The sequence below is a fragment of the Pandoraea sp. E26 genome (genome assembly GCF_000681415.1).
Lineage (GTDB): Bacteria > Pseudomonadota > Gammaproteobacteria > Burkholderiales > Burkholderiaceae > Pandoraea > Pandoraea pnomenusa.
This window is the reverse complement of record NZ_AYXJ01000034.1, coordinates 230,298-271,758: the sequence shown is the minus strand read 5'-3', so window position 1 is coordinate 271,758 and position 41,461 is coordinate 230,298. Positions and strand designations below refer to the sequence as shown.

30 protein-coding genes and 2 pseudogenes (1 of these 32 running past the window's edge) are annotated in these 41,461 nt (G+C 65.3%); 13 read left to right on the top strand and 19 right to left on the bottom strand.

Annotated features, from left to right (window positions below):
* The 13 genes and pseudogenes from W930_RS0122105 to W930_RS0122040 form a co-directional block, all read right to left on the bottom strand.
* Positions 1 to 675 (bottom strand): ABC transporter ATP-binding protein (locus W930_RS0122105; protein ID WP_024788927.1); only part of this gene is annotated, 675 nt, incomplete at its 3' end.
* Complete coding sequence (locus W930_RS28465) at positions 675 to 2,471, bottom strand: ATP-binding cassette domain-containing protein (RefSeq protein WP_023594867.1); 1,797 nt, start codon at positions 2,469 to 2,471, stop codon at positions 675 to 677. The genes W930_RS0122105 and W930_RS28465, both read right to left, overlap by 1 nt.
* A gap of 18 nt (positions 2,472 to 2,489) precedes the next feature.
* Positions 2,490 to 3,545, bottom strand: a complete 1,056-nt coding sequence (locus tag W930_RS0122095; RefSeq protein ID WP_023598322.1) for a branched-chain amino acid ABC transporter permease — start codon at positions 3,543 to 3,545, stop codon at positions 2,490 to 2,492.
* 276 nt (positions 3,546 to 3,821) lie between these two features.
* Entirely contained in the window at positions 3,822 to 4,322 is a 501-nt protein-coding gene (hpaR, locus tag W930_RS0122090) for a homoprotocatechuate degradation operon regulator HpaR (RefSeq protein WP_023598321.1), read from the bottom strand.
* 241 nt (positions 4,323 to 4,563) lie between these two features.
* Positions 4,564 to 5,709: an ABC transporter substrate-binding protein gene (locus tag W930_RS0122085; protein WP_023598320.1), complete on the bottom strand. Its 1,146-nt coding sequence runs from the start codon at positions 5,707 to 5,709 to the stop codon at positions 4,564 to 4,566.
* A gap of 240 nt (positions 5,710 to 5,949) precedes the next feature.
* Positions 5,950 to 6,731, bottom strand: a pseudogene (locus tag W930_RS28460) (sulfite exporter TauE/SafE family protein).
* Between the two features lie 563 nt (positions 6,732 to 7,294).
* The gene (locus tag W930_RS0122070; protein ID WP_023598318.1) at positions 7,295 to 8,293 is read right to left on the bottom strand and encodes a branched-chain amino acid ABC transporter permease; all 999 of its coding nucleotides are present in this window, start codon (positions 8,291 to 8,293) and stop codon (positions 7,295 to 7,297) included.
* 10 nt (positions 8,294 to 8,303) lie between these two features.
* Complete coding sequence (locus W930_RS0122065) at positions 8,304 to 9,188, bottom strand: branched-chain amino acid ABC transporter permease (RefSeq protein WP_023598317.1); 885 nt, start codon at positions 9,186 to 9,188, stop codon at positions 8,304 to 8,306.
* Positions 9,189 to 9,266: 78 nt separating this feature from the next.
* Positions 9,267 to 10,460 carry an ABC transporter substrate-binding protein gene (locus W930_RS0122060; protein WP_028731332.1) on the bottom strand — a complete coding sequence of 398 codons (1,194 nt, stop codon included), beginning with the start codon at positions 10,458 to 10,460 and terminating at the stop codon, positions 9,267 to 9,269.
* A 76-nt stretch (positions 10,461 to 10,536) separates the two neighbouring features.
* Positions 10,537 to 11,298 (bottom strand): ABC transporter ATP-binding protein, encoded by a 762-nt coding sequence (locus W930_RS0122055; RefSeq protein WP_023598315.1) that lies wholly within the window; start codon positions 11,296 to 11,298, stop codon positions 10,537 to 10,539.
* Between the two features lie 8 nt (positions 11,299 to 11,306).
* Positions 11,307 to 12,086, bottom strand: a complete 780-nt coding sequence (locus tag W930_RS0122050) for an ABC transporter ATP-binding protein (protein WP_023598314.1) — start codon at positions 12,084 to 12,086, stop codon at positions 11,307 to 11,309.
* A gap of 541 nt (positions 12,087 to 12,627) precedes the next feature.
* The gene (locus W930_RS0122045; protein WP_023598313.1) at positions 12,628 to 14,262 is read right to left on the bottom strand and encodes a GMC family oxidoreductase; all 1,635 of its coding nucleotides are present in this window, start codon (positions 14,260 to 14,262) and stop codon (positions 12,628 to 12,630) included.
* A gap of 162 nt (positions 14,263 to 14,424) precedes the next feature.
* The gene (locus tag W930_RS0122040; protein WP_023598312.1) at positions 14,425 to 15,933 is read right to left on the bottom strand and encodes a CoA-acylating methylmalonate-semialdehyde dehydrogenase; all 1,509 of its coding nucleotides are present in this window, start codon (positions 15,931 to 15,933) and stop codon (positions 14,425 to 14,427) included.
* 195 nt (positions 15,934 to 16,128) lie between these two features.
* Between W930_RS0122040 and W930_RS0122035 the strand changes: the two genes are divergently transcribed.
* The 7 genes from W930_RS0122035 to W930_RS0122005 all read left to right on the top strand — a co-directional run bounded on the left by W930_RS0122035 (position 16,129) and on the right by W930_RS0122005 (position 24,301).
* On the top strand, positions 16,129 to 17,004 hold the full coding sequence (locus tag W930_RS0122035) for a LysR family transcriptional regulator (protein WP_023872649.1): 876 nt from the start codon (positions 16,129 to 16,131) through the stop codon (positions 17,002 to 17,004).
* 308 nt (positions 17,005 to 17,312) lie between these two features.
* A complete protein-coding gene (gene fumC / locus W930_RS0122030) occupies positions 17,313 to 18,701 on the top strand; it encodes a class II fumarate hydratase (RefSeq protein WP_023872650.1) in 1,389 nt (462 codons plus the stop codon).
* A gap of 22 nt (positions 18,702 to 18,723) precedes the next feature.
* Positions 18,724 to 19,626 carry a LysR substrate-binding domain-containing protein gene (locus W930_RS0122025; protein WP_023598309.1) on the top strand — a complete coding sequence of 301 codons (903 nt, stop codon included), beginning with the start codon at positions 18,724 to 18,726 and terminating at the stop codon, positions 19,624 to 19,626.
* Positions 19,627 to 19,843: 217 nt separating this feature from the next.
* A complete protein-coding gene (locus W930_RS0122020; protein WP_023598308.1) occupies positions 19,844 to 21,133 on the top strand; it encodes an MFS transporter in 1,290 nt (429 codons plus the stop codon).
* A gap of 67 nt (positions 21,134 to 21,200) precedes the next feature.
* Positions 21,201 to 22,433 carry an amidohydrolase family protein gene (locus W930_RS0122015; protein WP_023872651.1) on the top strand — a complete coding sequence of 411 codons (1,233 nt, stop codon included), beginning with the start codon at positions 21,201 to 21,203 and terminating at the stop codon, positions 22,431 to 22,433.
* Between the two features lie 238 nt (positions 22,434 to 22,671).
* A complete protein-coding gene (locus W930_RS0122010; protein WP_023598306.1) occupies positions 22,672 to 23,799 on the top strand; it encodes a hypothetical protein in 1,128 nt (375 codons plus the stop codon).
* Between the two features lie 37 nt (positions 23,800 to 23,836).
* Positions 23,837 to 24,301 carry a hypothetical protein gene (locus tag W930_RS0122005; protein ID WP_023598305.1) on the top strand — a complete coding sequence of 155 codons (465 nt, stop codon included), beginning with the start codon at positions 23,837 to 23,839 and terminating at the stop codon, positions 24,299 to 24,301.
* A 130-nt stretch (positions 24,302 to 24,431) separates the two neighbouring features.
* Here W930_RS0122005 and trpS read toward each other — a convergent pair whose 3' ends face one another.
* Both trpS and W930_RS0121995 read right to left on the bottom strand, forming a co-directional pair.
* On the bottom strand, positions 24,432 to 25,460 hold the full coding sequence (gene trpS, locus W930_RS0122000; protein WP_023872653.1) for a tryptophan--tRNA ligase: 1,029 nt from the start codon (positions 25,458 to 25,460) through the stop codon (positions 24,432 to 24,434).
* A gap of 252 nt (positions 25,461 to 25,712) precedes the next feature.
* On the bottom strand, positions 25,713 to 29,330 hold the full coding sequence (locus tag W930_RS0121995; RefSeq protein WP_145929483.1) for an indolepyruvate ferredoxin oxidoreductase family protein: 3,618 nt from the start codon (positions 29,328 to 29,330) through the stop codon (positions 25,713 to 25,715).
* 228 nt (positions 29,331 to 29,558) lie between these two features.
* Here W930_RS0121995 and W930_RS0121990 point away from each other — a divergent pair, with 228 nt between their 5' ends.
* The 6 genes and pseudogenes from W930_RS0121990 to W930_RS0121965 form a co-directional block, all read left to right on the top strand.
* Positions 29,559 to 30,020 (top strand): Lrp/AsnC family transcriptional regulator, encoded by a 462-nt coding sequence (locus tag W930_RS0121990; protein WP_010806630.1) that lies wholly within the window; start codon positions 29,559 to 29,561, stop codon positions 30,018 to 30,020.
* A 316-nt stretch (positions 30,021 to 30,336) separates the two neighbouring features.
* Positions 30,337 to 32,664 carry a TonB-dependent hemoglobin/transferrin/lactoferrin family receptor gene (locus tag W930_RS0121985; protein WP_024788832.1) on the top strand — a complete coding sequence of 776 codons (2,328 nt, stop codon included), beginning with the start codon at positions 30,337 to 30,339 and terminating at the stop codon, positions 32,662 to 32,664.
* A 108-nt stretch (positions 32,665 to 32,772) separates the two neighbouring features.
* Complete coding sequence (locus W930_RS0121980) at positions 32,773 to 33,885, top strand: hemin-degrading factor (protein ID WP_024788831.1); 1,113 nt, start codon at positions 32,773 to 32,775, stop codon at positions 33,883 to 33,885.
* The gene (locus W930_RS0121975; RefSeq protein WP_023598300.1) at positions 33,882 to 34,805 is read left to right on the top strand and encodes a hemin ABC transporter substrate-binding protein; all 924 of its coding nucleotides are present in this window, start codon (positions 33,882 to 33,884) and stop codon (positions 34,803 to 34,805) included. Before W930_RS0121980 ends, W930_RS0121975 begins: the two co-directional genes overlap by 4 nt.
* A gap of 101 nt (positions 34,806 to 34,906) precedes the next feature.
* On the top strand, positions 34,907 to 36,073 hold the full coding sequence (locus W930_RS0121970; protein WP_369798702.1) for a FecCD family ABC transporter permease: 1,167 nt from the start codon (positions 34,907 to 34,909) through the stop codon (positions 36,071 to 36,073).
* A 118-nt stretch (positions 36,074 to 36,191) separates the two neighbouring features.
* Positions 36,192 to 36,977: pseudogene (locus W930_RS0121965) on the top strand (ATP-binding cassette domain-containing protein); the annotation flags it as partial.
* A 105-nt stretch (positions 36,978 to 37,082) separates the two neighbouring features.
* Here the strand turns inward: W930_RS0121965 and W930_RS28455 are convergent.
* The 4 genes from W930_RS28455 to W930_RS0121945 all read right to left on the bottom strand — a co-directional run.
* On the bottom strand, positions 37,083 to 38,054 hold the full coding sequence (locus W930_RS28455) for a delta(1)-pyrroline-2-carboxylate reductase family protein (RefSeq protein WP_023598297.1): 972 nt from the start codon (positions 38,052 to 38,054) through the stop codon (positions 37,083 to 37,085).
* 173 nt (positions 38,055 to 38,227) lie between these two features.
* Complete coding sequence (gene pbpC, locus W930_RS0121955) at positions 38,228 to 40,528, bottom strand: penicillin-binding protein 1C (protein ID WP_023872659.1); 2,301 nt, start codon at positions 40,526 to 40,528, stop codon at positions 38,228 to 38,230.
* 5 nt (positions 40,529 to 40,533) lie between these two features.
* A complete protein-coding gene (locus W930_RS28450; protein ID WP_023598295.1) occupies positions 40,534 to 41,274 on the bottom strand; it encodes a lysoplasmalogenase in 741 nt (246 codons plus the stop codon).
* A gap of 19 nt (positions 41,275 to 41,293) precedes the next feature.
* A protein-coding gene (locus W930_RS0121945) for an alpha-2-macroglobulin (RefSeq protein WP_023872661.1) crosses the window boundary here: on the bottom strand, positions 41,294 to 41,461 show its 3' end. Its footprint extends 5,859 nt past the window's final position; only the last 168 of its 6,027 coding nucleotides appear in the window; the start codon falls outside the window, past its right edge — the gene reads right to left on this strand; it ends in the stop codon at positions 41,294 to 41,296.

Genomic DNA, 41,461 nt, shown 5'->3' with positions numbered 1-41,461 from the left:
ACCTTCCAGGGCCAGCTCACCGGTCTCGATCACGTACCCGTAGTCCGCCACCTGCAATGCGGCACGGGCGTTCTGTTCGATGAGCAGGGTTGCCACGCCGGTCTTGCGCAGGTCGCTGATGATGTGGAAGATTTCTTTCACGATCAGCGGCGCGAGGCCCAGGCTCGGCTCGTCCAGCATGAGCAGCTGCGGCTTGGCCATCAGTGCGCGGCCCACCGCCAACATCTGGCGCTCCCCGCCAGACAGCGTCCCGGCCTGCTGCACACGACGCTCCTTCAGGCGCGGGAACAGCTCATAAACCACTTCCATCTGGTCGAGGAAGTGCTTCTCCCCTGCCTTCTTGCGTCGATATGCGCCCAGCAGCAGGTTGTCCTCGACGGTCATCGTCGAGAACAGTTCGCGCTTCTCCGGCACCAGACACATGCCGCGCGATACGCGCGCTTCGATCGTCAGCGCCGACATCTCATGCCCGAGATACATCACGCTTCCCTTGCTCGACCCGTTGTGCGGCAGCGCGCCCATGATGGCGTTGAGCATCGACGACTTGCCCGCGCCATTCGGACCGATCACGGTGACGATCTGCCCCGCCTGCACGCGCAGATGCGCCCCGTGCACCGCCTCGACTTTGCCGTATGCGACGGCGAGGTCCTTGACCTCAAGAATCGCGTCTGCCATCACTCCACTCCTCCAAGGTACGCCTCGAGCACCGCCGGGTTCTTCTGCACGTCTTCCGGCAGACCCTCGGCAATCTTGGTGCCGAATTCCATCACCACCAGGTGATCGGTCAGGTTCATCACGAAGTCCATGTCGTGCTCCACCAGCAGCACGCTCATCCCCTCGTCCTTGAGTTTCCTGAGCAGGTCGCCCAGCGCCTGCTTTTCTTTGTAGCGCAAGCCCGCGGCCGGCTCGTCGAGCAGCAGCAGCGTCGGATCGCACGCCAGCGCACGCGCGATCTCCAGAATGCGCTGCTGGCCCAGCGCCAGACTGCCCGCCTCGTCGTACATGTGCGCGCCCAGACCCACCCGCTCGATCTGTTGCTTCGCCTCATGCAGCAGCATGGCCTCTTCACGGCGATCGAGTCGCAGCACGCTCGACCACACCCCACCCTGCGGGCGGCGACGCAGGCCGTTCCCGTCGCGCAGGTACGCGCCGATGGCCACGTTCTCGAGCACGCTCATCTGCGGCATCAGCCGCACGTGCTGGAACGTACGGCCGATCCCCCGCTTGACGATCTCGCGCGAGGGCAGACGATCGATGCGCTCGCCAAGGAACGAGATCTCGCCTCGCGTGGCTTGCAGCACGCCAGTGACCAGGTTGAAGGTCGTGGACTTGCCCGCACCGTTCGGGCCGATCAGGCCCACGATCTCGCCCGCCTTGACCTCGAACGACACGTCGTTCACCGCGACGAGTCCACCGAATTCCTTGCGCGCCTTCTCGAGCTTGAGCACCACTTCGCCCACCGCCGGCTTGGCGCGGTGGCCCAGCGGCTCGGCTTGTTCCGGCGCCTTCGCCACGCGTCGCGCCGGGAAGATCTTGCCGAAGAACGGCCACACGCCATCGCGCGCGTATTGCAGCAGCAACACGAGCAGGATGCCGAAGACGATGGTCTCGAAGTTGCCGTTGGCCCCCAGCAGCACCGGCAGGATGTTCTGCAGGTAGTCCTTGAGCACCGTCAGGATCGCCGCGCCCAGCACCGCGCCCCACACGTGCGAGACGCCACCGACGACGGCCATGAACAGGTACTCGATGCCGTGGTTCAGGTTGAAGGGCGTGGGGTTCACGGCGCGCTGCAGGTGCGCGTACAACCAGCCGGAGATCGCCGCGAGCACGGCCGCGTAGACGAACACCACGACCTTCATCCACGCGGTGTTCACCCCCATGGCCTCGGCCATCACCCCGCCGCCCTTGAGCGCGCGAATGGCCCGCCCGGAGCGCGAATCGAGCAGGTTCTTGACCGACACGACCGCGAGCACGACCACCACCCAGATCAGATAGAACATCTGGCGACCGCTCGCCAGCTCGACGCCGAACAGGCTGATGGTCGGAATGTCGTTCAGGCCGTCGTATTTGCCCAGAAACTCGAGATTGCCGAACAGGTAGTACAGCGACAGGCCCCACGCGATCGTGCCCAGCGGCAGGAAGTGCCCGGACAGTCGCATGGTGATGGCGCCGATGACGAGCGCGGCAGCCGCGGTGATCACGATCCCCACGATCAGGCCAAGCCACGGCGACGCCCCGTACGCGGTCGTCAGGTAGGCCGTGGCGTACGCCCCGAGCCCCACGAACGCGGCCTGCCCGAACGAGGTCATGCCGGCCACGCCCGTGAGCAGCACCAGCCCGATCGCCACGATGCTGTACAGGCCAATGTAGTTGAGCAGCGTCACCCAGTATTCGGGCAAACGCACGGGAGCCGGCAGTACCGGCAACGCTGCCAGCACCACCAGGAAAATCAGGAAGTATTTGTTTTTCATTCTGTGGTCCGCCCCGGCTTATTCCTCGTCTTCTTCCACGTGCTTGCTCGTGAGCGACAGCCACAGCAGCACCGGAAGGATCAGCGTGAAGACGATGACCTCCTTGTACGCACTCGCCCAGAACGACGAGTACGACTCCAGCAGGCCCACCAGAATGGCGCCCAGCGCCGCGACCGGGTAACTCACCAGCCCCCCGATGATCGCCCCCACGAAGCCCTTCAGGCCGATCAGGAAGCCCGATTCGTAATAGATGGTCGTGATCGGCGCGATCAGAATGCCGCACAGCACGCCCAGCACCGCGGCCAGCGTGAACGCCAGACGCCCCGCCTGCACGGTGCCGATACCCACCAGCCGCGCGCCAAGACGATTGACCGCCGTCGCACGCAGGGCCTTGCCCGAGAGCGAACGGTCGAAGTAGAAGTACAGCGCCAGGATCATCACCACCGACACGCCCACCACCCACAGGCTCTGCCCCGACACCATCACCGAACCGATGTTGAAGCTCGCGTCGGAGAACGCCTGCGTGCGCGAGCCCTCCGCCCCGAACATCACCAGGCCCAGGCCCGTGAGCGCGAAGTGCACGCCGACCGAGACGATCAGCAGCAACAACGTGCTGGCTTCGGCCAGGGGCTGATACGCCAGGCGATAGAGCATCGGACCCATCGGCACGACCAGCAACAGCGTGATGGCGATCTGCACGAGCATCGGCAGTGTCATCGGTGCCAGCGCCTGGACGACGAAGAACACGGCGATCGGAAACACCAGATATTTGCCCGCGAACACCGGCACCAGCCGCCCGGCCAGCTTGCGGCGCTCGCTGTGACGCAACACGCTCGCCGTCTCCACGATGAACGTGCATACGCCCATCGCCACGAGCAACCAGCTCGTGAGCGGAAACTTCTGGGTTTGCAGTGCCGCCAGCGTGAGCGCGCCATACGACACGAACTCGCCCTGCGGAATGAAGATGACGCGGGTGACGGAGAACACCAACACGAGCGCCAATGCCAACAAGGCATAAATCGCACCCGTGGTGATGCCGTCCTGCGCCAGGATGGCTGCAATCGAAAGATCCATGCTCCTCTCACTTCGTTTGAGTACTTCTTGAACCGGCTGGCGAGACAGCCGGTGTGATGCACGGCGCGGCGCGCTGCCGCCCCGTTCCCCTTCACTTCGTCACCCGCGCAACGTCCCCGTGCGGCAAAGCAACGAATTATGAATTGTATAAACGGTTATGCATTGGTAAAACCCGGGTGACTACTGAGGCGGCGACATTTGTGTCCTGGCGACCCGCCCGGCCGCCGTTTGTCCCTCCTTCTGGCGTAGTCCCCCTTTTCAATGTCCCCGCGCCCCTCAGGCCGCCGGCTTCTTGCGGCGGCGCGCCTTGGCCGGCAGCGACGGCGCTTCGGCCAGGACTTCCGGCGGAAGCGCTTCACGCACCACGTCGAGCAACCGGTAGATGTCGGCAAGCGTGTCGCGCCCGACCTTGTCTTCCAGATAGCGATAGCGCTCTTCGACCAGCGGGCCGAGCTTCTTGCACAGCGCACGGCTCGACGGCGTGAGCGACACCATGACCCGGCGCTGATCCGCGGCAACGCGACGTCGCATGATGAGGCCCGATGCCTCCATGCGCTCGAGCATGCCCGAGAGGCTGGGACTGAGGATGCAGCATTCGCGCGCGACCTGCCCGATCTCCATTTCCCCGGATTCGCTATCGTTGACGGCCCGGATGACACGCCATTGTTGTTCCGTGATGTCGTAACAATTGAGCAGAGGCCGGAACAGCCCCATCACCGCTTCACGTGTCTGTAGCAATACCAGCGATAGGTTGCGGTGTTCGAATTCACCCGTCATGGATTTACGCTCGAAAGAATCGCCTGGTCAGCCCCCCGGCTGCGGCGATCAGGTTGGGACAATGCGGCCTCTCATGTGCCGCTCGTTTCGCATGTCCTGCCGTCTCTTTGCGATGCGCGAAACTACCACGCTCAAGAAAAACGGGCGCGAACGCCCGTTCTTCCGGCCCGGGCGATCAAACCGGGCCCTGCAGATACGACAACGGGGCATGCCTGCGTGCTATAGGCAGCCCCGACGCGCATCAGTTCGCCAATTTCCACTTGCCGTTGACGATTTGCACCATGACGCGCGAGCGCTGATCCAGACCATTGTGGTCGTTCTTGCTCATGTTGAAGATACCGGCGGTGCCCGGCATGTCCTTCACGTTCTCCAGCGCCTCGCGCAGCGCGGCGCGGAATTCCGGCGTCCCCGGCTTGCCCTTCTTGAGCGCGACCGGAATGGCCGATTGCAGCAACAGGCCGCCGTCCCAGGCGTGACCGCCGAAGGTCGAGATCGAACCGGCGCCATAGGCCTTTTCATACGCAGCCTTGTATGCGGCGGCCGACTTCTTCACCGGATTGTCGTTGGGCAGTTGGTCGACCACGAGCAACGGGCCGGCCGGCAGGAACGTGCCTTCGCAATCCTTGCCGCAAACGCGCAGGAAGTCGTTGTTGGCCACGCCGTGCGTCTGGTACATCTTGCCCTTGTAGCCGCGCTCCTTGAGCGTGCGCTGCGGCAATGCCGACGGCGTGCCCGAACCGGCCACGAGCACGGCGTCCGGGTTCGCGCTCATGATCTTGAGCACCTGACCGGTCACCGACGTATCGGCACGGTTGAAGCGCTCGTTGGCCACGATCTTGACCTTGTTCAGATCGGCGGCCTTCTGGAATTCCTTGTACCAGCCTTCACCGTAGGCATCGGAGAAGCCGATGAACGCGGCCGTCTTCACGCCGTTGTCGGCCATGTGCTTGGCAATGGCGGTGGCCATCAGAATGTCGTTCTGCGGGGTCTTGAACGCCCACGCACGCTTCGCGTCGACCGGCTCGACGATCGCCGCACCCGCCGCCATCGAGATCATCGGCGTTTGCGTCTCGGCCGCCACGTCGACCATCGCCAGCGAGTTCGGCGTCACGGTCGAGCCGAGCACGGCGTCGACGTGATCTTCGCTGATCAGCTTGCGCATGTTCTTCACGGCAGTCGTGGTGTCGGTCGCGTCATCGAGCACGATGTACTGCACGGACTGGCCGGCAATCGTCTTCGGCATGAGCGAGATGGTGTTCTTCTCGGGAATGCCCAGCGAAGCCGCCGGACCGGTCGCCGACAGCGACACGCCAATCTTCACCTGGGCGTTCGCAACGCCCACAGCCAGCATCATCGCGGATGCCATGCACAGCAACTTCAGTTTCATTTGGGTCTCCTCACAAAAATTTCGAATTCGTTTTTCTGCCGCTATTCTGCCGCTTCTCTCTGCTCTTTCGCCTTCACCGCGTCGGCCTTCATCACCGCATCCGCGCCATTAACCGACCGAGCAGTCGGCAAATCGTCGCCCATCTTACGGGCACCTGCGTCGTTTCGTAAAGTGCGGTTTCCCCACATGTCGCATCGGGCACAGCACCGCCCGCCGCGTCCGGGCATCCGCCGGACACCGTCAGGCGCGCAAAAAGGCGTCGTAGCCGGTCTTCACGATCAGCACGGCGAGCACGCACAGGAACATTCGCCGCACGAAGCCCACGCCGTGCTTGAGCGCGAGCCGACTGCCCACCAGGCTGCCCAGCACGTTCATGACCGCCATGCCGGCCCCCACCTGCCACCATACGTGCCCACCCATGCCGAACAGCCACAGCGCTGCCAGGTTGGTCGCCACGTTCACGATCTTCGACGACGCCGACGCATTCACGAAATCCTGCCCGAACAGACGCACGAACAGGAATACGAGGAAACTGCCCGTGCCGGGGCCGAAGAAACCGTCGTAGAAGCCGATGGCGCCGCCCACGGCGATCGCCATGAGGGTCACCCCTGCCCCCCCCTCACGGGGGCGTGAACCGTCCCGAAATCCTTTTTGCGCAGCGTGTACACCGCCACCCCCACGAGCACGAACGGCAGCAGCTTGCGCAGGACGTCGGCGGGAATGTGGGTGACGGCATAGGCGCCGCAGAATGAGAAGACGAAAGCGGCGAGCGTGGCAGGCACCAGTATCGCCCACTGCAGTTGCACGCCACGGGCGTAGCGCAGCGCGGCCGAGGCGGTTCCCCAGATGCCCGCCATCTTGTTGGTGCCGAACAGCACAGGCGGCGCCGCGCTCGGAAAAACGGCAAAGAGCGTGGGCACGGAGATCAGTCCCCCGCCCCCGACCACGGCGTCCACAAGCCCCGCGAGAAACGCCCCACCCGCGAGCATCAGCAATTCGCTCGGCGCCCAACTGACTAACATACATTCCCCATACATGCCCGACCGTCGCAGGCCGATGGCCGGACGAAAACGGCGAGGATAGCGCCTTTAGCCCGCATTGCGCGTAGTTGGGGGCCACAATTCTCGCAATATGGTGCGCGATCGACGAAAAGCTGGCGAAAAACCGGGTGAGGCGGCCAAAAAACGGTAAATCGCGACGAAAAGACGATGACCGGTGACCGTAACAAGCGAGGGCGGGGGCGATCGGGCACCGCGGGCGGGCAACGGCCGCCGTGACGGCGACGTGCGTCGGACGATGGGAGGCGCCGGCGGCGCACAGAATGAAAGCACAATATAAAAAGCGCTGTTGGAGTTTTCTCCAACAGCGCTTTCTTTTTTGGCGGTGCGCGTTCTCGCGCTTATTGTCTCCTCGTTCCTCGCCCCTATATCCTGCCGTGACGCGAACTGAGAGAGAGAATAAAGGAGCACCCGATGCACCACAAGTCAGCATTTACCCCTACGAATTAGGTTTTTTCCGACATACGTGCGCCAGTGTGACGATCGGCCGCCCCATCACGGTGCGCCCGATCGTCACGCATCAGGCTTCAGGACGACTGCGACAGCGTCCGGAAGAACCGGCTTCGGGCGACCAGTTCGCCGACCAGACCTCGGCGGAATGACAGCACGCAGATGATGAAGATGGCGCCGATGACGATCGTCACCGATTCGCCCAGCGTCTGGAACCACGCCACGCCGGTCGCCGTCGCCAGCCAGTCGCCGATGTCGCCCAGCTTGTTCTCGAGCACGATGATGACGACCGCGCCCACCACCGGTCCGAGCATCGTGCCCAGACCGCCCACGAGCGTCATCAGGATGACCATGCCCGACATGGTCCAGTGCACGTCGGTGAGCGTCTCGAAGCCCAGCACCACCGTTTTCGTCGATCCGGCCAGCGCCGCGAGCGTGGCCGACAGCACGAACGCCAGCAACTTGAAGCGATCGACGTCATAGCCGAGCGAGATCGCACGCGGCTCGTTTTCCTTGATCGCCTTGAGCACCTGGCCGAACGGCGAGTGCACGATACGCATGATGAACAGGAAGCCCAGCGCGCAGATCGCCAGCACCACGTAGTACAGGGTCAGGTCCGAATCGAGCGGAAGCACGCCAAAGAGGCTGCCGCGCGGCACGCCCTGCAAGCCGTCTTCCCCACCGGTAAACGGTGCCTGCAGGCACAGGAAGTAAAGCATCTGCGCGAGCGCCAGCGTGATCATCGCGAAATAGATGCCCTGGCGCCGGATCGCGAGCAGGCCGATCACCAGGCCCAGCGCGGCGCCCGCGATCACCCCGGCGAGAATGCCGACTTCCGGCGTGAACCCGAGATTGCGAATCGCGTAGCCGGTCACATAGCCCGCGCTGCCGAAAAACGCCGCATGACCGAACGACAGCAGGCCCGTAAAGCCGAGCAGCAGGTTGAACGCGCAGGCGAACAGTGCGAAGCAGAGCACCTTCATGATGAAGACCGGATAGGCGCCCGCGAAGGGCGCCACGATCAGCGCGAGCAGCAAAAGCGAATAAAGCACCCGTTGTTGCGTCTGTTGTTGCATGTTCCGCCCCTTACTTTTGTTTGCCGAACAGCCCAGCCGGGCGCAGCAGCAACACGATCACCATGATGACGAACACCACGGTCGCAGATGCTTCCGGGTAGAACACCTTGGTAAAGCCTTCGATCACGCCGAGCATCAAGCCGGTGATGATCGAGCCCATGATCGAGCCCATCCCGCCGATCACCACCACCGCGAACACAGTGATGATCATCGACTGTCCCATGAGCGGCGAGATCTGAATGACGGGCGCGGCAAGCACGCCGGCGAACGCGGCGAGCGCAACGCCGAAGCCGTACGTGAGCGTGATCATGAGCGGCACGTTCACACCGAACGCTTCCACGAGCTTCGGGTTTTCCGTCCCTGCGCGCAGGTAGGCGCCGATCTTCGTCTTCTCGATGACGAACCAGGTGGCGAAGCACACGATCAGCGACGCCACCACCACCCAGGCGCGATAGTTCGGCATGAACATGAAGCCGAGGTTGGTTGCGCCGGAGAGCACGTCGGGCGCATCGAACGGCTGCCCGGACACGCCGTAGATCGAACGGAACACGCCTTCGAGCACCAGCGTGATGCCGAACGTCAGCAGCAGACCGTAGAGGTGATCGAGCTTGTAGATCCAGCGCAGCATGGTGCGCTCGATCACGATGCCGATGATGCCCACCACCACGGGGGCGAGGATCAGCATGACCCAGTAATTGAGGCCGAGATAGTTGCCGCCCATCCAGGCGAGCATGGCACCCAGCATGAACAACGCGCCGTGCGCGAAGTTGATCACGTTGAGCAGACCGAAAATCACCGCCAGGCCGAGGCTCAGCATGGCGTAGAACGAGCCATTCACCAGTCCCAGCAGCAGTTGGCTCAACAGCGCCGGCAGGGGGATGCCTAGTAATTCCATCGAAATCGATTCTCTGGGAGAAGGGTCGCGACGGGACACGCGTCCCGCCGCTTTCATCGCATCGCGTTCAGACTGCGCTTACTTGAGCTTGCAGGTCGACTCGGCTTCCGTCGTGAACGCCTTCTCGCCCGGGATCGTGGCGACGACCTTGTAGTAATCCCACGGTGCCTTCGACTCCTTCTTCGACTTGACCTGCATCAGGTACATGTCGTGGATCATCGTGCCGTCCTTGCGGATGTAGCCCTTGCTGAACATGTCGTCGATCTTGATCTTGTGGAGCTGATCCATGACCTTGTCGGCATCGGTGGTGCCGGCCGCCTGCACCGCCTTGAGGTACGTCATCGTGGCGGAGTAGTCGCCCGCCTGGAGGCTCGAGGGCATCTTCTTCATCTTCTCGAAGTAGCGCTTGGAGAAGGCGCGGGTCTTGTCGTCCTTGTCCCAGTACCAGCTGTCGGTCAGGTACATGCCTTCGGTGTTGTCCAGCCCCAGCGAGTGGATGTCGTTGATGAACACCAGCAGACCGGCGATCTGCATCTTCTTCGTGATGCCAAATTCCTTCGCGGCCTTGATGGCGTTGATCGTATCGCCGCCGGCGTTGGCCAGGCCGAGCACCTGCGCGCCCGACGACTGCGCCTGAAGCAGATACGACGAGAAGTCCGACGCCGAGAGCGGATGACGCACGTCGCCCTTGACCGTGCCGCCGTTGGCCTTGACCACGTCGGCCGTGGCCTTCTCGAGCGCGTGACCGAACGCATAGTCCGCCGTCAGGAAGAACCACGACTCGCCGCCCGCCTTCACCACGGCCGAGCCGGTGCCGCGTGCGAGCGCCACGGTGTCGTAGGCATAGTGCACGCCGTACGGCTGACACTGATCGTTGGTGAGGGCGTCGGTGCCGGCGCCCACGTTGATATAGACCTTCTTCTTCTCGGCAGAGACCTTGTTCATCGCGAGGCCGGTACCCGAGTTGGTGCCGCCGATGAGCATGTCGACACCGCCGCGGTCGAACCATTCGCGCGCCTTCGACGCCGCGACGTCGGCCTTGTTCTGGTGGTCGGCCGTGACCAGTTCGATCGGCTTGCCGAGCACCTTGCCACCAAAGTCGGCGATGGCCATCTTGATGGCTTCCGCGCCACCGGGGCCGTCAATGTCGGTGTACAGCCCCGACATGTCGGTAATGAAACCAATCTTCACCGTATTGCCATCGGCGTGGGCCTGCGAGGCCATTGCCGCAAAACCGAACGCAGCCGCAACGGCCAACGCCTTCATCCGCATCGTCATCTTCGTCTCCTTCGTGGATTTGATCGCCTGGGTTCATCGCCCGGCGCGTTTGTGCGCCGGGTAGCTCACCTCATACGCCCAACAACTCGTGCAGCACCGGCATCTTCGTTTCCAGCTCCGGAGCGCCGAAGCGCTCCACGATCTTGCCGTGCTCCATCACATAGAAGCGGTCGGCCAGCGGAGCCGCAAAACGGAAATTCTGTTCCACCATCACGATGGTGTAGCCCCTCGACTTGAGCGTGGTGATCATGCGTGCGAGTGTCTGCACGATCACCGGCGCGAGGCCCTCCGAGATCTCGTCGAGCAGCAGCAGGTTCGCGCCGGTGCGCAGGATGCGCGCCACGGCCAGCATCTGCTGCTCGCCACCCGACAGTCGCGTGCCCTGGCTGTGACGTCGCTCCTTGAGGTTCGGAAACATGTCGTAGATCTCTTCGAGCGACATGCCGCGCCCGCCGTCTTCGCGACGATTGCCGCGCATGCCGATATACGGCGGCAGCAGCAGGTTTTCCTCGCACGACAGGCTCGCGAAGATGCCCCGCTCTTCCGGGCAGTAGCCCACGCCGTGGTGGGCGACCTTGTATGTGGGCAGATGGATCGTCTCTTCGCCGGCGATGCGGATCGATCCCTGACGATTTCCTGTGAGGCCCATGATCGCGCGCAGCGTGGTGGTGCGCCCTGCGCCGTTGCGGCCAAGCAGCGTGACGACTTCGCCACGGCCCACGGTGAGGTCCACGCCATGCAGGATGTGCGATTCCCCATACCAGGCCTGCAGCCCCTCGACTTCCAGCGCCGGGACGCTCGCCGCGCCGCTACCGTTGCCATTACCGTACATAGACGTCCTCACCCGTGGGCTCCCTGCAATTCGCCATCCGCGGTCCCCATGTAGGCCTCCATCACCTGCGGATTCTTCGAAACTTCGTGATACGGCCCTTCGGCAAGCACCTCGCCACGCTGAAGCACGGTGATGGTGTCGGAGATTCCCGCAATCACGTTCATGTTGTGCTCGACCATCAGGATCGTGCGTCCCGCCGAGACCTTCTTGATCAGCGCGGTCACGCGATCGACGTCTTCATGCCCCATGCCCTGCGTGGGCTCGTCGAGCAGCATTAGTTCGGGCTCCATAGCAAGTGTGGTCGCGATTTCGAGGGCGCGCTTGCGGCCGTAGGGCAGTTCCACGGTCAGGGTATGGGCGAATTCGGTGAGGCCGACTTCGGCGAGCAGCGCCATGGCGCGCTCGTCCAGCTGTCGCAGCGTGCGGCTGCTGCTCCAGAAGTGAAAGGCGGTGCCGAGATTGCGTTGCAGGCCGATGCGCACGTTCTCCAGCACGGTGAGGTGCGGGAAGACGGCGGAGATCTGAAATGAGCGAATGATGCCGCGTCGGGCGATTTGCGCGGGCGCCTCGCGGGTGATGTCTTCACCGTTGAAGGTAATGCTGCCGGCGCTGGGCACGAGGAATTTCGTGAGCAGGTTGAAGCAGGTGGTCTTCCCGGCGCCGTTCGGCCCGATGAGTGCGTGAATGGTGCCGCGCGCGACGCGCAGGTCGACCCCGTTCACGGCGGTGAAGCCGCGGAACTCTTTCGTGAGCCCGCGGGTTTCGAGAATGTAATCGTTGTTCGCCATGTCTCCTGCCACATTCCTGGTTGGCGGTGCGAGGCATGAGTGGGCCCCGGCACCATCGTCTGTGACAACCGCAAGGCAGGCAGATGACGCGATGTTGTTGCGTCGTCGGCGAGGTGCCCCGCGTCCCGCATGCGGCGTCGAATTCTTGGTTCGTTCGCACATAGGGAATCGTTATTGTGTGTGGTTTGCTGCAACGCGATCATTGGGATTTGCACTAAGCCTCACCCCCTTCGAAACGCGCATGTTCACACGCGTTCAGGAACGTTCGGTCACATGCCGGCGGCATGCGCAAAGCCCTTATGGCACAAGGCTTTTGCGGCATACGCAAAAGCACGTTCAATGTCGTGCGCCGCGCGCGCGAGCGGGTGCTCGCGCGCTGCATTAGGTATTACTACGTAAGATTTGGGCGATTGTCCGGAAATCCGGAATCGCGACGAGGCTCGCGAACATCGAATTTTCCGCCGGACCAGGGCACGACGGTCGGCGCCGACACCGATGCCCCCTTTCCCCCGGCTCAGCGGTGTCCTGATCTTTTGCGCGCTTACCGCCCGGCTTTGCGAGCCGCACGGATCATGTCGCTCGCGCGCTCGGCGATCATGATCGTCGGCGAGTTCGTGTTGCCGGATGTGATCACCGGCATCACCGACGCATCGACCACACGCAGGTTCCGCACCCCGCGAACGCGCAGCTCCGCATCCACGACCGCATCAGGATCGTCGGCGCGTCCCATGCGGCAGGTGCCCACCGGATGGAAGATGGTCGTGCCGATATCGCCCGCCGCGCGCATCAACGCCTCGTCGCTCTGGAACGACGGTCCCGGCAGATACTCGCGCGGTTCGTAGCGCGCGAAAGCCGGCGCGCCCACGATGCGACGCGTGAGCTTGATCGCGTCTGCCGCCACGCGCAGATCCGCATCGGTCGACAGATATCGCGGCGCGATGCTCGGCGCGACGCGCGCATCCGGCGAAGCGAGATGCACATGCCCGCGCGACGTCGGACGAAGATTGCACACCGATGCCGTGAACGCGTTGAACGTGTGCAGCGGATCGCCGAACTTGTCCAGCGACAGCGGTTGCACGTGATATTCGAGGTCGGGACGCGTCACGTCCTCACGACTGCGCGCGAACGCCCCCATCTGCGACGGCGCCATGCTCATCGGACCACGCTGCGCGAACACGTACTGCATGCCGATCTTCAACTTGCCGAAAAGACTGTTGGCCGTGAGGTTGAGCGTGGTCACGCCGCGCAACTTGTACACCGTGCGCAACTGCAGATGATCCTGCAGGTTCTCGCCCACGCCGGGCAGATGCGACACCACGTCGATGCCGAATCCGCGCAAACGCTCCCCGTCGCCAATGCCCGACACTTCCAGCAGATGCGGAGAATTCACCGCCCCCGCCGCCAGAATCACTTCGGCGCGCGCGAGCGCCGTGAAATCCTCATTGCCGCCGCGATACGCCACCCCGGTGCAACGCGTGCCCTCGAACAGCAGTCGACTCACGCTCGCCCCGGTCATCACGGTGAGATTCGGGCGCTGCATGGCCGGGCGCAGAAAGCCCTTCGCGGCACTCCAGCGCACGCCGCGTCGCTGATTCACTTCGAAGTAGCCAATGCCGAAGTTGTCACCCCGGTTGAAGTCGTCCGTCTTCGGAATGCCGATCTGCTCGGCGGCGTCGGCGAACGAATCGAGCACGCGCCACGACAGCCGTTGCTTCTCGACACGCCACTCGCCGCCGCTGCCGTGAAACTCTGTGCCGCCCTTGTAGTGATCTTCGCTGCGCCTGAACAGCGGCAGCACATTGTCCCAGCGCCAGCCGTCGTCGCCGGTGGCATCGGCCCACACGTCATAGTCTTCGCGCTGCCCGCGCATGTAGATCATGCCGTTGATCGACGAGCTGCCGCCCAGCACCCGCCCTCGCGGATACGCGAGCGTGCGGCCGTTGAGCCCGTCTTCGGCCTGCGTGCGATACAGCCAGTCGGTGCGCGGGTTGCCGATGCAGTAGAGATAACCGACGGGGATGTGAATCCAGTGATAGTCGTCCTTGCCGCCGGCCTCGAGCACTAGCACGTTGACGTCGGGGTCCTGCGTGAGACGATTGGCCAACACACAACCGGCCGATCCGGCGCCCACGATGATGTAATCGAAGCTTTCCTGCTTCGGGGCCTGCTTGCTCATTCCCGCATGTCTCCGTCGATGGCGCGGCACTCGCCAGGGTGCGGTGCCGGCACTGGTGCGGCACCCGAGTGAGGTGGACTGCCGCCACCCGCACCAGGTTCACTTTTGTCGTTCTGTTCGCATCGAAGCGTCGAAGCGTCGGTCCGGCGTTACCCCGCCTCCCTACTTCGCCACGGGCATGGTGAATTCCGCGCCCTTGCCGATGCTGTCGGGCCAACGCTGCATCACACTCTTGAAGCGCGTGTAGAAACGAATGCCCTCTTCTCCATAAGCGTGGTGGTCCCCGAACAGCGAACGCTTCCATCCGCCAAACGACTGCCAGGCCATCGGCACCGGAATCGGCACGTTGATGCCCACCATGCCAACCTTCACCTGACGCGAGAACGCGCGCGCCACGCCACCGTCGCTGGTGAAACACGAGACGCCGTTGCCGAACTCGTGCGCATTGACCAGCGCAATGGCAGCCGCCAGATCCGGCACGCGCACCACCGCCAGCACCGGACCGAAAATCTCCTCGCGATAGATCGTCATCTCGGGCGTGACGTGATCGAAGAGCGTCCCGCCGAGGAAGAATCCCTGTTCGTGCCCCGGCACCGTCAACCCTCGCCCGTCGACCAGCAGCGTGGCGCCCGCGCTCACGCCATCGGCGATGTAGCCCTCGATCTTCGCCTTGTGGACCCCGGTGACGACCGGCCCCATTTCGGACGCATCGTCCACGCCCGGCCCAACGCGCAGCGCCTTCACGCGCGGCACCAGCGCGTCGACGAGACGATCCGCGACCTGACCCACCGCCACCGCGACCGAGATCGCCATGCAACGCTCGCCGGCCGATCCGTAGGCCGCACCGATCAGCGCATCGACCGCCTGATCCAGATCGGCGTCGGGCATGACCACGAGATGATTCTTCGCTCCGCCCAGCGCCTGCACCCGCTTGCCGCGACGCGTGCCTTCGCTGTAGATGTACTCGGCAATCGGCGTGGAGCCGACGAACGACAGCGCTTCCACATCCGGGTGCGCGATGAGTGCATCGACCGCCACCTTGTCTCCCTGCACCACGTTGAACACCCCATCGGGCAGCCCGGCTTCGCGCAGCAGGTCGGCGATCAGCAGACTGGCAGAAGGATCGCGCTCGGACGGCTTGAGCACGAACGTGTTGCCGCACGCGAGCGCGATCGGAAACATCCACATCGGCACCATCACCGGGAAGTTGAACGGCGTGATCCCCGCACACACCCCGACCGGCTGTCGCAAATGCCAGTTGTCGATGCCTCCGCCGATGTTGTCGCTGTGCTTGCCCATGAGCAGGCTCGGCGCCCCGCACGCATACTCGACCACCTCGATGCCGCGCGTGACTTCGCCGCGCGCATCGGAGAACACCTTGCCGTGTTCGCGCGTGATGATGCGTGCCAGTTCGTCCTGATGCTCGTCGAGCAGCGCCTTGAACTTGAAGAGCACCCGCGCGCGCTTGAGCGGCGCCGTCTCCGACCACGCAGGCAACGCGGCCCTGGCGGCAGCGACCGCGGCGTCCACGTCGCCCACGCCGGCCAGCGCCACGCGCGCACTCACGCGCCCTTCGGCCGGATTGAAGACGTCGGCAAAACGCGCGCCGTCGCCGGCCACGCGCCGGCCGCCAATGAAGTGCTGCACCGTCGGAATATCAGCGTTGCTCATGTTCGTTTCCCTCGGAATTCGGCGAACTTCCCGCGCTCGCCCATTCGATTAGCCAGACGCGTGCCCCACGGCATACGCCACGATAGGCCAAGCGTACTGCCGCCGATTCACGCGATCCAATGAGAAATTATCAAAAGCAATATAAGATTCCCTTATGTTGCCTCCGAATGGCGTTCTGCGGGACGCCCTCCGCCCATGGAACTCGCCCACCTCCGCGCCTTCGTTGCCATTGCCCGCGAGGGCAACCTCACCCGCGCGGCACAGCGCCTGCATCTGACGCAGCCTGCCGTCAGCCTTCAGGTCAAGGCGCTGCAGGAGGCGCTTCGGCTCACGCTCTTCACCCGCACGGCGCACGGTCTGGCCCTCACCCGCGACGCACAGGCACTGCTGCCGCTGGCCGAGCGCATGCTCGCGGCGCTTGCCGACTTCCAGCAGGCCGCGGGCGCGCTGCGCGACACCGTGCGGGGGCGCCTGCGCATCGGCACCATTCTCGACCCGGAATTCACCCGCCTCGGCGCATTTCTGAAGCGCCTCGTGGAATCGTATCCCCAGATCGAAACGGCTTTGCGCCAGGGCATGTCGGGTTCGGTGCTCCAGCAACTCGGGCGCGGCGAACTGGACGTCGGCTTCTACCTCGGGCGCCCCGATCCCGAGCGCTTCCATGCCATCACGCTCACGCCGTTCGCGTATCAGGTGGTCGCGCCCGCGGGTTGGCGCGAGCGGGTGGCGCGTCGCGGCTGGCGCGAACTCGCGGCACTGCCGTGGATCTGGACACCACCCGAATCGGCCCACCATCGCCTGCTCTCGTCGATATTCGGCGCCCTGGACGTATCGCCCGTGAAGGTGGCGGAAGTCGATCAGGAGCCGTCGATGCTCGACCTGGTGAAGTCCGGTGTCGGCCTGTCGCTGGTGCGCGACTCGATCGCGCTGCGCGAAGCGCAAGCCCATGGTCTGGTGATCGCCGACGGCGTGAGCGTGCCCACGGAGCTGACGTTCGTCACGCTCGCCACGCGACGCGACGAACCTGCCATCGCCGCCGCGCTGCAACTGATCGCCGCCGTCTGGGCGTGACGAGGCTCCCGGAATGCCGGGAGCCGGAAAGCCCCGTGCGCGATGCCATTCACCGGGGATATGCGCCGACCCTCCGCGGCACGCACTTTCCGGACATCATCGAGGCGTCCCTGCGCCGCGAATCAGGCGCATAATCCAGGCGGCTCAGGTCCTCGCCCACGGCCTCCCGGCTCGCCGCCGCCCCGAACGACGCTAAGCGGCCGACGTTCCCCGCAAATCATTCCCGTGACGTGGCACGCCTTGCCGGCCTGCCAAGCCATATCCCGCCCAACGCTCTAGAATTCAAGTCTGTCTTCGAGGAGTCGATCATGTCTGTGAGAATGGAACGCGATACCTTCGGCGAAATTGCTGTACCCGCCGACCACCTGTGGGGCGCCCAGACGCAGCGCTCGCTGCAGAACTTCAAGATTTCCACCGAGAAGATGCCGCGCGAGCTGGTGCGCGCGCTCGCCCGGGTCAAGCGCGCGGCCGCCGAGGTGAACAAGGGCCTCGGCGTGCTCGACGCCAAGAAGGCCGACGCCATCATCCAGGCCGCCGACGAGGTGATCGCCGGCCGGCACGACGACGAATTCCCGCTGGCCGTGTGGCAGACCGGCTCGGGCACACAGTCGAACATGAACATGAACGAAGTCCTCGCCAATCGCGCCAGCGAACTGCTCGGCGGCGTGCGTGGCGAGGAACGTCTCGTGCATCCCAACGACGACGTGAACAAGGGCCAGTCGTCCAACGACGTATTCCCCACGGCCATGAGCGTGGCCGCGCTCGACGCCCTCGTCAACCATCTCAAGCCCAGCGTGGGCCAACTGCGCGACACGCTCGCGGCCAAGGCCCGCGCCTACGACGACATCGTCAAGATCGGCCGCACCCACCTGCAGGACGCCACGCCGCTCACGCTCGGCCAGGAGATCTCGGGCTGGGTCGCGCAGATCGACCACGGCCTGAAGCATGTCGACGACGCCCTGCCCCACGTGGCCGAGCTCGCGCTGGGCGGTACCGCCGTGGGCACGGGCCTGAACGCCCATCCGGACTTCGCGAAGCAGGTGGCCGCCACGCTCGCGCGCGACACCGGACTGCCGTTCGTCACCGCGCCGAACAAGTTCGAAGCGCTTGCCGCGAACGACGCCATCGTCCACGCGCACGGCACGCTCAAGACCCTCGCCGCGAGCCTGATGAAGATCGCCAACGACGTGCGCTGGCTCGCCAGCGGCCCGCGCTGCGGCATTGGCGAGTTGCAGATTCCGGAGAATGAGCCGGGCAGCTCGATCATGCCGGGCAAGGTGAACCCGACCCAGTGCGAAGCCATGACGATGCTTTGCTGCCAGGTGCTGGGCAACGACGTGGCCATCAACGTCGGCGGCTCGATGGGCAACTTCGAGCTCAACGTGTTCAAGCCGATGCTCATCCACAACTTCCTGCAAAGCGTGCGTGTACTCGCCGACGGCGCGGTCAGCTTCAACGACAACTGCGCGATCGGCATCGAGCCGAACCGCGCACGCATCGGCTCGCTGCTCGAGGAATCGCTCATGCTCGTGACCGCGCTCAATCCGCACATCGGTTACGACAAGGCTGCGCAAATCGCGAAGAAGGCGCACAAGGAAGGCACCACGCTCAAGGCCGCCGCGCTGGCGCTGGGTCATGTGACGGCGGAGCAGTTCGACGCCTGGGTGCGCCCCGAGCAGATGGTCGGCAAGCGCTGATCGCCCCCTTCGTTCACCGCGCATGCCTATCTCTCCGCTGCCGCCGCTGCATTGTCTGATCGCGTTCGACGCCGCCGTCCGGCACGCGAGCTTCACCCGGGCGGCAGCGGAACTCAATCTCACGCAGAGCGCCGTGAGCCGACAGATCGCGCAGCTCGAAGAGTTTCTCGGGCGCGCGCTCTTCACGCGCGAACACCGCACGCTTCGTCTCACGGTCGCCGGTCAACGCTACGCCGAGCAGATCCAGCGTCTGCTCGGCGAGTGCGCCGAAGCGACGGCCGACCTGATGAAGCGGCGCGGCGACCTCGAACTCACGGTGGCATGCTCGTCCGGCGTGGCCGTGCTGTGGATGACGCCGCAGCTCATGCGCTTTCGCGCGGCGCACCCCGACGTCAAGATCCGGGTGATCGTCAAAGACGGCCTTACGACGCTGGCCGCGTCGGAATTCGACCTGGGCGTGTATTACGTTCGCAACGATCTGCCACCCGATTTCGCCGGGCGACGGCTGTTCGACGAGGAAGTCTTTCCGGTGTGCTCCCCCGCGTATCTCGACGGACGCAAGCTCGCGCCGGCCGATCTCGTCAACGAGACGCTCCTGTTCATCGAGGACGGTCAGCGCAAATGGATGTCGTGGCCCGACTGGTTCGAGCTGCAGGGCGTGAGCGTGCCGAAATTCCCTCGCATGGTGAGCGCCAATTACTACCCGTTGCTCGTGCAGATGGCCATCGAAGGTGGCGGACTCGTCATGGGCTGGCGGCACATGATCGATCCCTGCCTCGACGCCGGGCTGCTCGTGCCCGCCTGCGACGCCACCGCGAGCCTGGGCGGCGGATACTATCTGGTGTGGCCTGCCGATCGCCACGAGCATGCCGCAGCGCGTATTTTTCGAAACTGGATTTACGCCGAGACTCGTTTCCCAGCATAGTGTTGGCGCCCTCGAGAGAAAGTTGCCATGCGCTGTACGCATGGCAACATGCGGAATTATCGTTTGGCCTGACATTTTGTCTGCACTACTTTGTGACGGATCCGCGCATGTGCCTTCGCCCCGCGAGCGCACATGATTCGACAAAAGCAGGCGTATTACCGGCATGACGTGATTGCAAAGCACGCGACGGACGCCATCCATCCCCCGGGAGACCCAGATGCAGGCGACCTACGCAGTGCCTCAAGACAACCTGGCCCGCCAGCGCCGTCACGCGATCGTGGCGACGGTGATCGGCAACGGTCTGGAGTGGTTCGACTTCACCGTTTACAGCTTCTTCGCGGCCATCATCGCGAAGCAGTTCTTCCCCACCGGCGACGATCTGTCGTCGTTCCTGCTCGCCGTGGCGACGTTCGGCGTGGGCTTCTTCATGCGTCCGGTCGGCGGCATCGTGCTCGGGATCTATTCCGACCGCGTGGGTCGCAAGGCCGCACTCTCGCTCACCATTCTGCTCATGGCCGCCGGCACCGCGATGATCGGTCTGGCACCGACCTACGACCAGATCGGTCTGGCAGCCCCGCTCATCATCGTGCTGGCTCGTCTGCTGCAAGGCTTCTCGGCCGGCGGCGAGATGGGCGGCGCAACGGCCTTCCTGACCGAATACGCACCGCCCAACCAGCGCGCCTATTATTCGGCGTGGATTCAGTCGAGCATCGGCTTCGCCGTGCTGCTCGGTGCCGCGGTGGGCACGTTCGTGACGACCGAGCTCGACAAGGCGTCGCTCGAGTCGTGGGGCTGGCGCGTGCCGTTCATCGTCGGCATGCTGATCGGCCCGGTCGGCTTCTACATCCGTAACAAGATCGACGAGACGCCCACGTTCCAGCACGCCGAGAAGTCCGACACGCCGCTGCGCGACGTCTTCTCGCAATATCCGCGCGAAACGCTCGCCAGCTTCTCCATGGTCGTGCTGTGGACGATCTGCACCTACGTGCTGCTGTTCTACATGCCGACGTATGCCCAGCGCGTGCTGCATCTGCCCGCGTCGTACGGCTTCACCGCCGGCATGGTCGGTGGCGCGATGATCCTGGTGTTCGCACCGGTCGTGGGCCGCCTGGCGGACCGTTTCGGCCGTCGCCCGTTCCTGTCGGGTTCGGCACTGCTGATCCTGCTGCTTGCATGGCCGATGTTCACTTACCTGAACGTGGCGCCGGGCCTGCACTCGCTGCTCGCGTTCCAGATCGTGTTCGGCCTGCTCATCGCTTGCTACACCGGTCCGATTCTCGCGGCATTCGCCGAGCTGTTCCCGGCCAAGGTGCTGTCGACTGGCCTGTCGGTCGCCTACAACTTCGCGGTGACGATCTTCGGCGGGTTCGCCGCCCTGATCATCACCTGGCTGATCGCCCGCACGGGCAGCAACATGGCCCCGGCGATCTACGTGATCGTCGCGGCCGCCATCAGCCTGATCGGCACGCGCTTCGTGAAGCCCCTGCCCAAGGTCAACAAGGCCTGAGTCTTCCCCCCAAAGGCGCGCCACATCGAATGGCGCGCCTTTTTGCATTTCATCAAGGAACCCCACCATGTCCATTACCCTGCTTCGCGGCGGCAATGTGCTCGATGCGGCTGCCGGCCGTCTGCTCGAACGTCACGACGTCGCCATCGAAGGCGCGCGCATTACCGCGGTCAGCGCCACGCCGCTCGACATTCCCGGTGCGACGGTGATCGACGTCACCGGCAAGACCGTCATGCCCGGCTTGATCGACTGCCACGTGCACGTGCTCGCCTCGCACCCGAATCTCGGCACCAATGCCAGCCAGCCGAACGTGCTGACGGTGCTCAAGTCGCTGCCGATCATGCAGGGCATGCTCAACCGCGGCTTCACGACCGTGCGCGACGCGGGCGGCGCCGACTGGGCGTTGCAGCAGGCGATCGAGCAGGGCGTGATTCCGGGTCCGCGCATCTTCCCGTCGGGCAAGGCGCTGTCGCAGACGGGCGGACACGGCGACTTCCGTCCGCGCAGCGACACGCTCGAGCCGTGCTCGTGCGCGTTTCGCGCGGGCGCGATCGGGCGCGTGGTCGACGGCGTCGATCCGATCCGCCTGGCCGTGCGCGAAGAGATCCAGAAGGGTGCGACGCAGATCAAGCTGATGGCCTCGGGCGGCGTGGCATCGCCGGTCGATCCGATCGCCAACACGCAATATTCGGAAGACGAGATCCGCGCGGCCGTGGCCGAAGCGGAAGCCGCGCAGACCTATGTGATGGCCCACGCGTACACGCCGAAGGCGATCGCACGCGCGGTGCGCTGCGGTGTGCGCACCATCGAGCATGGCAATCTGTGCGACGCGCAAACCGCGCAGCTCATGGCCGAGAGGGGCGCGTATGTCGTGCCCACGCTCGTGACCTACGACGCGCTCGCCAAGGACGGCGCCTCGCTGGGCTTGCCGCCGGAGTCGGTGGCGAAAGTGGAAAGCGTGCAGCGCGCCGGACGCGAATCGCTCACGATCTATCGCGACGCGGGCGTGAAGATGGGCTTTGGCTCGGACCTGCTGGGCGACATGCACAAGTACCAGTCCGACGAGCTCACGATTCGCGCCGACGTGCTCGGTACGGCCGACACGCTGCGCTCGGCCACGGTCATCGGCGCGGAGATTCTCAATCGCGTGGGCGAACTGGGCGTGATCGCCGCCGGCGCGCTGGCCGACGTGCTGGTCGTGGATGGGAATCCGCTCGAATCGATCGACGTGCTCACGGGCCAGGGCGAAGGCATTCGCTGGGTGTTCAAGGACGGGAAGATCGCCAAGCAGCCGCAGTAATCGTTCGGGCGACGTTCGGCGACGGGCGTCTCGAACCCCCGCGACGACACAGCACGACAAGCGAAAGACGTAGCGCCGCGATGTGAAAACATCGCGGCGTTTTTTTTCGTGACTCAACCGCGCGGCGGTGCGCGAAAAATGAAAGAGACCCGACGGATCGCGACCTAGTCTGGCATCACAAGAACAACGTGAGCCCCCGATCATGACGAATGTTCTGTTGCCTCTCGAATTTCCCTGCATGCCTCCGGTCGTTGACAACGGCTGGTTCAAGGACGCCTCGGCCGCGCCGGCTCGCAACGACTGGCAGGGCGTGAGCGTGCGGCAGCGAAGTCCGGACACGCCGCTGCCGCGGGACCCCGAAACCATGGAGACGTTGCGCGCCTCCATCACGAGCGGCCTGCGCGAGATCGGCAACGATTGGGCGGCCATGGCAAGGGAGTTGCGTTGCGATCTGGCGGTCGCACCGCTGCCGGAAGCCTTCGGCGAACTCAGCGAATTGATCGCGAGCGTGAAGTCGCATCAGGTCGACGGCCCCGACAGCATCGATCGCCTGATGCTTCGCTTCGAGACAGCGATCGCCCGTATTTATCGATCGCGGCAGGCCCCATGGGGGTCGTGGCGCTCGGTGGGCGGCCAGCGTCACGCGACCGATCACGCCACCCTGACGCCCAACGCAAAGGCCGCCCTGAGCGTGCTCACGGAACTCGACCGGGCGGTGGCACAGATCCGCCTGACCGCGCGCGCGTTGCGTCGCCTCGACGTCCAAAGCCGCACCCTTCGGGGCAGTACGCGCGGCAAGGCATCGAAACGGGCAAGGGCCCAGCTCGCGGCGGCGTTCGACGCGGCCGGACTGGTTCTGCGCGTGGCCGAGCCGCACATCGAGAACTTCCTCGCCAAGGCCGAGGCCGCAATTCCGCCGGAGCGGCGACGCTGGAAAACAAAGATTGCGATCCTGCTCGGCCTCGCGCTGGTGACGGCGTCGCTGGGCATCGCCTCGATGTTCCTGCCGCCAATGCTGCCCGCGCTCGTTGGGCTAGGCCTCGGATTGAAGATCGGCGCGACCGCCACTGGTTTGATGGCGACCGGCAACGGCATCTTCAGCATCGTGGGTTACACCCGCAATCCCGGCTGGAGTGAGTTGGCCGAATGCATCAAGACGGTCGAGCACCTGCATCGCGACATCCATCGCGAAATCGAAACGCACCGACGGTACGACCTGAATCACGAGCAAGGCACCGCACGACGCGTGGCCGTACATTTCAACGACGACATCACGACCGCGTCGAGCACGCAGACGCGGGTTGTCGAGCAGTTGGACCATCTGGGCGGCGCGCTGGGGAGCACGACGCCCAGACGAGGCAAATGATGTACGAGTCCGTTCCCCTTTACCGGAGAGATTATCCATGCCCAACATCAACGACGCCCTGCCGCCGCCGCAACCACCTCCCGCCCCGTCCGGCGCGGCGCAAAGTTGTCACCAGCTCGCCAGCGCCATGCGCCTGACCGATGACATCATGCAATGCCGGGTGCAGTTGAACCGCTTCCGCGAGAACCAGGAGGTCATTCTCCAGAAGATCGCGTCGCTCACGGCCCAAAGGGAAGACATGGCCCGCAGCGGCGTAACGCTGAGCCCGGAACAGGAGGCGCGATTCCAGGCATCGCTGGCCGAGTGCAAGCAACTGAACAACTACGCGTTCTCGCTCCTGCCGACGAACGAGCAGATTCGCCGAGCCTTTGCCGGACTGGATCTCGACACGGATACCGACAGCGACACGGCAAGCGACCCCGACGACGATTCGGACACCGCCAACGACACCGACACCGATGTCCGGGCCGAGGCTGGCCCAGTGCCTCCTTCCGCGCAGTGAAGCACGGCCGGGCCTCGTCACGTCGCGCCCCATGCAAAAAGGGCAGCCCGTGAAATCACGACCTGCCCTCTTTTCATCGTCAGCCTCGCCGGAAGCGTTGCCGGCGATATTTGCTATGCCATCCTGAGCATTACTTCTTCCAACCCGGCGTGACGAAGACGGAGCGCACATCGTCGAGCGTCTGCGAGACGGTTTCGCGCGCGCGTTCCGTGCCTGCGCGCAGCATGTCCCACACGTAGTCCGGGTTCCTGGCGAACTGCTCGCGGCGCTCGCGCATCGGGCGCAGCAACTCCTGCAGGCGCTCTTCCAGGCGCGCCTTCACCTTCGAGTCGGCCAGACCGCCGCGCACGTAGTGATCCTTGAGCGCTTGCAGGCCTTCCTTGTCTTCGTCGAAGGCATCGAGATAGGCGAATGCCACGTTGCCTTCGAGGTGACCGGGGTCTTCCACCTTCAGGTGCAGCGGATCGGTGTAGCACTTCTTCACGGCGGCGCGAATTTCGTCGGGCGTCGACGAAATGTTGATCACGTTGCCGAGCGACTTGCTCATCTTGGCCTTGCCGTCGATGCCGGGCAGGCGTCCGATGGGCGGCACGAGGGCCTTGGTTTCGACGAGGATCTCGCGATCGGCCAGACGGTTCAGGCGACGCACGATTTCGTTGGTCTGCTCGATCATCGGCAACTGATCCTCGCCCACCGGCACGAGCGTGGCGCGAAACGCCGTGATATCCGCCGCCTGGCTCACCGGATAGGTGAGGAAGCCCGCGGGAATATCCCGCTCGAAGTTGCGCAGCACGATCTCCTGCTTGACCGTGGGGTTGCGCTCGAGCCGCGCGACCGTCACGAGGTTCAGGTAGTAGAAGGTGAGTTCGGTCAGCTCGGGCAGCCAGGTCTGCACGCAGATGGTCGTCACGTCGGGATCGATGCCGACGGCCAGATAGTCGAGCGCGACTTCCGAGACGTTGCGGTGCACCTTGCCGCGATCGTCCGTGTTGTCGGTGAGCGCCTGTGCGTCGGCCACCAGCACGAACTGCTTGTACTCGTTCTGATAGGCCACGCGGTTCTTCAGACTGCCGACGTAGTGACCCAGATGCAGCGGCCCCGTCGGGCGGTCGCCCGTGAGGATCACCTTGCGATCCGCAGGTGCCTTCGAAACACTCATTTTCCTCTCCGTAATCAAGCGCTTATGGCAATACGCGAAGTCCTGTGGCGGTGGGCGGCATGTTACCGAAGCCGTGCCATGGGACATCCGGTTCGCCCGGATGCATCAACCTTAACTCCCGAATGTTATCGCGTCGGCCGCGTGATGGTGCAGAAACCCTCGCGCCGAACACGGCGGTGCCTCCGGCAGAACCATGAAAAACGGGGGCCGAAGCCCCCGTTTCATGCACCGGTTCAGCGCGGATGAATACGCTTAGCGCGCCGTCACCACCGGAATACCCTTGAGCGACTTTCCGGTATCACGGGCATGCGCGAGGGCCTGCTCGACCGCGTCGCCGGTCGCCGGCGTCACGCCCAGACGGGCGGCGATCGTCGCCTCGACGCGCTTGGCCATCGCCAGATTCGCCAGCTTCACATGGCCGTAACCGCGAATCTTTGCGGGGACTTCGGCAAGCGCCACGGCATCCGCCAGCGTGTCAGCCGTCAGCCCCGCCAACGCGCGTTCGATCGTGGTGCGGTAGTCGGCGATCAACTGGCGCTCCATGCGACGCTCCAGCGTGTAGCCGAACACATCGAGCGCCCCACCGCGCAAGCCGCGCAACTTCGCCATGCCACGCAACACCGGCCACAGCCACGGCCCGATCGTCACCTTCTTTGGCACCGCACCGTCCTTGCCGCGCGCGATGAGCGGCGGTGCCATGTGGAACTCGAGACGGAAATCGCGCCCCGGCTTGCCTTCGAACGCCTCGCCCAGCGCATCGGCGAAGGCGCTCTGCGCATACAGGCGCGCCACTTCGTACTCGTCCTTGTAAGCCATCAAACGCGAGAGCTGCTGCGCGACGGCGCGCGACAGGCGGCCCGGTGCACCGGCCACACGCGTTTCCGCATCGACCACCTGCTTCACGAACGCGGTGAATTGCGCGGCATACGCGGCGCTCTGGTACTGCGTGAGCAGTTCCACGCGATGCGCGACGAGCGCATCGAACGTCATGTCGTCCGCGACCGGCGCATGCATCGGCGCATGCGCCGCCTTGGCCGTGGTCTCGGTCAGTGCGGACGGATCGCCAGCGGCCAGCCGCCCGATCGCCAACGCCAGCTGGTTCATCGGCACCGCCACGTTGTTCAGTTCGATGGCGCGTTGCAGCGCGTGCAGCGACACCGGCACCAGCCCCAGTTGCCACGCGTAGCCGAGCATGATGATGTTCGAGCCCATCGTGTCGCCCAGGAAGCGCTGCGCGAGCGCCTGTGCGTCGCAGGTGTCGAGCTTGCCGTTGCCGGCCGCATGACGCATTTTCGCGAGCAGGGCATCCGCGTGCAGGCTGGCGTCAGGGTTCTGCACGAACGTCGCGTTCGGGATCGCATGCGTGTTGACCACCACGCGCGTACGGTCGCGGCGCACGGTCTGCAACGCGTCGGCACTGGCGCCCACCACCATGTCGCACGCGAGCAGCACGTCGGCCTGCTGCGTGTCGATGCGCACCTGATTGAGCGCTTGCGGCGTGTTCGCGAACCGCACGAACGACAGCACCGCACCACCCTTCTGGGCGAAACCCATGAAGTCGAGCACCGAGGCGCTCTTTCCCTCCAGATGCGCAGCCATCGTGATGAGCGCGCCGATCGTCACCACACCCGTGCCGCCCACGCCCGTGACCATGATGTCGAAAGGCGCGTCGCCGGCAAGTGCCGCCGGCTGCGGCAGCGCATTCAGACGATGCTCGAATGCCGCCTGATCGAACGCGGCGGCGAGCGCCTTCTTCAATTGCGCGCCCTTGACCGACACGAAGCTCGGGCAAAAGCCATTCACACACGAAAAGTCCTTGTTGCACGACGACTGATCGATGCGACGCTTGCGTCCGAGCGCGGTCTCGACCGGCTCCACCGACAGACAGTTCGACGCCACGCCACAATCGCCACAACCTTCGCAAACGGCTTCGTTGATGAACAGACGCCGGTCCGGATTCGGAAATTCGTTTTTCTTGCGACGACGACGCTTCTCGGCCGCGCACGTCTGATCGTAGATGAGCACGGTCGCGCCCGGGATTTCGCGCAGCTCGCGCTGCACCGCGTCGAGCTCGCTACGGTGATGGAACGTGGTGCCCTTGGGGAACTGGCCTTCGTGGCCGATGTATTTCTCGGGCTCGTCGCTCACCACCACGAGTTTCGCGATGCCCTCCGCTTCGACCTGACGCGCAATCTGCGGCACCGAGATCGAACCGTCGACCGGCTGGCCACCGGTCATGGCCACGGCATCGTTGTAGAGAATCTTGTAGGTGATGTTCGCCTTCGATGCCACGGCCTGACGAATCGCGAGCAGCCCCGAATGGAAGTACGTGCCGTCGCCCAGGTTCTGGAACACATGCGGCCGCTTCGTGAAGTGCGAGTGGGCCGCCCAGTCCACGCCCTCGCCGCCCATCTGGATCAGGCCGGTCGTGTCGCGATCCATCCACGACGCCATGAAGTGACAGCCGATGCCCGCCTGCGCAATGGAGCCTTCCGGCACCTTCGTCGACGTGTTGTGCGGGCACCCCGAACAGAAGTACGGCACGCGGCGCACGCCGTCGGCCGCGTTCGACAGGATCTCGTGCGCCACCAGATCGACCACGCGCTCGCGGCGATCGAGCGTCGGTCGATGCTTCGCGAGCCACTCGGCGAACACCGGCAGCACACGCGACGGACGCAGCTCGCCAAGCGCCGAGAGCAACGCACGGCCATCGGCGTCGGTCTTGCCGAGCACGATCGGGCGTGTGCCCGCCGTGCGGTTGTAGAGGTACTGCTTGATCTGCTGCTCGACGACCGGGCCCTTCTCCTCGATCACGAGGATTTCCCTGAGACCGGAGACGAACGCGTCCAGACGCGACATGTCCAGCGGGAACGACAAGCCCACCTTATAGATGCGCACCCCGGCGGCTTCGAGATCGCTCACGGTGATGTCGAGGCGGCGCAGCGTCTCCATCAGGTCGAGGTGCGCCTTGCCGCACGTCACGATGCCGATATCGGCATGCGGCGCCGGCGCGATCCACTTGTCGATGCTGTTCACGCGCGAGAAAGCTCGCACGGCGTCGAGCTTGTCGGCAAGACGCGCCTCGAGCGCCAGACTCGGCAAGTCGGGCCAACGATTGTGCAGCCCGCCCGCGGGCGCCACGTAGTCCTGCGGCTCGGCCCAATCGGTGCGAATCTTGTCGAGATCGACGGTGCCTCGCGACTCGACCGTCTCGGAGATGGCCTTCAGACCCGCCCACGCGCCGGAAAAACGCGACAGCGCGTAACCGTACAGTCCGAATTCGACGAGCTCGCCGATGTCCGCCGGGTTCAGCACGGGCATGCTCCACGACATCATCGTGAAGTCGCTCTGGTGCGGCATCGACGACGACACGCACCCATGATCGTCCCCCGCGACCACGAGCACGCCGCCATGACGCGACGCGCCATACGCATTGCCGTGCTTGAGCGCATCGCCCGCGCGATCGACGCCCGGGCCCTTGCCGTACCACATGCCGAACACGCCTTCGACCGTGCGTTCCGGATCGGCTTCCACGCGCTGCGTGCCCATGACGGCGGTGCCACCGAGTTCCTCGTTGATGGCCGGCAGGAATTTGACGTTCGCCGCATCGAGCAGCTTCTTCGCCTTCCACAGTTGCTGGTCCACGCCGCCGAGCGGCGAGCCACGATAGCCGCTGATGAACCCCGCCGTATTCAGGCCGCGCTCCGCGTCGAGCTGGCGTTGCATGAGCAGGATGCGCACGAGCGCCTGCGTGCCGGTCAGGAAAATCTGCCCGCGACGCGCCGTGAGGGCGTCGGAGAGCTGGTAATCGGGATGGGCCAGGGGGTTGGCCGTGGGCGTCGCCAATGTGGCGCGCATGGGGGCGTTCATCGTGTATCTCCTGATCCCCGCGGCGCGCACCAGGTCAGGACAGACGAGGGCAATGGCCGGACTTCGGGGGCATATGTTCTGTTGATCTCGACCCACCGCGTGCGCATCGCACCCGGCCGCGTCGGTTATGCAAGCAGTGTATGGGGAGGCAGGAGAAAGATTTTTACTATTTCACTCCTGATGGCGCACAATAAGAAACGTTCATTTCGAAAAAATCGGATTTGGAAAATGGAATTACTCGACAACTTCGCTCGACAGATTCTCCGGCTATTGCAGATCGACTCACGCCGCTCGGCGCAGGAGCTGTCCGAAAACGTTGGCTTGTCGGCGACGCCGTGCTGGCGGCGGATCAAGGACATGGAACAGAGCGGCGTGATCCAGCGCTACACGGTGCTGCTCGATCGCGAAAAGCTGGGCCTGCACGTATGCGCCCTCGCCCACGTGCAACTCACGCGCCACACGGAAGGCGGCACCGAGCAGTTCGAGCGGGAAATCCGTACCTGCCCCGAAGTCACGGAGTGCTACAGCACCACCGGGGAAGCCGATTACATCCTCAAGATCGTTGCGCCGGACATCAAGGCCTATGACGCGTTTCTGCACGAGCACATCTTCCGTCTGCCCGCCGTGGCGAACGTGAAAACGAGCGTCGTGCTGCGCGAGATCAAGTTCGACACAAGCCTGCCGATCTGACCGGCGCGCCTTTCCAATCCCATCCGTCTGTCGACTTTGTGCGACAACGCCCTTGACGAGACGGGCATCTTCGTTAAAAATGCAAATGATTCTCATTTGAGTTTCATCAAAAGCATTTCGTCCCTAGGCCGAACATCCGCGGCCGGGTGGCACGAAACATTTCGCCAGCCGCGCCTGCCAGCGTGTCTCACAGCGTCGATTCCGGCGTTGTTCGCACGCAGACTGCCACGAGCGCTCGCCAGCCAGAAACGGGGTTTTCTAGCATTGGGAGCCAGCAGTGAAGCAGTCGTCGAGCGGCGGGGGCCGCGCATTTTTCATGACCTTGCGCCGGGGACACGGCGCGAACCCGGGCTTCGCCGAACCATCGTCGCGACGCCATCCGAACCGCGCCGGTCGTCGGCGCCTTCACCCGGTGGCCGGTGCGGTGCTCGCCGCGTTCTGGTGGCCCGCCGTCTTCGCCCAGACGGCGCCCGCGGCATCGTTGCAGCTCGCGGAAGCCAACCTGCGCGAGGTCAACGTAACGGCAACACGCACGCCCACTGAAGCGGAGCGCACGCCGGCGTCGATTTCGGTCATCACCGATCAGGATCTCGAGGAGCAGCAGGCGCAGGACATCAAGGAGGCGCTACGCTACGAGCCGGGCGTGACGGTGCGCCGCGCGCCGTATCGCCCCGCCTCCGCAGCCGCCGGCGGGGGCCGCGACGGCAACGCCAGCATCAACATCCGTGGCCTCGAAGGCAACCGCGTCGCGCTGTTCGAAGACGGCATCCGCATGCCCTCGTCGTATGCGTTCGGCCCACTCGAAGCGGGGCGCGGCGACTACCTGAGCATGGACCTGCTGCGTCGCATCGAAATCCTGCGCGGCCCGGCCTCCTCGCTCTACGGCAGCGATGGCCTGACCGGGGTGGTCAACTTCCTCACCAAGGACCCGCAAGACCTGCTCGACGTGTTCGGCAAGTCGACCTACTTCTCGCTGCGCCCGTACTACAACTCGATGGACCGCAGCTTCGGCACGACGGCCCAGGCGGCGTGGGGCGGCGAGCAATGGCAGGGCATGGTGATCGTCGACGGCAACAAGGGGCACGAGCTCGACGGCAAGGGCACGAACAACTCGGCCAGCACCGCACGCACCACTGCCAATCCCCAGGACACCAACGGCAACTCGGTACTCGGCAAGCTGGTTTTCAAGGCCTCGCCGTTCTCGACGTTCAAGCTCACGGGAGAGAACGTGCGCCGCCGCGTGGATTCGAACGTGCTGTCGGCGATCAACCCGCCGACCACCCTCGGCCTGACCACAAGCGACCGCCTCGAGCGCAATCGCATCAGCCTCGATTACGACTTCAACGACGCGTCGCGGGCCTATGTGCAGAACCTTCACGCCCTGCTCTACTTTCAGGATGCCAAGAACAGTCAGTACTCCTACGAGAATCGAACGGCAGGCGACCGAACGCGCGACAACACGTATAAGGAACGCACGGTGGGCGGCTCGCTGCAGGCGCAGAGCAACTTCGTGACCGGCCCGCTCGCCCACAAGCTCGTGTATGGCACCGATGCAAGCCTCGCGTACATCACCAGCTATCGAAACGGCACCGTGCCGGGCGTGGGCGAATCGTTCCCGAACAAGGCTTTCCCCGACACCGACTACACGCTTTTCGGCGCTTATCTCCAGGATGAAATTCGCTATGGTTCGCTGACCGTCACGCCTGGCATCCGATACGACGCGTACTGGCTATCGCCCAAGCAGAACGACCCGCTGTACGTGTCGCAAACGCGCTCAGGCACGCGCGTGCAACCGACTTCGTCCAACGATTCGGCCTTCTCGCCGCGCCTGGCGATCATGTACGAAATCGCCCCTTCGCTGATTCCGTACGTGCAATACGCGCGGGGCTTCCGCACGCCCACACCGGATCAGGTCAACAACGGCTTCTCGAATCCGATCTTCGGCTACATGTCGATCGCGAACCCGAACCTCAAGCCCGAAACCAGCGACACGGTCGAGCTGGGTCTGCGCGGACGCCTGGCCACCACGCTCGGCCCGGTCACGTACAGCACGGCAGTGTTCGCGGGCAATTACCGCAATTTCATATCGCAGCAGAACATCAGCGGCTCGGGTCGACCGAACGATCCCCTCATCTATCAGTACGTGAACTTCAGCCGCGCCCGCATTCAGGGGTGGGAAGGCCGGGCCACGTGGGCGCTCAAGTCAGGGGTGACGTTGCGCACCGCCATGGCCTACACGCACGGCACGACCGAAGACGACGGATCGGCCAGCCAGCCGCTGAACACCGTCAACCCGTTCTCGATGGTGCTCGGCGTGCGCTACGAGCCGAACAGCACGTGGTTCGCACAGGCCGACCTGCTCTTCCAGGCCGCCAAGTCGCAAGGCCAGATCGCGAAGACCTGTACGTCGGGCACGCAGCAGAACCAGAACTGCTGGGCACCTCCGTCATCGGTCGTGCTCGACCTGTCGGGTGGCTATCACATCAACAAGCACGCCACGGTCTATGCCGGCGTCTACAACGTGTTCGACCGCCGGTACTGGAACTGGTCGGACGTTCGCAACCTCGCCGAGAACTCGACGCTCAAGGACGCGTATTCGGCGCCCGGCCGCAGCGTGGCCGTGAGCCTGAAGCTCCAGTACTAAATGTCGTCTCACTTCAGAACCTGCGTCGGTGCGGTCCAGCCTTCGCCAGACGGGGCCGCCCCGACGCCTGCCAGCCACTGCCAGCAAACACGCAATCAAGGAATCGCCATGATGAACGCTCAAAACGCCACTGCCGCCGCCCACCCGGCATTTCCCGCGCTCGCCGACGTCGCCCGTCTGCGCAGCGAATTTCAACGCGTGAAGACCGAACGGAACCTGCGCGATCGCGACGCCGCCGCGGCACTCGGCGTGTCCGAGGGCGAAACGGTCGCGGCATTCGTCGGCGAACACGTCGTGCGCCTGCGCCCCGAATTCCCGGAGATCATCGAAGCGCTGCCCGCGCTGGGCCGCGTGATGGCACTCACACGCAACGCCGCGGCCGTGCACGAAAAGGACGGCCAGTACGAGAAGCTCTCGCATCAGGGCACCATCGGTCTCGGTCTGGGCAAGGACCTCGATCTGCGCATCTTCTACCATCAGTGGGCATACGGATACGCCGTCGAGACGCCCACGGAACAGGGCCCGCGACGCTCGCTGCAATTCTTCGACAAGACCGGCACCGCCGTGCACAAGATGTTCCTGCGCGATCACAGTGACGTGGCCGCGTACGAAGCGCTCGTCGCACGCTTTCGCGCCAGCGATCAGACACCGGGCCAGCACGTGAGCGCCGCCGACACCCCGAAACCCGAAACGCCCGACGCGCAGATCGATATTGCCGCCTTCCAGCGCGACTGGCTGGCCATGACCGACACGCACCAGTTCTTCGACATGCTCAAACGCCACGGCGTCTCGCGGGCTCAGGCATTGCGCCTCGCCCCCGAGGGGCACGCCCGCCGTGTGAGCGCGGCGTCGGTGCGCGCCCTGCTCGAGGACGCCGCCGGCACCGGCCTGCCGATCATGGTGTTCGTCGGCAATGCCGGCATGATCCAGATTCACACCGGCCCCGTGAAGACGATTCGCGTGATGGGGCCGTGGGTCAACGTGCTCGATCCGGGCTTCAATCTGCACCTGCGCGACGATCTGGTCCACACCGCGTGGATCGTGCGCAAGCCGACATCCGACGGCATCGTCTCGTCGCTCGAACTGCTCGACGCCTCGGGCATGGTCATCGCCATGTTCTTCGGCGAGCGCAAGCCCGGACAACCGGAACTCGACGGTTGGCGCGAGACGCTCGCGCGAGTCGCACAAGCCGCACAGGCCGAGCCGGAGACTCGCGCATGAACGGGCGGCTCGATGCGCATGGCGCGTCGCGGCGCGCACTGCTGGGCGCAGGCGTTGCGCTGGTGGCGGGGGCTGGCCTGAGCGCCCGGCTGCCGTCGCTGGCGCATGCCGGCGCGCCGGGCGCGGCGCCCGCCGGCCCGAAACGGGTCGTCGTCGCGGGCGGCGCTCTCACGGAAATCGTCTACGCCCTCGGCGCGCAGGACCGTGTGATCGCCAACGATCTGACTAGCCTCTATCCCGAAGCCGCCACGAAGCTGCCCAAGATCGGCTATCTGCGCACGCTGTCCGCGGAGGGCGTGCTCTCGCTCCACCCCGACCTGCTGCTCGCCGGCGCGGAGGCCGGACCGCCCAATGTGCTGTCGCAGATCGCGGCCGCCGGGGTGCCCGTCAAACGCTTTAACCACGGCTACACCGCCGAGCTGGTGCACCAGAACATTCGCGGCGTTGCCGCCGCGCTGCGCGTGCCCGACGCCGGGGATCGTGTCGCCGGCGACTTCATGTCGAACTGGCGACGCGCTCGCGAGCAAATCGAGCAGCGCTACGGCATTGCGCGGCGACCACGTGTGCTGTTCATCCTCGGACACACCGGCAATCAGGTCATGGTTGCCGGACAGGACACGGCGGCCGACGCCATGCTCGCGTTTGCCGGTGCCGAGAACGCGCTACAAGGTTTCACCGGCTATCGGCCGCTCACGGCCGAGGCGGCCGTTGCCGCACGACCCGACGTGTTGCTCACGACCACGACGGGGCCATCGCCTGCGGATCCGGCCGCGACGCTGCTGGCACAGCCCGGCCTCGCCAATACGCCCGCCGGGCGTACAAAGCGTGTCGTGAGCTTCGACGCGCTGTATCTGCTCGGCTTCGGCCCTCGCCTGCCGCAGGCGGTGACCGATCTCGCGCAACGCGTGCACGCCGTGTGAATGCGCCCGGCGTGGCCTGAGGGGATCGCCCGATGCCCCCCGACCACGCCGGTCCCGTCCGAATCCCAACCGTATCCCGTCACCCGCCAGCCAACGAAGCCATGTCAGCCGCTCCTTCGATCCCCAAGACGACGCCGTCCACCTCGCCGGGCATACCGGGCGGCGTCGCGCCCCCGAGCCACCGCGGTGGCCCTCGCGGCGCGACCCACGCGACCCGCGTGACTCGCCGCCGTGCGCCCCGATGGGTGGTCATGACGGCGCTGTCGGGACTGCTGGCCCTCGCTGTCCTGGCGGCGTTGTGCGGCGGTGCGTATCGCATCGCCCCGGGCGACGCCGTGGCGGCGCTGTTCCGCGGCGCGACAGGGGACTTTGCGCAAGACCAGGCGCGCAGCGTGATGTTGCAGATACGTCTGCCACGCATCGTGCTCGGCGTGCTGGTGGGCGCCGGGTTCGGCGCGGCCGGCGCCGCGTTGCAGGCGCTCTTTCGAAATCCGCTGGCCGACCCGGGCCTGATCGGTGTGGCCAGCGGCGCCGCGCTCGGCGCGGCAGGTGTCATCGTGCTCGGCAGCGCCATGTTGCCGGCCGCGCTCGGCGCGTCGCTCGGCCTCTGGATGCTACCCACGGCCGCCTTCGTCGGCGCACTTGGCGTGACCGCGCTCGTCTACCGGCTTGCCGCGGGGCGAGGACGTCTGGCACTGCCGCTGCTGCTGCTCGCCGGCATCGCAATCAACGCGGTGTCCGGTGCGGCCATCGGATTGCTGACCTACCTCGCCAACGACACCCAACTGCGAACACTCACCTTCTGGACACTCGGCAGTCTGGGTGGCGCGCAATGGCCGATGCTGGGAGTGATCGTGTGGCCGGTCGCGCTGGGGATCGCTGCGCTCGGCACGCAGTGCCGCTCGCTCAACGCCTTGCTGCTCGGCGAGGCGGAGGCGCTGCACCTAGGCGTTGCGGTCCAGTCGGTCAAACGTCGCGTGATGGTGGCCTGCGCGTTGTGCGTGGGAGCGCTGGTCGCCTCGAGCGGCATGATCGGCTTCATCGGACTGATCGCGCCGCACATCGTGCGTCTGGTTGTCGGTCCCGATCCGCGCGCGGTACTCCCGGCGGCGGCGCTTTTCGGGGCCTTCCTGACGCTGGTCGCCGACCTCGTCGCACGCACGTGGGTCGCCCCTGCCGAGCTGCCGTTGGGCATTCTCACGGCGTTGCTCGGCGCCCCCTTCTTCCTCATGCTGCTATGGCGCCGCCGTGGCGAGTTCGGACTGTGATGTCCGCACGATACGGAACCACGAAATCGCCGCCGCACCGACGACACAGGACTTCGCCATGCTCAGTGCCCACGACCTGACGATTGCGCACACCGATTCGCCCGTTCTCGACGGCCTGTCACTCGATATCCGACCGGGTGAGCTACTCGTGCTGCTCGGGCGCAACGGCGCCGGCAAGAGCACCCTGCTCAAGGCGCTCGCGGGCGAACCGTTGCCGCCCCGCGCGCGGGTAAGCGGCGCGGTCACGCTCAACGGCTCGCCGCTCACGCAATACAGTGCGGCGGCGCTGGCCCGGTTGCGCGCCGTTCTGCCGCAAACGGCACAGCTGTCGTTTCCGTTCAGCGCACTGGAGATCGTGACGATGGGGCGTTTGCCGTTTCCGAGATCGAGAGCGCGCGCCGGACAACCCGCGAAAAGCGATGTCGAAATCGCCACGCTCGCGCTGGAGCGCGCGGGCGCCCTGCCACTGCTCGGGCGCGACGTGATGACACTGTCGGGTGGGGAATGGGCGCGTGTGCAGTTCGCGCGCGTGCTCGCGCAACTGTGGCCCGACGCCGCCGCCGTCGCCCCCAGCGTGCCTCGCTATCTCCTGCTGGACGAACCGACGGCGGCGCTGGATCTCGCCCATCAGCACCACTTGCTCGCGCTCACGCGATCGCTCGCGAAATCGTGGGGATTCGGCGCGATGGCGATCGTGCATGACATCAACCTCGCGGCGCGTCATGCCGACCGCATGGCCCTGCTTGCCGACGGACGCATTCTCGCCACCGGCGCGCCGCGCGACGTCATGCGCGCGGATCTCATCGAATCGACGCTGGGACTGCCGGTCCACGTCATCACGCCCGGGATGTCGCCCGGGCTTTCCGGCGCAGGCTCGGGCGTACCGTTCGCGCTGCCCGCCTGATGCGCAGCGATACGCAGCTATAAGCAGCGATAAGCAGCGATACACAGCGACACACAAAGGGGCACGACGGCCGACTGTCGGTGGTAACCCGCTGCGCCGCGCCTGTCAGGCAGCGGGCACGCCGTCCTTTTCCAGATTGGCGCGCGCGCACAGCACGGCGGCCAGATCCCACAACGCGTAGCCCACGCTCTTGAAGAGCACAGGCCCACTGGAGCGAAAACGGTCGGGCGTGATGATTGCGTCCATGAGCGGCGCCGCGCGGCCCCAGTCGATCGCGGCATGCAGGAGGTCGCCGGCCTCGTGCTTGACCTCCCATGTGTCGACCACGAGCGTGCCACGCACGGCAGCATCGCGACAGAGCTGGGGCGGCAACTCGCGCATATCGGGACGAAATGCGCCCACGCCCGCCACGAAAATATCGTCGCGCCAGCGCATCACATCGCTGTCGGGCAGTACCGGCTCGCTGCTGGTCGTTGCCGCGATCACGACGCTCACGGTGTTAAGCACCGGCTCGATCGCATCGACGACCGTCGCCTCCACGCCAAGACCCGCGGCGTGCTCGGCAAGCGCATGCGCGCGCTCCGGGCTGCGGGAAAAGATCATGAAGTGACGCGTGCCCATGCCGGCGGCAAACGCCTCGAGGTGCGCCCGCGCCTGTACGCCCGCGCCCACGATCAGCACCGGCCCCTTCGGTCGCGGCGCGAACTTCCGTGCGGCGAAGAGCGTGACGGCGGCCGTACGCCGTCCCGTGACGGTCGGACCGTCGAGCAACATGAGGCGCTCGCCCGTGTGCGGATCGAACACCATCACTTCGCCGATGATCGACGGTTTGCCCACGCGACAGTTCTCGGGATGCACGGTGATGTGCTTGGTCATCGCGACATCGCGATTGACGGCCGGCATGACCAGCAGCACGCCACCTCGGCGGCCACGTTCCGGTTCGGTGAGGGAAAAATGCAGACGCTCCGGGGCACGGGCAGTCCCCGAGCGCATCTCCATGAGCATGGCCTCGATGCCGTCGGCCAATTGGGGATAAGGCAATAGCTGCGCGGTCTGATGCGCGTCCAGCGTGATCATCGATATGTCTCCGCTCCGAGGCGTGCGCCATCGGCGGCGGAATTCGCACTCGTCGCCGTCACATTGCGTCACGCTTTGCCAAGTCTGAATTCAGTGTAGCGCGCATCGCGTCAACGCGTCTGCCACATCAAAATTTTTTGGCGACATTTCGTACGATCAATGCGCACATGCGCTCAGCGACTCGCATTGCGCATGCGCTTGCCGTCGTTGAGCGTCGCACCGCGTACCTCGAAACGCACGCTGTCTCGCACGGCTCCTGCGGCATCGACGAGTTCGAGCGTATGACGCCCCGGCCACGGCAACCAGCTCACGCGCGCGGCGCCCGCCAACGGCTTGCCGTCGAGCCGCCATGCCGCCCCCTTGGGCCAGGCGGCGGCCACCTGGAACCACAATCGCTGGTTCGCGGGAGGGATATCGGGATCGAGTGCGACGATCGTGCCGTCCGTGGGTCCGGCAATGCGCCAGAGGGGACCGCCCGGCGCCTTGGTCGCCAGCGACGACAACGCAATCGTGCGCTGCGAGGTGCCCGGCAGAAACCACTCTTCGCGGGACGGCTCCACGTGCTCGGCATACTGCACCGCGACATGTTCCAGCCCCTGCGGTGCGGGCGGTGGCAGACTCGCCGTGCGGCGATGTAGATAGTCCATGACACGGTGCCAGATGGGCGCCGCGCCCGACACGCCCGACACATCCCACATCGGCGCACCGTCGGCGTTGCCGACCCACACACCGACCGTGTAGCGACGCGAGTAGCCAACGGCCCAGTTATCGCGCATGTCCTTGCTGGTCCCCGTTTTGACGGCGGTCCAGTAGCGGGTCGAAAGGGGACTGTCGAGGCCGAAGGTACGCGTGCGCGCCTGTCGGTCGGAGATCATGTCGGACACGATGAAACTGACCTGCGGCGAAAAGACCGTGGTGCGCGCCGTATCGCGCGGCGACGAGCGCATTCCGGGGGTGCCTGGCGTACCGGCGCCGGGGGCGCTGGAAGCGCGCACCGTCTCGGGCATGCGTTCGTTCACACCACTGGCGATGCCGCCGTTGGCCAGCGCACGGTAGGCATTGGCGAGCGACAGCAGGGTGACGTCGGCGCTGCCCAGCGCGAGACTGAAGCCATAATAGTCACCGCTTTGCGTGAGCGGCAGCCCCAGCGACACGAGCGTATTGGCGAACCGGCGCGGCGTGACCATGACGAGCGTGCGCACGGCCGGCACGTTCAGCGACGAGGCCAGCGCCGTACGGGCACTGACCCACCCCTTGAAGTGACGATCGTAGTTCTGCGGGATGTACAGGCCGCCGCCCGTGGGCAGGTCGATCGGAGAATCGTCGAGCAGCGAGGCCGCCGTCAGGCGATGTTCCGCGATCGCCTGCGCGTAGAGAAACGGTTTGAGTGTCGAGCCGGCCTGACGCAGCGAGGTCACGCCATCGACTTGTGCCGCGGCCGACAGTACGCCGGAGGAACCGACCCATGCGAGGATGTCACCGCTCGCATTGTCGATCACGACGATCGCGCCGTCCTGCACGTTGCGCGAGCGGCCGGGCGTGCCCAGTTCGCGCAGCGTTTGTTGCAGCGTCGTAACTGCCATGCGCTGAAGATTCACGTCGAGCGTGCTGGTGATCGTCGTGCCCGGCGGCGGACGGCTTGCGCTGAAGACGCGGCGCGCGAAGTGCGGAGCGAGATTGACGGCGTCGCGCGTCGTCATCACGCTGGCAGGTCGCGAGAACACGAGTTGCGCGTAGCCGTCCAGACCGTTGCAGTCCGCGCTCTGCCCCACGTCGCGAAGAATGCCGCAAGCCCGCTGGGAAACGCGGGCGACCGGCGCATTCGGCGCGCGCAGCAGCGCCACGGCGAGTGCCGATTCGCGCGCATCGAGCCCGCTGGGCAGCTTGCCGAAGAGCGTTTGCGACACCGCCGAGATACCAACGAGTTCCCCGCGAAACGGCACGAGGTTGAGGTAGGCCTCCAGAATCTGGTCCTTGCGCCAGCGCTGCTCCAGCCACAGGGCCGTTGCGGCCTGCCCGATCTTCTGCGTGACGGAACGATTGCGCGCGCTGGGACGCAAATCGTCGTCGAGCAGGCCGGCGAGCTGCATCGTCAGCGTGGACGCGCCGCGCGTGCGCGAGTGCCAGAGATTGCCCCAGGCTGCTGCGGCCACCCCGCGCCAGTCCACGCCACTGTGCTCGTAGAAGCGCTTGTCTTCCGAGACGACCAACGCCCGACGAAAGGCGGGAGAGACGTCGGCGAGCGTGACCCAGTCGCCACGTTGCGCTTGCATGTCCGCGCGCAGGCGTTGCAAGGGCTCCCCCCGGCGATCGAGCAGAATCCAATCCGAGGCACGCCAGTCGTGACGCACTTCGTCAAACGAAGGCACCGCCCGCGCCGGCGCCGACGCGTGCAGCAGTCCGAGCGCGAGCGAAACGCTCAACACCACATGACGCGCGACGCCACGGCCGCGCCCCTCAGACCACGCCCACATTCGCTTCATCCTTTGTCATTCGTCAGTTGCGGCAACTTTCGCTGCGCATGGTATGGCAACCGTGGCGTGCGCACCGCCATGATGCCCGCGACGAGCAGCAGTTGCGCCAGCCCATAGAAGATCCAGATGGCGTAGTCCTGAGCGGGGATCGTCCCCACGAAGCGCGTGGTGCCGATAAGCGCATCGGAGACCGTGAACAGCAGTGCGCCCACGGCTGCCCATTCGCCTTCGAGATCGGCCAGCAGTGCCGCCGATGCCATCATCGAGAGCACCACCACGTAACACGCCACCGGCGCCTTGAGTTCTCCCATGCCCGGCCAGTACATGACGTAGGCCAGCACTGCCGCCACCCAGACCAGCACGATGGCGATCCGATGCCAGCCAGGCACCTGCCGCCAGCGACGCCGTACCCGCCAGAACAGCACGAAGTACGCGACGTGGGCCAGCAGGAATGCCCCAAGCCCCAACACAAACCCCTGCGAGAGCGCGGGCAGCGCCAGCAGCACGTCGCCCGCGCCGGAGAAGATCAGCGCGGCGCACAGCCACCCCCGTTCGCCCGGCGCGCGGTGATACATCGCCGAGAACAGCAACAATGCACACATGAGGACCTTCGCGACGGCCTGATCCGCATAAGGCGCGCCGCGCAACGACACCGCATACGCAACGCCGGCCATTGCGGCGAGCCACCAGAAGCGGCGTGCTTCGCCAGGCAGCGCCGCCGCCGGTGCAAGGAGTTTCGACGTCATGACGCTCGGGCTCCCCTGATTACGGTTTCGCTGGCACCACCTGCACCGGCGGGTTCGGCGTCTCGCCATACATGGCGGGCTCGTACATCGCTTCGACGCGGGTCGGCGGTGTGGCGAACTTGCCAACGTTGTTCAGGCGCACCGTGTACTCGATGCGGTGCTGTCCCTTGGGCAGGTAATCGTAGTA

What these genes read in the sequence shown, in the direction of transcription:
- W930_RS28465 (WP_023594867.1), bottom strand. Translation starts at nt 2,471, where the DNA reads ATGAAAAACAAATACTTCCTGATTTTCCTGGTGGTGCTGGCAGCGTTG.
- W930_RS0122095 (WP_023598322.1), bottom strand. Translation starts at nt 3,545, where the DNA reads ATGGATCTTTCGATTGCAGCCATCCTGGCGCAGGACGGCATCACCACG.
- hpaR (WP_023598321.1), bottom strand. Translation starts at nt 4,322, where the DNA reads ATGACGGGTGAATTCGAACACCGCAACCTATCGCTGGTATTGCTACAG.
- W930_RS0122085 (WP_023598320.1), bottom strand. Translation starts at nt 5,709, where the DNA reads ATGAAACTGAAGTTGCTGTGCATGGCATCCGCGATGATGCTGGCTGTG.
- W930_RS0122070 (WP_023598318.1), bottom strand. Translation starts at nt 8,293, where the DNA reads ATGCAACAACAGACGCAACAACGGGTGCTTTATTCGCTTTTGCTGCTC.
- W930_RS0122065 (WP_023598317.1), bottom strand. Translation starts at nt 9,188, where the DNA reads ATGGAATTACTAGGCATCCCCCTGCCGGCGCTGTTGAGCCAACTGCTG.
- W930_RS0122060 (WP_028731332.1), bottom strand. Translation starts at nt 10,460, where the DNA reads ATGCGGATGAAGGCGTTGGCCGTTGCGGCTGCGTTCGGTTTTGCGGCA.
- W930_RS0122055 (WP_023598315.1), bottom strand. Translation starts at nt 11,298, where the DNA reads ATGTACGGTAATGGCAACGGTAGCGGCGCGGCGAGCGTCCCGGCGCTG.
- W930_RS0122050 (WP_023598314.1), bottom strand. Translation starts at nt 12,086, where the DNA reads ATGGCGAACAACGATTACATTCTCGAAACCCGCGGGCTCACGAAAGAG.
- W930_RS0122045 (WP_023598313.1), bottom strand. Translation starts at nt 14,262, where the DNA reads ATGAGCAAGCAGGCCCCGAAGCAGGAAAGCTTCGATTACATCATCGTG.
- W930_RS0122040 (WP_023598312.1), bottom strand. Translation starts at nt 15,933, where the DNA reads ATGAGCAACGCTGATATTCCGACGGTGCAGCACTTCATTGGCGGCCGG.
- W930_RS0122035 (WP_023872649.1), top strand. Translation starts at nt 16,129, where the DNA reads ATGGAACTCGCCCACCTCCGCGCCTTCGTTGCCATTGCCCGCGAGGGC.
- fumC (WP_023872650.1), top strand. Translation starts at nt 17,313, where the DNA reads ATGTCTGTGAGAATGGAACGCGATACCTTCGGCGAAATTGCTGTACCC.
- W930_RS0122025 (WP_023598309.1), top strand. Translation starts at nt 18,724, where the DNA reads ATGCCTATCTCTCCGCTGCCGCCGCTGCATTGTCTGATCGCGTTCGAC.
- W930_RS0122020 (WP_023598308.1), top strand. Translation starts at nt 19,844, where the DNA reads ATGCAGGCGACCTACGCAGTGCCTCAAGACAACCTGGCCCGCCAGCGC.
- W930_RS0122015 (WP_023872651.1), top strand. Translation starts at nt 21,201, where the DNA reads ATGTCCATTACCCTGCTTCGCGGCGGCAATGTGCTCGATGCGGCTGCC.
- W930_RS0122010 (WP_023598306.1), top strand. Translation starts at nt 22,672, where the DNA reads ATGCCTCCGGTCGTTGACAACGGCTGGTTCAAGGACGCCTCGGCCGCG.
- W930_RS0122005 (WP_023598305.1), top strand. Translation starts at nt 23,837, where the DNA reads ATGCCCAACATCAACGACGCCCTGCCGCCGCCGCAACCACCTCCCGCC.
- trpS (WP_023872653.1), bottom strand. Translation starts at nt 25,460, where the DNA reads ATGAGTGTTTCGAAGGCACCTGCGGATCGCAAGGTGATCCTCACGGGC.
- W930_RS0121995 (WP_145929483.1), bottom strand. Translation starts at nt 29,330, where the DNA reads ATGAACGCCCCCATGCGCGCCACATTGGCGACGCCCACGGCCAACCCC.
- W930_RS0121990 (WP_010806630.1), top strand. Translation starts at nt 29,559, where the DNA reads ATGGAATTACTCGACAACTTCGCTCGACAGATTCTCCGGCTATTGCAG.
- W930_RS0121985 (WP_024788832.1), top strand. Translation starts at nt 30,337, where the DNA reads ATGACCTTGCGCCGGGGACACGGCGCGAACCCGGGCTTCGCCGAACCA.
- W930_RS0121980 (WP_024788831.1), top strand. Translation starts at nt 32,773, where the DNA reads ATGATGAACGCTCAAAACGCCACTGCCGCCGCCCACCCGGCATTTCCC.
- W930_RS0121975 (WP_023598300.1), top strand. Translation starts at nt 33,882, where the DNA reads ATGAACGGGCGGCTCGATGCGCATGGCGCGTCGCGGCGCGCACTGCTG.
- W930_RS0121970 (WP_369798702.1), top strand. Translation starts at nt 34,907, where the DNA reads ATGTCAGCCGCTCCTTCGATCCCCAAGACGACGCCGTCCACCTCGCCG.
- W930_RS28455 (WP_023598297.1), bottom strand. Translation starts at nt 38,054, where the DNA reads ATGATCACGCTGGACGCGCATCAGACCGCGCAGCTATTGCCTTATCCC.
- pbpC (WP_023872659.1), bottom strand. Translation starts at nt 40,528, where the DNA reads ATGTGGGCGTGGTCTGAGGGGCGCGGCCGTGGCGTCGCGCGTCATGTG.
- W930_RS28450 (WP_023598295.1), bottom strand. Translation starts at nt 41,274, where the DNA reads ATGACGTCGAAACTCCTTGCACCGGCGGCGGCGCTGCCTGGCGAAGCA.